The following is a 57,671-nucleotide window of genomic DNA, read 5'->3' as shown; positions in this document are numbered from 1 at the left end:
GGCAACTCGTTATGGTTCTGGTGGTCAATTGATCCCACTGGAGAAGCTGATTGAAGCATACGCACCCAATTTTAAGAAATTAATGGAAACGTATCCAGAGATTCGCTCCGCCATTACAACACCTGAAGGTCACATTTATGCCCTACCAGGTATTGTGAGTGTCAACTCGGCAAGAACGGATAAAAAATGGATCAATCAGGCATGGCTGAAGAAGCTTAACCTGAAAGAACCAGAGACGACGGATGAGCTGTACGAGGTGTTGAAAGCTTTCCGGGATAAAGATCCTAACGGCAATGGCAAACAAGATGAGCTTCCAATGACAGCGCGTAATGGCTTGGCAATTGTACCAATCATGGCTGGCTCTTTCGGTCTGGATTTCCAATTGGGTTATAACATTAACCTGGAGAATGACAAGGTCAATCTCTGGATGGGAAGCGATCGGAATAAAGAATTACTGATGTACTTAAATAAGTTGTATTCAGAGAAACTTCTGGATCAAGAGCTATTTTCACAGAAGGAAGCGCAATATCTGACAAAGCAAGGGACAGGAAATACCGGTTTCTTCTTCGATCAGACGAACAATCCCATGTTGGACGGAAAGGTCCAAGATCAATATGTCGGGATAGCACCGCTAAAGGGTCCACACGGTGATAGACTCMAACTAGCTGCTCCAGTACCGAGGGATTTTGGTGCATTTGCGATCACATCGGTAAACAAGAATCCGGAAGCAACGATGCGTTGGGTTGATTACTTCTTTGGCGACGAAGGATCTACGATGCTGCGATTCGGTCGTCAGGGTGAGAATTACGAGTTGAAAGACGGAATTCCATATTATACGGCTGCCTTCTTAGCAACAGGCAATCAATCCAAAATTACCCCATATGCCGGTGGAGGAGCGCCGCATTTAATCAGTGATAAGGTTGCTTCTTTTATTAATCCACCGCAGGTTCAAGAAGCACAGAAGAAGCTTGATCCGTTCATGCCGAAAATTCGCTATGCAGCGCCGATGTTTGATGAGCAAACTGCGCAACAAATAAATATACTCCGTAACGATATTGATAAATATTACGAAGAGCAAAGTACGAAATTTATTGCTGGTGCCCTTAGCTTTGATAAGTGGGGAGAATTCCAGAATACGTTGAAGAAAATGAAAATTGATGAACTGCAGAAGCTGTATCAGACTGCTTATGATAACCTCAAACAGCAAAAATAAGTATAACTGGCGGCTGGAGGGCTACAGATGAACAATACAGCAAAGACAGCAGGCGTTGCGTCTCGAACCAAATCGAGGCGCTCCAGCCTCTTTAAAACATTGAGTAGTCGCTATGATCTCTATTTGATGCTGCTCATTCCCATTGTATATTACCTTGTATTCCATTATGGACCCCTATATGGTTTGCAAATTGCGTTTAAGAACTTTAGTCCGGCGAAAGGGATTAGCGGAAGCGCATGGGTTGGGCTTGATCATTTCCAGCGATTCGTAGAATCCTACTATTTCTGGCGGTTGTTATGGAACACGATCTCGATTAATTTGTTCTCTTTATTGTTTGCTTTCCCTATCCCTATTCTTCTTGCCTTAATCGTTACCGAAATCCGTAATAAAGCATTCAGCAAAATTGTGCAAAACATTACCTATATCCCGCATTTCATCTCCATCGTCGTCATGGTTGGGATGCTGATGTTGTTCTTATCTCCGCGTGGTGGTCCTTTGAATACCATTATTGAGGCATTAGGCGGAGATCCGGTGCGATTTCTCGATTCGGCAGCGTGGTTCAAGCCGATCTTCATTAGTTCGAATATATGGCAAAATATGGGATGGCAATCCATTATCTATATTGCAGCTCTCGCCGGAGTTAATCCGCAGCTGTATGAAGCCGCTAAGATGGATGGAGCTAGCCGGATGCGACGCATTTGGCACGTATCGATCCCAGGCATACTACCGGTTATCGTTATTCTGCTTATTCTTGATGTAGGGCATTTCATGAATGTCGGTTTCGAGAAAATCTTGCTTATGCAAAATAATTTGAACTTGGATTCCAGCGATGTGATTTCCACCTTCGTGTACTCAACAGGTATTCTAAAAGGCGAATACAGCTATACAGCAGCTATTGGCTTGTTTAACTCTGTCATTAACCTGGCATTATTATTACTCGTGAATCGCTTTGCCCGTAAAAAGGCGGAGACTAGTCTATGGTGAGGAGGGACCTTTGATGAAGGAACAAATGCTCAAGAAAAGGAAGTCGGATGAGAAAATATTCGATGCCGTGGTTAACGGATTGGCTTTGCTTATCGTCATCGTGGTCCTGTATCCGCTCCTATTTATCGTTAGTGCCTCCTTCAGTGATCCTGCGCTGGTCCTGAATGGGGAAGTGGTATTGCTGCCTAAACAAATCACCTTAGAAGCATATCGGAATGTCTTTCAAAACGAGCAAATATGGAACGGATACGGAAATACCATTTTGTACACGGCAGTAGGAACAATTATCAATTTGATCATGACGACATTAGCGGCCTACCCGCTGTCAAGGCCAGACTTGCCTGGGCGGGGAATTTTCATGGTATTTATCACATTAACCATGTTTTTCAGCGGGGGGCTCATCCCGTCGTACCTCCTTGTGAAAAATTTAGGCATGGTGGACACGATGTGGGCGCTAGTCATTCCCGGCGCAATTGCCACCTATAATTTGATCGTGATGAGAACGTATTTTCAATCCAACATCCCTTGGGAGATCCAAGAAGCGGCCCATATGGATGGGTGTTCGAACTGGAAACTATTAACCCATGTGATCTTGCCGTTATCCAAGCCGATTATGGCGGTCATGGTCCTATTTTATGCGGTTGGTCACTGGAATTCCTTCTTCAACGCCTTGATTTATATTCGCAGCAAAGATTTATACCCGTTACAACTGGTGCTGCGTGAAGTGCTGATGGTCAGTCAAGCGGATGTGGTGGACAGCAGTGTAGGTCTTGAATCCAAAATTCTACTAGCTGAAAGCATCAAATATGTCGTCATTATTATTTCCAGCTTGCCTGTACTTCTGATGTATCCTTTTGTACAAAAGCATTTTGTGAAAGGCGTTATGATTGGTTCATTAAAAGGTTAAAGATGGAAGGAAGCGTTATGTTCATGCATGCAAAAGCTAAGATTCAAGTGAATACGAAACAAGTTGGCAAGGACAGAATTAATCCTTATATATTTGGACATTTCGTTGAGGATATTCGCGATCATATGGATGCGATGTTGGCCTATCCGCTATCGGATATGGATTTTGAAAGTAACGATGTGACGTATAGAGGGCTTTCTGGAAGCTGGCGTCCTTACACGAATGGGAAAAGCACGATTTATGCGCTCGAACCTGCTGCTACGTATCACTCCGGGCATAGCCAACTGGTTCGTATCTATAGCGATGACGAGGCCTATGCAGGAATTCGTCAAGCGATTGCTGTAAAAGAAGATCAGGATGGCTATGAGTTAGCTCTATATGCAAGAGCTTCTATTGAAATTAAGTTTCTTACAGCGGAGATCGTGGACAAAGCGAGTGGAGAAACTCTGGGTTCCACCCGTATCGAGATCGAAAGTCATAACTGGAAACAATATGCATCTCGTATCAAGGTCAGTCGACGTTGTGAGCAAGCGGAATTCAAGATCTATGTTCCTGCGGAGCATGAACGCTGGAGAGATAATGTTTCCACAGGTATGCTTTGGCTGGATCATATTTCGCTGCTTCCGTCTGATCGTGTTGGCAATGTTCGCAAGGAAGTTGTCGATATGACGAGGGACTTGAACGCCGGCATGATGCGGCTTGCAGGCAATTATATTAGCGCTTATCACTGGCAGCAGGCGATTGGCCCTGTAAATGAGCGTCCCTGTGTGATGAACGAAGCATGGGGTGGCTGGACGAATAAGTATTTTGGCACAGATGAGTTTATTCAGTTTTGCCGTGACTTGCAGGTGGAGCCGCTGATTTGCGTGAACGATGGTTCCGGTACGCCGGAAGAAGCAGCCGAATGGGTTGAGTATTGTAACGGGAGTTTGGACACGCCCATGGGGAAACTGCGGGCTGCGAATGGGCACGCGGAGCCGTACGGCGTGAAGTACTGGGAGATTGGTAACGAAGTCTGGGGACCTTGGCAGGTCGGGCATTGCAGCGCTGAGCAATTCGCTGATCGTTACGTGCGATTCGCTCAAGCGATGAAGGCCATCGATTCTGAGATTAAGCTGCTCGCTTGTGGCGATGATAAGCAGGATTGGAACCAAATCCTAGTCGAGCGAGCTGCAGAGCATATGGATTATGTAACGTTGCACCTGTATCACGGCTACAATCGATTTGGGATGAATGATCGCACGCCAAAAGAAGAGCGGTATAAGGCCATTCTCACTTATCCAGAATGGACACGAGAATCTGTTCGAAAAGCAAGAGAATTGTTCAATTCCGATTCGCGCTACTCGCATTTGAAATTGGCGATCACGGAATATAACACGATGTACTATCCGAATACGATTCGTAAGGGTCTTCCGAATGAACACACCCTTGAAGCAGCTGCTGCGAATGCAGCGAACTTGAACGAATTTATTCGAAATAGCGATCTCATCGAGATCGGCAGCTTCTCTGATTTAGTCAATGGCTGGCTTGGCGGATGCATCCGAGTAGGCGATTTCTATGCGGATCAGTTCCGAGGCAAATCCTCTGGCAGAAGTGAGAATTCCCTAACCATTTATGGGACGCCAACCTATTATGTCATGAAGATGTATGCCAATAGAGACTTAGGCTATGTCGTTCAGAGTCAGACCGAATGCGGTAGCTTTAGTGTGAATAGCTTAGTACCTACAGCGCCAAAGCTGGAGAATCTGCCGAATTTGGACGTTGTGGCTTGCTGCAATGCTGATGGGGATAGACTATCGATCTTTATCGTAAATCGGAGTCTCGAAGACGTGGTAACGGATGTGCAGTTGGATGGTTTTGTGGAGTCGGGGACAGCTCGCTTGTTGGCACTAACAGGGGAACATGAGGATGCTTTCAATGATGTGCATCACCCGGAGGCTGTCGTCTGTGAAGGATTTGACGTTTCCGTTCTGAACGCTCAAGTGACCTGTGAACTGAAGGCATCGTCTGTCTATGTACTAGAAGTCACACGCTAACAGGAGTAAAGGATAATCGAATGCGACTAGTTAAGAAGTCATGGATATGGTTTGTAGTTGTGTGTGTACTTTTTTTGGCGATTTTGACGATCATGCCCAGGCTCTGGGRAAAGAAAGGGACGGACAAGGTGGCAATATCCTTAAATCAGACATACCAGAACCCGTTCGTATTGGACCAGGAATGGGAGGATTACGGGATCGGAGATCCCTATGTTCTACGTTTTGACGGCAAATATTATTTATATTGCAGCACGAAGGATCGGAGAGTCGGGGTGAAAGCGTGGAGCTCTGATGATCTTGTGAACTGGCACTATGAAGGCTTGGTAACCGAGGAGGCGATCAGCGAAGGTGCATATGCGCCCGAGGTCGTCTATTGGAACGGTGCTTTCTATATGTACACATCACCGGCGGGCAAGGGGCATTATGTCCTGCAAAGCGATAAACCGACAGGGCCGTTTGTGAAGAAGACGGACAATCTCGGTTTCACGATTGATGGCTCTGTGTTTATAGACGACGATGAGCAATGGTATTTCACACATGCCAAATTGAACGGTATCATGGCAAGCTTGATGTCAGATCCCTTTACAATTGAACCCGGTAAGCAGTTGAACGCCACGCTCGGACATTGGACAGAAGGTTCCATGATTATCAAGCGAAACGGTCGTTATTTCATCACGTACACAGGAAATCATGTGTTTAGCAAAGGTTATCGTGTTAATTATGGGGTCAATCATACCTCACCGATTGGCACGTATACGATTCCCGAAAATAACCCGATCCTGATTTCCACAGCCAATGACTTCAACGGACTTGGTCACAGTGCGACGGTCATGGGACCTGATCTAGATTCGTATTATATGGTTTACCATAACCTAGTCGGACGGTCAGCCGAAGGCCCTCCCGTTCGCAAGTTAAACCTGGATCGACTCGTTTTCAACGGTGACAAGATGTCTGTTCTCGGTCCGACACACGGTTCACCGCAGGAAGCGCCTAGAATGCCGGCTTTTCACGATGTTCCGGGTGCTGCGCCATCTGCTGACAAGTGGGAGCCTGTGAATCAAGCAGGAGGCATGGAGACTTTACTGACCAGAGCAGTCACAAGTAACTTGTACACCGCTGAATACAATTTCAGATGGGATGCTGCCAATCGTGGTGGACAGGCTTCTTCGTTAGATGCCGTATTCGCATACGGAAATGCAGACAATTACCGTTTAGCACGTGTGAATAAAGCAACAATGGAGCTTTCCCTGATCGATCGCGTAAATGGTGTGGAAATGGTTGTTGCGACGAAGCCGCTGCCGAAAGGGACGGATCTAGCGAAGATCCATACGATCCGGATCGAGTCAAGCAGCTCGGGGACAATTATCTTTTGGGACGGACTGCAGAAGATTGAGCAAGCCGCTATGGCTGGGAAAGCTGGCCGAATTGGCTATGCATGGCCGCAAGAGGCGAAGCCTGATCTGCACTATACGGCCTTCTCGAATGAAGCTAATGGCAGCAGTGATAAAGAAGTGATAAAGCCGCTCCCGGGTACTCTGGAAGCAGTTCATGGCGTCATGGAAGGCAGTCCAGTCATCCAATCTGGCCTAACGCCTGATGGCAGTGAAGCTGTTGTCCTCTCGAAGAAGGAAGATGGCCTCAGCTTTCCAGTCAACGTTCGCGAGGATGGCAGCTATCTACTTTCAGTTAACGCTGCCAAGACTTCGGCGGGATCAACCGTGGTGATTGAATCCAACGGAAGCACCAAGTCAATCAAGCTGGACGCCTCTTTATTCGCAAGCGATGCAGCATGGACAAAGGTACCGCTTGGCGAGTTCGAGCTGAGGGCAGGAACACAATGGCTGTCGCTGCACGGGGCGAAAGGAGACGTTACGCTTCGTTACCTGGAAGCGAGCCGAACTGTAGCGGTCCCAGAGCAGACGGTCATCAAACCGACGGCCGTTGGTCTTGTTAATCGATTCGGCGGGGAGCCCAGTTGGACGGATTATTCCGTAAGCTTCGATGTGACGCTCAAAGCAATAACGTCCGATGAAGTTGGCGTCCTGCTGCGGACTACGAACGAGTCTGATTTTAAAGATCAGGTGAAAGATGCTTATATGGGCTACACGCTTGGTTTTCAGAATGACAAAGTTGTGCTAAGGCGTGTAAGCTACGAGAATTCGGTGGAAGCGACTTCTGGCGCTCTTGCTTTCAAGCCTGGTCAAACGCGCCATATTTCAGTGAAACTGCAAGGCGCATCCATTGAAGTTTACTCCGAGGATAGCGATAAACCTATCTTGACGTGGAAGGATCCGAATGCTTTTCTACTAGGTCGTGTCGGCTTGCGTGGCGTGTCGACAGCTTGGACGATTTCACCGCTGACGATAACGAATAAGAAATAGTATTGCGAGTATGAAAGGACTCTCTATGCAGGATAGAGGGTCCTTTTTGCATTGAAAATGGAAAATTAATTATCTGTCTCTATAATTGAGTGGTTTGTGTGGTTTCTGTAGTGATAATATTGAAGAATATGTATCTAAGTTAAAATAAGGGTATCGAATGTTGAATAAAGGTATTTTTAAAATTGGAAAGAGGTGATATAACTTTTATTGAAATCGCTTACAATAACTTGTGCAGAATGGTTAAAAAGGTGTTCAAATTTACTTCGACCAGAAAAGGAGATGAGATGATGTTAACAAAGAGCATGCAAAGAAGATCTTCATTGGTAATCGAGGTTTTGATCATGACCCTTGTACTGATTGTCTTGGGAATTATTTTTCAGACAGAAGTTAAAGCTGCTGCAACAATCTATTATGTATCTACCACAGGAAATAACAGTAACCCAGGTACGCTGAGTCAGCCCGTTGCTACGATTCAACAAGCTGTAAATATGGCTGGGATTGCCGGCCCCGGTTCTACCATTATTGTGAGAGGCGGAACGTACAATATTACCTCAACGATCAGTGTTACTACTTCAGGAACAAGTGGTAACCCAATTATAATCAAAGCATATCCAGGTGAGACTCCAGTCATTTCTGGTCAAAATACGTACCCGAATCACAGTCTCAGTCTTCAAACCGTTACGTATACGGGACCTAACGTTACCAATGACGGGGTGACCTATTATAACGGGCAGCAATTTACGCTTTCCTGGAATCCGCTGATGAGTATTACGGCCAATTATATTACCATTGACGGTCTTGCATTGACACAATCCTATGGTGCTGGAATGTATGCAGGTAACTCGGGGGCAACAAGATATCATGATATTATCATTCGAAATTCGAATATTCATGAGAACCGTGGTGAGGCGATACAGTTAGAGAATGTTGATTATTTTACGTTGGACGGCAATAGGGTATGGGAGAATGCCAATTTTGGGCGTTTTAGCAGATTATCCAGTGAAATGAACTGGCCTTTGATTATCATGATTAGAGGCAGCGCCTATGGAACAATCAAGAACAACACCATATACGACAATTGGGGTGAAGGGGTTGGCTTTTGGTATAACACACATGATGTAGTTTTGGAAGATAACGTTATTTATGATAATTATGCGTTGGAAGTCTACGTAGACAAGGCTCATGACGTAATCATACAAAGGAATTTGATATACAATACGGGGAATGCGATTTATTTCAGGGGCGGAGGCCCAAGCATGGGTATTGCCATAGCGGATGAACCTTTTCAAAATTTTACAGCAGGATACAACAGGAAGATTATTAATAATTTTCTGAAAGGAAACAGCAAGAATTTTACTTATTGGAATACGGGATTAGCAACAGGAACTCGCTTGGATAATGACATCATTGCAGGCAACACGTTTATTGATTCAACAAGTACGAATATATTCATTACCGGCGGTGCAAACCATGTAAACACCAAGATAGAAAACAATATTTTCAGGTCGAACACGGGTACTTTACAAAATGTAGATCAGAATTCAGGACTGATTTTTGCCAATAACTGTTGGTCCAGTGCTGTTAGTGGCGTTGCTTCGAATGTGAATGATGTCATCGGGGATCCATTGCTTGTAGGCGGTACATTCGGACCGGACTATTTCAAACTGCAGGGCACTTCTCCGTGTATTGCTAAGGGGAAGAATAACCTAATCGATGTAGCAGAGGATTACTTCAAGAATGTTAGGAGCAATCCGCCAAGCATTGGAGGATACGAACCACCTACAATCCTTATGGATAACAGTAATTCAACAGGAATAACTCAGATGGGGACTTGGACGGCCAGTACCTACAGCAGCCTAAGAGTTGGTGCGGACTATCTGCATGACGGGGATACAGCGAAGGGATCCAAGAGCGTTAAGTATGCACCTGATATCGCATCTGCAGGCTCTTATGATGTCTACCTGTGGTGGAATGCGGATACGAATCGAGCAAACAATGTACCGGTCACTGTCAACTATGCGGGTGGGCAGTCCAGCACAACAATCAATCAACAGGCAAATGGCGGGATGTGGAATTCCATAGGGAGATACGCATTTAATGCCGGGACATCGGGATATGTGGTCATTAGCAATACAGGGACAACTGGATTCGTTATTGCGGATGCAGTCAAATTCGTGCCTAGATAATTCGATGCCAAAATGGAGGCATCAAATCAAAAATGGTGATATTTTATTGCGTTCTTAATCAGGATACAGTGTAAAGGAGGTTAAGAAAACGCTGTCATCTATCGAGAACTAGGTGATGCTGCATAAAAGGAGACTATAAGAAATGGGTAACGACTTTAAGAATACTCGCACGGAGGGCAACCATTCAGCGAGAAAGCATGGGCAAAAGACGGAGAAGTACGATGTAGTCGTTTGCGGGGGTGGACTGGCGGGTTTCTGTGCGGCGGTTGCTTCAGCTAGACATGGGGCCAAAACATGTTTGGTACAGGATCGCCCTGTCTTCGGGGGAAACAGTTCGTCCGAGGTCAGAGTAACGCCGCATGGTGCGGCTGCTTTTCATGTATACGCGAAGGAAACCGGAATCGTATCGGAGTTATTGATTGAGGAACGTGCGCGAAATCATGAGCCGATTTTTGAGAATGGCTGGACGAACAGCGTGTGGGATATGACGATGTATGATATGGCACAGCGAACAGAGAATTTGACCTTTTATTTGAACACGTCCATTCTGGATGTTCGGATGGCGGGTGAGCGCAAGATTGCGTCGGTCGTGGGTTATGTAGCTAACGCGGAGACGGAGATTGAATTCGTAGCGGATGTATTCGTTGATTGCACAGGCGATGGAATCGTTGCCGACCGTGCAGGTTGTGAATGGCGGATGGGATCCGAAGGACGCGAGGAATACGCCGAACCGCATGCACCACTGCAGGCTAGCGGAGATGTGATGGGGAGTTCACTGCTTTTTAAAACGAAAGACCTTGGCTCCCCGGCTCCGTTCACGGCTCCAGATTGGGCTGCTAAGCTCGATAATCCCGACTTTTTCTATAAACAGGGTCGGAACCCGAATGATATGCGTGGTGGTTACTGGTGGATCGAGATCGGTATGCCTTGGCACACCATCTATGAAAGTGAAGATATCCGCCATGAGCTATCGCGGTATGTTTTGGGGATTTGGGATTGGATCAAGAATAAGGATCCGCTTACTAAGGAGCTGGCAGCTAATCACGCGATTGATTGGATTGGTCAAGTGCCGGGCAAACGGGAAAGCCGTAGAATTATGGGGCAATATCTGATGACGGAACATGACCCGCTGAATAAAACGGTATTTGAGGATGAGATTGCTTACGGCGGCTGGTTTCTTGATCTACATACACCGGGGGGACTTCTTGCGCCTACTAGTGAGCATGCCAGTTCAGAAGGCTATGATGAAACATCCTCTTATATGGTGAAAAGCTACTGCGGCCCTTATGGTATTCCTTTGCGGTCAACGATTGCCAAAGATGTCGATAATTTAATGATGGCTGGGCGGAATATCTCTGTGACGCATGCCGCATTAGGCACGGTGCGGGTAATGGCGACAACCGCGTTGGTTGGGCAAGCCGTGGGGACGTCAGCTGCGATTGCCTTGAAGCATGGATTAGCACTCGCAGAGGTACCAAGTCAGGCAATACAAGAAGTGAAGCAAACGCTGCTGCGTGACGGCTGTTTCCTGCTGAACACAACGAATGAGGACGAGTTGGATCTTGCACGCAAAGCGAGCGTTGGGGCTAGCAGTCAAGCTTCGTGTAAAGGTTCGGAAGTGAAGGCGGGGCTGCAAGCATCTGGCAAGTTGGGTCATCAAGATGAGTTACTTCGCCAACGTAAGGGGCAATGGATTGCGATTTCGGAGGGAGTACTGAACCGAGTATCTGTCTGTTTGACGAATACGAGTGATACCCCACAAATCGTAGAAGCGAAACTCATTCCGGTGGATCATATTTGGGATTACCGTTGCGAAGCAAATCCACCGTTGGCCACAACGGAACTGCAAATCATGCCAGGGAAATACCAATGGATTGATTGGGATTTACATCTGAATGAAGCGGATGGCTTGAAGTCAGGGACCTATGTGCGTTTGGACTTACTAGCAAATCCCCACGTTGCTTGGCATTGTGGGGATGGCATTGTGCCAGGTCATACGTGCGCATATGAAATGGGGGAGGGCAAAATGCGCCGGGATTGGAACGGTCCGACGCGCAGCTTCCGCGTGGATCCTCCTCAGCATGCCTACAGCCCTGAGCATGTGATTAACGGCGTAACGCGACCCTACCGTTATACGAACCTGTGGCGTTCGGATGCAAAAGAGGAGCTTCCGCAATGGTTGGAATTGAAATGGGAAGATCAACAATCTATTAGACAGATTGAGCTCACATTCCCTGGCAGCCTTTTGTGGGAATACCACGGGTATGCACCGTTTTATCGCGATCTGCAATGTCCGAAAGATTATCGGATTGAAGCTTTTGTTGGCGGTGTATGGGAGACGCTCCTTAAGGTGAACGATAATTACCAGCGTCATTGCCGATATACACTAGCTCAGTCTGTTCAAACCGATAAATTACGCGTCGTCATTGAAGCAACTAACGGCGACCCGTCCGCTGCCATCTATGAGATACGATGTTATTAAGATGAATTATGGGGTTGTCCCAAAAGCCAACCCTAAGGACATGGAAAATAAGGCCGATTCGTGTTTAGATGGAGAAAATCCAGATAATTTACGGGAAGCAAGTTTATTACTCAGCAGTCATTAACGAAAAAAGAGGATGTCTCAAAAAGTCTAAATTGACTTTGAGACATCCTCTTTTTGTATAGATGTCCTAAAGTGCGATTTACACATTACATCGTTTTCCGATGTTCCTTCGGGGAAACGCCGAAATAGTTTTTGAAAGCACGCGAGAAGTGATAGAGATTGCCATACCCTACTTTTTCCGAGATCTCGTTGATCCGTAAGGTGGGGTTCTTGAGCAGCTTCTGGGCTTCTTCCATGCGGACTTTGGTTAAATAGGCAGTAAACGTTAATCCGGTACGTTCCTTGAAAAGCTTGCTGAAGTACGAGTAATTCATCGATACCCGATTGGCCACTTCGGCAAGCTGTAGATCGCGGCTGTAATGCTCACGAACGATGGACTCCGCTACGGTAATAACGGTTTCACCCAAATTAGCATGTTCCGAGATCAGCTGTTTTGTATCTGTGGCGTAGCTTTTTAAATAATGCCGGAGCTCGCCTAATGTGTGAAAGGTGTCGAAAGCTGTCGCGCGTTCGGTCTCTTCAAAAAGAAAACGTTCATGGACATGGCGATGGATTTCAGAAAGCACCAGGTCATAAATGGACTTCAGCTGCTCCAAAGACATCTGTGTGCGCAGCGAATCGCTAAGATGGCGGTCAACCCAGAGGCCGATACGTTCCACATGCAGGGTCTCGGCTGCTTGCTTGAACTCTTCTAACTCCTTCTTGGCAGGCAGCCAAGCATCCGTCTTACCCGATGGATCAAGCGTTACGAAGACCACGCTTGGTTCTCGTAAAATTCGCTCCGACATCGCTTGATGCGCTTGTTTGTACAGACGCGATAAATCGTCCAAGCCCTGCCCAGATTGACTAATCGAAGCTGTAGGTGTTCGCGGATTTCCTTTTCGAAGCACGCTAACAGCTTTGCCAAGCAACTTCTGAACAGCTTCAGTAGAAACGTTTACGGCATAATTGAACACAAGGCATACCCAGCCTTGCACATCATGAAACGCTAGAAAGCGTAGTTGTGACGCTAAATCATGGTCCTGAACACATCGTTCCAAACATTCACTTACCGTATCCAAATGCTCTTCGCTGAAGGTAACATCGTCGAAGGATAGCATGGAAACGGCGAACAGCGGATGCGCAAAGTAAGCTTCGAGTGATTGCTGTGGCTCGGAATCTTTGGTTCTCACCGCAACATTCGACCTATGGATGACGAGGGGTAATCGAGCAGTAAGCAACGCACGTGCATCCGTGAGATTTCTTTCGATGAGCTGGTCGCTAAGGTTATCTTTCTCAATACTGGCAATCGCGGATTGAACTTGTTTTCCTAGCTCATCAGAAGACGCAGGCTTCAATAAGTAGTCCTGTGCGCCGTATTTGAATGCCTCACGGACATAAGGATAATCACCAAATCCGCTCAACATAATGAATTTGGAGCGTGTTAGCAGCGGAGCAAGCTCCTTAATCAATTGAATGCCATCTAACTCGGGCATACGAATGTCCGTGATAATGATGTGTGGTTGTAAGGTTTTAGCCATGGTAAGCCCTTGTAGACCGCCGTTCGCGACAAAAATTTCCCGAACGCCTGCTACATTGGCCMTTTCAAGTTTGGCTTTCACGCCGCTGCCAATTAATTCTTCGTCATCAATAATTAGTACGATGTACATTATCATTCTCCTCGATTCTTCTTGCGTCATAAGGAAGGGTAAGTATCGTTTCTGCGAATTGGCCTTCAAGGCTGTTTAGCCGTAAGGGATAATTCTCACCGTAAAATAACTTCAATCGTTCATTAATGTTACCTAGACCAATGCTTTCTCGGTCTTTATCGCCTTTGGCCATATACACGGAAGTGCGGAATTGTTCATTGAGTTCCTTGAGCCGAGCGGTCTCGATGCCGGAGCCATTATCTTTTACACATACACGGATGGATAAATCACTCTCTTGACTGACATGAATATCAATATCGAGTGTGTCCTGCTTAGCGAAGCCATGCTTCACACTATTCTCAACAATTGGCTGTAGGATGAATTTTAACACCTGAATGCTGAGAAGCTCGTTGGGAACATGAACGTGGAAATGAATACTGTCTCCATATTTCACCTTCTGAAGCGTCATATACTGCCCGAGATAACGAAGCTCATCTTGGAGCGTTGCGAATTTAGTGTGACCGTCCATATTATAGCGCATCATTTTACCGAAATCGGCCATAGCATCGGACACATCATACTGGCCGGCGATTTCCATTTTGGCACTAAAGATATCCAGTGTATTGTAGATAAAATGCGGATTAATCTGCGATTGCAGTGCGATGAGCTGTGCATCCTTGTGCATGGTCTCTTTTTTGATCATATCGCTTAATAGCAGGGTAATTTTATTCAGCAAAATGTTGAATTTCTCGGTGATGACACCGAACTCGTCCTTCCGTACAATAGGAATGGGCTGAAACCCTGTTTCAATGGCGAGATCCATTTGTTTAATGCTCGTTTTCATTTTACTTAACGTCATYTTAAGGACGAAGTAGAAAGCAATCAATAGGACAATGAAAGTAAGTATAAAAGCTAGATTAGCCGCAACCTGTAAGGAACCGAGCAGTGGTGGGAGCGGAATCACCATGACGATGACATGCTGGACCTCTTTTAACGTATCAGCGACATATAAGAAGCCAGATTTCTTGGCATAGCCTTTCGAGAAGAGCGAAGGGATTACCTCATCCAATGTATGAAGGGTATCCTTGCTTCCCTGGGGAATGACTTTATGATTTTCATCCAAAATATAGATGGATTGATTCGCAATATTAGGGCCTTCCGCAGGTTCAAGCAGATCGGCGGAGCGCACGTCAACGATTGTAATACCGAGATAGTAACCTTCGATGGAGATCATTTTTTGGATGTATCTGAAAATATCACTACCATCTGCCTGATTTGTATTCAGCACCCAGAGTGACTTCTTATCTGAGGCTTTAAAGGTATCGTACCAGGTTTCTTTTTTGACTTTTTGCTCCGAGTAAAAGGAACCAAAGCCTTCAGGAATGGAATCATTATTGGTGTAAATGGAAATTTTCTGGATGTTAATTTTCTGGAATAGCATCGCATAATTGACAAGTGGAGCCGCGTAGTTGAAATAGGTATCTAAAGAATCTTTCTCTAAGGAATATGGATCACCTAGAAATTGTTGAAACCGATAATTATACGTAATATTGTTGCTAACGCTTTCAATAAGGTCAATTTTACTTTCGACCGTGTACTTGATTTGCTTAACGGTCGTCTGTGAATTTGCCAGCAATTGCGCTTGAATGAAGCGTTGAGACTGATTATAGCTGTAAAGTCCAAGCACACTGAAGGGGATTAATATGAAAAAAATAAAGGCAAGCGTCACTTTACTTTTGATACTCATGGCATGAAACGTACGTTGCAACGGCACTCCTTCTTTCTCCAAAGATGTTAGTAGGGAGGTATTCGACAAAAGGGATGCTAAACCTTTCGCACTTTAGACAGAGACCAAATGAAGGTATCAAAACTAAAATGGTGATATTTTTATAAGCGCTTTCAAAATGTATAGTGAGGATATGCTTCCGAAGTTGCTTTGCTATAGCAGAAGTAGAGTTAGCATGAAAGAGAACGCTGTCATTTGGTTATCACGACTAGGGCAGCGAATCGKGGAGGAAAGTCAAGTGGATGGAGCCGTAAATGCGAAACAACGAGTTCGAGCGCCACGATTATCAGCGACGGGCAGATGGCAGCGCTTCAAGAGCCAGTTCGCGCTGCAAAGCATGGTATTGCCGGGAATCTTGTTTTTGCTACTGTTCTCGTATGTTCCCATGTATGGCATTCTGATTGCGTTTAAGGAATACGATCTTTTCTTGGGTGTGATGAATTCACCGTGGATTGGGTTCAAGCATTTCCAGGAATTTCTGAATGATCCGAATTTCTTGAATGTATTACGGAACACGCTAGCGATGAATCTGATGGGATTAGTTATTGGGTTTCCTGCACCGATCGTGTTTGCACTCTTTCTAAATGAGTTGAATAAGAAACGATTCAAGAGCTTCGTACAAACGATTTCTTATCTGCCTCATTTCGTATCGTGGGTTATTTTTGGAGGATTAGTTCTGACGGTGCTTTCGCCATCGAATGGGATTCTTAATCTCTTACTTACGAGTTTGCATATCATCGATGAACCGATTAATTTCATTGCGAAACCGCATCTTTTCTGGATGATTATGGTTAGCGCTGAAATATTGAAAGGGATTGGCTGGGGAGCGATTATTTATATCGCAGCAATTGCCGGTGTGGACCAGGAAATGTATGATGCAGCGAAGATTGACGGTGCAGGCAGATTTCAGCGGATGTGGTATGTGACACTCCCAGCTATTATGGGGACAGTTGTGATTATGCTCATTTTTGCGATAAGCTCTATATTGAACACGGGTTTCGAGCAAATTATGGTCATGCAGAATCCACTGAATCTGGATGTGAGTGAAACGATCGATACGTATGTCTATAAGGTAGGCCTCAGGCAAATGAGGTATTCCTATTCGACTGCGGTAGGCTTAGCGAAATCAGTTGTTGCCCTGATTCTATTATTTGCTGCTAATTATGTATCTCGTAAAGTGACAGACAACAGCTTGTTCTAAGAGGAATGCTTGCGTGTAAGGAGGAACACAAAATGAATATCCGTTCCACTAGGGACAAATGGTTTGACATCTTTAATATCATCTGCATGTCTACAGTTGTATTCGTAACGCTAGCTCCGTTCTGGTTTGCTTTGGTTGGCTCTTTTAATGACGGGTTGGATTACTTACGAGGAAGCGTGTATTTATGGCCACGGGAGTTTACGATTGCCAATTATAAAGCTGTATTCTCAGATACGACCATTTATCATGCGTTTTTCATTACGATTAGCAGAACGCTGCTCGGTATGTCCACGCATATCGCATTTACAGCGCTCGTCGCCTACGGCATGTCCCGTAAAGGACTTAGTGGCCGTAATGTATATCTCGTCATTATGCTCACGACCATGTTCTTTTATGGTGGACTGATTCCTACTTACTTGCTGTATAAACAAATCGGTCTGTTAAACAATTTTATGGTGTATATTATTCCCTCTTTGTTCAGTGTTTGGGATATGATTATTATTATGTCCTTCTTTCGAACGATCCCCGAACAAATTATCGAGTCAGCTAAGATGGATGGGGCAGGGGAATATCGCATTTTGCTGCAATTGGTGTTGCCGTTAACGAAGCCTGTATTAGCCGCCATTGCTTTGTTTAATGGGGTGTATCATTGGAACTCTTACATGGATGCGTTGATGTTTACGACGAAATCAAATTTAGAGCCTGTTCAACTTGTACTCATGCGGATGGTGACAGATGCGTCGTATGGGGAATCGTTTAGTCAGCAAGCGATGAGCTTTATGCCAGAAGAAGCGAAGCATGTTAGTTCGGCTACATTGAAACTAGCCATGATGGTTGCCACAACAGCGCCAATCGTCGCGATCTATCCATTCTTGCAGAAGTACTTTGTTAAAGGTGTGCTTATTGGTTCTGTGAAAGGTTAATTTACGACTATCAAGGGGGCAAAGCAAATGAAAAAAAGTTTAGTGAGCATGGGGCTTGTCACAACATTGGTTGGAACCTTGCTTGTAGGTTGTTCTACAGATAAAGGCTCAGAAACAACAACGAGTTCACCTAAGGCATCAGAAGCAGCTGCAGCGTCGGCGTCTGCCAAACCTGATGATAAATCCCCAATCAAGATTACTTGGTTCGTCGATCAAGAATCGTATAAGAAAAACTGGGATCCGATTAACAACTTATTGGATAAGAAAATTACGGATGAGACAGGTGTTTCCATCGAATTTACATCAGGTAATGATGATAAATTAAGCGCGCTTATCGCTTCGGGAGATATCCCAGATATGATTACCGTTGATAAGGGGGCACCGCAGCGTGGCGTGCTTGAGAAATCAGGCTTGGTTGCTCCACTCGATGAGTTGATTAAGAAGTATGATCCATCCTTTAATGTGGCGAAATCCATGCAGGATTGGTTCCGTAATCCAGATGGCCATTTCTATGGGTATGCCAATTATTTCTGGGCCAAAGAAACGTTCAAACCAGGGGATACCATTTATAGCAACCAAGGCTTATATGCACGTAAAGATATCATGGATCAGCTAKGTATCAAACCTGAGGACTTCAGTACGAAGGAAGGGTTGGTCGCAGCCCTGCGTAAAGTAAAGGATTCGAAGACGAAATATAATGGTTTCGATGTGACTCCTGCCTACTTCGAGAGCTGGGTCATCTCAAGTTTCTTCGGCGCCCCACGTGAAGATGCGCAAGGTAATCTAGTTGATCGTGAACGAACGCCCGAATCACTTGAAGCGTATCAATTCCTCAACCGATTATATCGGGAAGGGTTGTTGCCAGAAGATAGTCAAACGTTGAATCAGTCACAGCTTACCGAGAAAGTGAACAATGGCGCAGTCTTTGCGCTTACTAACAAGGCTATTAAATGGGATGCCTTATATGCCAAAGATCCGAAAGCGATCTTCGTATCAGTTGGACCTGTACTCKGTGACAAAGGAAAACAGCCGGTGATTGATCCAGTCCCAGCCTCCGGGTGGACATTGACGATGGTTAGCAGCAAAGCGAAAAATCAGGATCGTATTATTAAGCTTATGCATTATTTGTCCTCTGACGAAATGAGCTTAAATGTGACTTACGGACCTAAAGGTATTACGTGGGATTATGATGCGAATGGGAAGGTGAAATTATCAGACGAGTTTATTAAAGCTAGAAGCGAAGATGCCGCTAAAACGAAATTGAAATACGGGAATGGAACGTTAGATTGGCTGATTAACTATGTGCCTGTTCAACGCACCCTACCAGTAAACGGTGTACAAGAAACGGAAAGAACCAAATCGAATATTTATTTCAGTAAATACACGTATGATATGCTTGCCTTCGAATCGACTTCACCGCTTGGCGGCACAGAAGAAGCGGGGATCAATGCGAAACGTGAAGAAGTTCGTGTTAAAACCAGAGCGAAAATGATCCTGGCTAAAGCGCCGGAGGATGTAGAAAAACTCTACAAAGAAGGAATTGATCAAGAAGAAAAGCTTGGTTCTCAAAAGCTGATTGACTATCAAAACAAGAAGTTCCAAGAAGCTAAGAAAGCGTTAGGTGTTCCGTTCGTTTGGCCGACGAATATCAAGAAATAAGTTGTGATTTGGTAGGCTAGTTCAATGGCATATGCAACGTTCGTGAGTGGATAGCTTTCTTCACACGCTTGCATATGCCTTTTTTTTGTGGACTTTTATGGAGATGGGGGGGACCCAAGGATGTGACGGCAACCCCGCTCTCGTCATATGAAATATCCCTATTATGGACCCCATCTACAGATAATGATCGTGTGGCTGGTTACATCATCTATCGGGATGGGAAAGAAATTGCGTCAGTCAATGGGATGAGCACGAGCTATGTAGACAACGGCTTGAGTCTTGGCACGACCTACCGGTACACCGTTGAAGCGTTTGACCCAGCRAATAATCATTCTAATGTAAGTAGAGATGCCATAGCGACGACGAAAAGCTCGCTGCTGGAAGATAATTTTGAGTCTGGAAGCGCGAATGGGTGGTCTGTCGTATCTTCCTGGGGAACGTTCGCCGTGGTAACGGATTGCTGTACGAAAGCCTATCTGTCCGACAATACGGATAAAGGGGCTACGAAGTCTGTTTCAGGGCAATCAACGTGGACCGACTATCGTATAGAAGCCAAAGCTAAAATGGATCAGACAAGGGGCAGAATTGGACTTGTAGCTAGATTCGTTGACTATAACACGTAATTCGTTTGTTACAAATAAAACGGCGGTAACGCAGTTGATGCGTTCCGCCGTTTCTCATTTCAGTTCCTAGAGGCGAACCTCTCGGCCGGTTTCCGCTGATTCATAAATCGCGGACAAGATTTGAATCATTTCCACGCCATGCTCCGGACGAATAATGGGCTCCGCTCGACCTGTCAAGCAATCGATAAAGTGATTAATATTGGCATGATGCATCTTAACCGGTTTTCCATGAGAACGGGAAGATTTGCTATCCATTAATTGGCCATTTATTTCCGAGAATAGACCTAACTCGTAATTTCGGTATGTTGCGCCGGCTTTCGTCCCGCGAAGCTCGACAAAATACGTCTCTTCTTCAATATTGGAAGCCCAGCTGAACTCGATTTGCAGTGTAGCGCCGTTGTCAAAGCGGATGAAACCTATAGCCAAATCCTCCACATCGAACGTGCCATCGGACTGCTTCTCCCCGAAGCTGCTATGCTTTGAGTCCGATACTTCGTTGTCAGCAAATTTACGGTAGGTAGCCCCGCTGACCGCGACAGGCTTTGGATTGCCCATGACCCACACCGCAATATCGATAAAATGAACACCTAAATCAATTAAAGGTCCGCCGCCGGACAATTCCTTCGTCGTAAACCAACCGCCTTTGCCTGGGATGCCCCTACGACGAATCCAACCGCAGCGTCCGGTATAGATCTCACCGAGTCCGCCTTCTTTTGCAAACCGCTGTAGGAATTGGGCATTCGGATGGAAGCGATTATTGCGAATCGCCATGAGCAGTTTGCCGCTTTGGGCTGCTGCATCAGCCATCTTCTGCGCTTCGACGGGAGAGACCGCATCCGGCTTCTCACAGATGACGTGGATTCCCGCTTGTAAGGCCGCAATCGCAATTTCCGAGTGATATAGGTTCGGCGTACAAATATCAATTACATCCAAATTTGCCTCAGCGATCATTTGCTTATAATCGGTGTAAACGAGGTTTGCTCCAGAAAGCTCAGCCATTTCGTGTGCACGTGTTTCATTCACGTCGCAGATGGCGACGATCTCGCACTCTTGATTTTCCTGCCAGGCCTTCAAATGCGACTCTTTGAAAATACCGCCTGCTCCAGCGATGCCAATCCGATATGTCGTGCTCATGACTCTAAGATCCTCCTAGTATTCATTTCTTTTTATTTGACTTATTTCGTAAAGAATAGCCAGAAAGTTGGCTTGAATTCCTTAGTTTCATTATAAAAAGACCACTACACTGGCGGAATATCCGATCTTGTGAGGTTTGACTTATCTTGCATTTTATTTAGGATAAAAGAGAAGGGAGGCGGCTAATGGAAAATTACGGATTTCGATATATACATGTGGGTTATTCCCATCATCTAGCACCGCACCGCAACCAATTGGAGCGTCGACAGGACGGTGTACTGATGAGGCTGCAAGTGAAGGGTACTTGTCGTGTTGATCTGGGTGGCAATCCGCATTACATTTATCCCGGCGATTTGGTTATCTCGAAACCACAAGGCACCTATCAGCTGTTCATTGGCGAAGAGAGCGGGATGGATGGACAAAATCTTGTCGATAGTGCGGATTACTATGTGGTATGTGGGGGAGGATGGGTCGACCGTTGGCTCGCTAGTCAGACATTACCCGATGTCGCACACATCGAGGTTAATGAAGATTTGCTTAGCCTCTGGCGGCGGTTAATTTATGAGAAGCGAAATGTACATGAGAACAATGAAGAAATCACCGCTTGTTGCGCTAAGCTGCTTTGTTTGACACTGGAACGGTCCATCGCCAATGCATTGTCCGCGGGAGGCCGAAAGGAACACTATATTGCTTCTAGGCTTAAGCGATATATTGAAAAACATGCGACAGAACCGCTCACGCTGGATGAACTTGCCGCGCGCAACAGCGTCAGCGCGTCTACCGCCTCCCATGTGTTCAAAGAGGCTTTTGGCTTGCCGCCAATGCGTTATGCTGTCGAGGTTCGTCTAGCCATTGCCAGCGACCGAATCCGGTACAGTGACATGCGGCTGGAGGACGCCGCCGAAGCATCCGGCTTCCGCAGCTATCCTTATTTCTGCCGCGCATTTCGCGCCAAATATGGACAAAGTCCTAGTGAGTATCGGATGCAATATCGGCAAGATATACAAGAACTTTAGGTTGTGATCATCAATCCAATTAAACAATATCTTGTTGTGATTGTTGAATCGAAAGTAAAAGCTGTGGAATTTCGCTTAGATTCTGAACCTCAAAGGTTGGCCGAATGGTAAGTGTTGGGGGATCAAGATGGCGGTTAATCCAAATGTTAGTGATGCCGGCGGATTGCGCCCCTAGTATATCGGTTATAAGCGTATCTCCAATCATGACCGTTTCACTCGGAGAGAGACTAAGCAGATCCAGCGCATGGCGATAAATGGCAGGATTCGGTTTGCCAACGCCGTAGGTGCCAGAAATCACGATATGATCAAAATAATCCGCAAGTTCCGGAATACTATCTATTTTTTCTTGCTGGATATCAGGTGCGCCATTGGTCATTAGCAATAGTTTATATTCTTTGCGCAATTCCTCAAGTACTTTGAAGGTGTCGTCGTAAACATAAGGACGATTCCTTCTTTCCTCCGTAAATTGCTGAGCCAGTTGGCTAGCTAATGATGGATTATCTACGCCCAGCACTTTCAGTCCTTGACTCCATACGTCACGTCTGTATTGGGGGGCTAACTCTTGCATTCTGTGGAAATTCGGATGTTCGCCTTGCTGAAATTCTCCCCATAATGCTTCTAGATCGGTCACCTCAATCATATGCAACCAATCATATAATTCCAAGGTTTTAAATAGCTGACTTGCCGATTCACGGACGGCATGTTCAAGTTTCCCAGCCTCTACGGCGAAATGACGCGCTGCTTGATGACATGTTGCCTGAAACGCCTCGTTAATGCTCCTCTCATCCCATAATAAGGTGTTATCTAAGTCGAAAATTAGAGCTTGCTTCTTATACATAGATGTGAAATCCTCCTTGTTTCGGAACTTTACTGCAACAACAAACAACTTACTATTATCATATACCAGATCGAAACAAAGAAGTTACTTTTCATCTCACTTTGGTGAAGAGGTTATGGTTGAATTCTTTGGTTGTGATCTGTATTTTTGTTGGAGTATTGTTGTTTTGTTTGATATTTAAGTTGATATTACCTTAAAAATCGGGCATTTTCAATTCATTTTTTCTTTTAAATAAACAATATACAACAATAATCAACAACATTAAACAAATCTTCACGTCTAGTTAACATTGCGATAACAAAACTTCTTTATCGTAAAGATATCAAGAAAAACTACAGATTTCTGAGGAGCGTACAAATCGATGAAGCAACACTTAAAATCAGTTTTGAGCCTAACCGTAACTGCAACACTTGTAACAACCATGCTTGTTGCATGTGGCACAGCAAAAACAACAGAAACACAGAATGCTACTGATAAGTCTTCAAGTGCAGCACCGTCAGCTGAGGTAAACAACAAGGAATTGACTGTATACACTGCGTTGGAAGACGATCAAATCAAAGCCTACTTGCAAACATTTAAACAATCTCACAGTGATTTGAAAATCAACATCGTGCGTGATTCAACAGGAATCATTACAGCAAAGTTATTAGCTGAGAAAGATAATCCAAAAGCTGACGTTGTTTGGGGGATTGCAGCGACTAGTCTTCTGGTCATGAACCAGAATAAAATGTTGGAGCCGTATGCACCGAAAGGCGTAGAGCGCATTGTTCCTGAGTTTAAGGATACAGCTAGTACTCCTGCATGGGTTGGTATTGACGCATGGGAAACGGCATTCGTCGTGAACACGAAAGAAATGGAAAAACGTAAATTAGCGGTCCCGTTATCCTATGAAGACTTGACAAAGCCTGAATATAAAGGATTGGTTACGATGCCGAATCCTGCTGCTTCCGGTACTGGTTTCTTGACGGTTAGTGCATTGCTGCAACTCAAAGGGGCAGATCAAGCCTGGACGTTTATGGATAAACTGAACGACAATATTGCGATGTATACGGATTCTGGTTCCAAGCCATCGAAAATGGCTGGTACAGGTGAGTATCCAATCGGTATATCCTTTGGCTACAGAGGTATCACAGAGAAGAAGGGTGGAGCTCCCGTACAGGTCGTATTCCCGAAAGAAGGATCTGGTTGGGATGTGGAAGCGAATGCTTTAGTGAAGAAGAAGGCGATAAAGCCAGTAGCCAAGGAATTTTTGGATTGGGCTATCAGCGACGATGCCATGAAGGAATACAACAAAAACTACGCGATTCTAGCTGTTAAAGGAGACAATAACAAAATTCCTGACGGTTATGAGAAAGATCCATTAAAGCAATTGATTAAGAATGATCTGAACGCGATGGCCAAACAGCGTGATGACGTTCTGAAGGAATGGCAGAAACGATATTCAGCTAAACAGGAACCTAAGAAATAAACCAGTTACACATTCAACTAGGAAAAGGGACAAGCTATGATGCAGCACTTTTTAACAATAAGCAACATATCCAAATCGTTCGGCTCCTTTCAAGCACTCAAGCAGATAAACCTCGAGATCAAGCAAGGCGAATTCATTTGCCTGCTTGGTCCAAGTGGATGTGGGAAAACAACGCTGTTACGCATTTTAGCTGGGCTGGAAACACCGGATGATGGAAAGATTCGCATCCAGGATAATGACATTACATCATTACCGCCAGCGAAGAGAAACTTCGGAGTTGTCTTTCAATCGTATGCGCTATTTCCTAATTTGACAGCTCATGACAATATTGCATATGGACTTGCTGGCAAGGGTATGGATAAGAAAGAGATTCGTTACCAGGTAGCACAAATGCTGGAGCTTGTTGGATTAAGCCAGATCGGGGAACGATACCCTTCCCAACTCTCAGGTGGACAACAGCAGCGTGTGGCATTGGCGAGAGCGCTTGCGCTGTCGCCACAGTTTTTATTGTTAGATGAACCCTTATCTGCACTCGATGCTAAGGTTCGTACTCATCTGAGGGAACAAATATGTGAGTTGCAAGAACGACTAGGGATTACAACAATTATGGTCACGCATGATCAAGAAGAAGCCATTACGATGGCAGACCGGATCGTCGTCATGAATCATGCAGAAGTAATTCAGGTTGGAACGCCGGAGGAAATCTATGAGTCACCAGCAACACCGTTTGTGGCTGGTTTCATCGGGACGACGAATTTTATCAAGCGAGTGGTGAATGAAGCAGCTTTGCAGTGGGGCGACATTTGGCAAGCCATTCGCCCGGAACACATTCAAATCGTCACGGAAACTAATGGCGAGCATATACGCGTCAAACTAAACTATATTGAGTTTCAAGGAGCAAACTATCGTATCACCGTAGAAACTTTGCGGCACGAACATGGCATCTATGCAGGGCAGTTATTGAAACTTGACATATCAGCTCAAAAATTCCGTCAAATGAAGCTTAGCAAAGGTGATCACCTCTCGATTGCATTCACCAGAAATCCTGAGAACTTCGATCAAGAGCTTCCAATGGAAGGATTCCAAAGTGGCCGCCTGGAAGAGGCGATAATGAAATGAGAAGAAGGATCCTTACATCGTTACATACGATTTCGGAACGTAAGTATAGCAAAGAAGATTGGTTAATTCGTGCGGTGCTGTTCGTCATGCTAGCCTTGTTGCTAGTCTCAATCGTACTTCCGTTGCTGGACTTGTTTTCTAAGGCATTCCAGAATCAAGTTGGTAATTGGGTAGGCTTCGTACATTTTAGACAATACTTAACGACACCCGCCCTGTTAATTTCAGTCCGACACTCTCTCTACATATCCTTAGTAACTACTTTGGTCTCTGTTGGAGTGGCTTTTCTTTATGCTTATGCCTTGTCACGAACGGCGGTTCGAGGCAAGAGATGGCTGCGCTACATTGCCCTTCTGCCATTATTTGCGCCAACTATGATGTATGGCATTGCCTTGACCTACCTGTTTGGCAACCAAGGCATTGTGACAACAGGGATCTTTGGCATGATATCAGGGTGGAACATTCACCTTTATGGCAGCGTCGGCATTATTATTTCCGAAATTATTTACACGTTTCCTCATGTGTTTCTCATTATACTGATCGGGTTGTCTAATGCTGATTATCGTTTGTTCGAAGCAGCTGAAACATTAGGCGCTGGTCGTTTCAGACAGTTTGTTACAATCACATTGCCGCAGGCCAAGTACGCGTTAATTAGTGCTGGATTCGTTTGCTTCACATTGAGCTTTACTGACTTCGGAGCACCGAAAGTGGTGGGAGGGCAGTATAATGTGCTGCCAACTGATATTTTCAGGCAGGTCATTGGTCAGCAAAATATGTCCATGGGAGCGGTTATCGGTATTATTTTGACCATTCCAGCTGTTGCTGCTTTCATAGTCGATCGCATTGTAGAGAGAAAGCAGCAATCAATGGTTTCTGTCAAATCGACGTCATACGTGATCCGCCCGCATCGTGGTAGAGATAGGATCTATACATTGATTTGCTTGGTTGTTGCAAGTGCGATTGTACTGCTCATGGGGACGGTTCTCATTACATCCTTCATTAAATCGTGGCCGTATGACCTGACACTCACGTTGAAGCACTACGACTTCAGTGTCGTCTCTGCCGGAAGTTTGAAGCCGTTCTGGAATAGTCTTGCCGTGGCTGCTTTGACTGCGTTAATTGGAACGGCAGTTTCATTTGTTCATGCGTATTTAATCGAAAAAGTACGCATCTGGTATCCAATTAGACAGCTCGGATATTTTATTTCGTTGCTGCCACTTGCATTACCGGGTCTTGTGATCGGTCTCAGCTTTATTTTCTTTTTCAATCGACCCGAAAATCCATTGCATCTTCTATATGGTACAATCTGGATCGTGGTTTTGGCTAACATTGTGCACTTCTACTCTGTACCTTTTGTCACAGCTACCGCTTCATTGAAAAAGCTGGATAAGGAATATGAAGTCGTCTCCGAATCGATGAGAGTGCCGATCTACCGCCTTTTCATGCGTGTATCGGTTCCCGTATCGCTCCCTGCCATTCTTGAAATGGTGGTTTATTATTTCGTTAATGCGATGGTCACCATATCGGCTGTCGTATTTCTGTATGCGGCAGATTTTAAGCTGTCCTCCGTATCTATCGTCAATATGGATGATGCAGGCGATGTGGCTGCAGCAGCTGCGATGTCTAGTCTTGTACTGCTAGCTAACATTATTGTGCGTCTAGGATACGAATTCGTATCGCATTGGTTACTAAAGCGGACGCAGAAATGGCAGAGGAAATAACTCAATTTGTGATGGAAGAGGAGAATGTTGATGAGTTTACGTTGGAAGCTGTCATTATTGCTGGTATGCTGCTTCATGTTTGGGTCGCTTGCATCCATCATGACTCCCAAGCAGGCAAATGCTGCCTCACCATGTACGGCACCGGTACCGGATTTAGTAGATTTAGACTTTAATACCTCGATGACGGATGACAAGTCTGCAACCAATAACGATGGTGTTGCAGTGGGCTCACCTAGCCTAGTCTTTGATACGCAAGTAGGGAAAAACGTACTTAAGCTAAATGGTTCGAGTCAGTATATTAAGCTCCCGCATGTAGCAGCGTATAATACGCAACGAGTTACGATGATGGTGCAATTTAAAGCAGATGCCGATAGCTTTGGTAGTTTAAGAGATCCTTTTGCCAAAAATCAGAGTTCTGATTATGGATTTGAAATTACAACAGGTAAACAACTGACTTCCTACTTAAGTTTAAAGTCAACTACTGGGGGAACAAGTGGAAGTTATAAAAACACTTCGTACTCGAATATCCAGGGCGATAAATATTATGATGTAGCTATTACCTATGATGGATTAAAGCATGTCATGTACATGAACGGTCAGTATGTTACTGAAACTGCCTTCACTGGGTTTATTCATAACAGTTCAACCATTAATCTTCATGTTGGTTCGGACCCTCAGCCTAGTAATGGCGCCCAGTCGTACTTCAAAGGTTCAATCGGCTATGCCAAGCTATTTAGCAAAGGCTTATCTGCTGCCGAATTGGCTTGTTATTATGAAAGTACGGGTATCTTGGCCGACCAACAAGCTCCTTCATGGCCTGCAGGAAGTCTACTAGCAGGGGCGCAAACAAGTTCGACAAGCTATACGGTGAGTTGGCCAACCGCAATAGACGATAAGGCAGTAACGCAATATCGTTTATATAAAAACGGAACTTTGTTAGATACAGTTAGCAGCAGCATTAACAGCTACGACTTTACTCATGTATTCCCAGGAGAGGTGGCTACCTTTAAAGTTGAGGCTGGTGACGCAGCCGGCAACTGGACGACAACCGGGCCGTCACTATCCTATACGATGCCTGGGGTGGTTTGGCCAGTAGATGGGGCGCTCACGGTGACACCGCAATCGCTAACGAGTACAGTGCTCTTGTGGCCGGCAGCTTTTGACGAAAGTGTCATCTCGCAATACCGGGTATATCTGGATGGAACTGTTCTTACTACTGTACCTTCTACACAACACAACGCCATTCTCGAGGCGATTCCGCCAGGATCCACTCATGCTATTCAAGTAGAAGCGGGTACTTCTAGCGGCTTGTGGGCTGCCACGAGGCTGAGTACGAGCTTTACCATGACGGGTTCTCCTGCAGATATTATCGCTCCAGCGGGTATGATGCCTGATTTGCTGCAACTCACATTCGAAAATGGGGTTGGTTATGATAGCAGTGAGGCGCATAATAACGGCACGCCTGTTGGCTCTGCACAAGTGGTTGATAATCCTGATTTTACTAAAAAAGTACTCCAGCTTGATGGGAATTCCTCCTATGTTCGGATCCCTATGAATCCAGGATTGAGTCCAAGTTACATGACAATGGCGGCGTCATTCTCGCTGGATGATATGTACCGAACGCAAGATATTATCGGCAAAGCGCAGCATTCAGACTACGCGTTAGAATACAATCCAATTACACGAAAGCTGGAAGCATGGTTCTTCATTCATGACATATTTGGCAAAGAATCGTATGTTATCGTTCCTAGCAGCACCCTATTAACCGAAGGTCAAATTTATGATGCTGAAGCAACATTTGACGGGCAGACGGCCAAGCTTTATTTGAACGGAATCTTGGAAGGAAGTCAGTCCAAAGTCGGTGTTATCGGCGGTGCGACGAAGGTGGATCTAACCATTGGTGCAGATGCCGAACCGATAGGTGCACAGAGTTATTTTCAGGGGAAAATAGGTTTCGTGGAACTCTACAGCAAAGTGCTGGATGCAAATGCGGTGCAGCAATTACATACCAAGTATGCGCCTACGGGTACTCCAACTGTCTCCTCCATTTCTTKGGATATTCCCTCTGAGTGGTGGGTAGGGCAAAGTGCAGCAGCGGTCGTGAAAAAAACAGATGCTAACTCCGTGGTTTCTGTTATCGACAACGGCCTTGCGTTCCAAAGCATGAATCCGACGATTGCAGAGGTGTCAACTGCAGGCGTCATCACTCCATTACGTGCAGGGACAGCAACATTAACAGCAAGCTACGGGTCTTTACGTGCTTACGTTACAATAACCGTACGTAACAAAGTCTTGCCTAAACCGCAGTCACTCCTACTAAATGGACCGTCCGTAATAGTTGAAGGGGAAACTGAACAAACGGTTACAACGGTAGTCTATGAGGACGGAAGCACGGGAGTTATGTCAGATGGTTTGACCTATAGCTCCGAACAACCTACGATTGCAACCATCGACAATAACGGCATCATCCGTGCTATTTCTCCAGGAATTGCCGTGCTGAGTGCTGTTGGAGAGGGATTAAGAGCAGACTTTATTCTTACTGTTATTTCTGCAAATCATCCAATCGAGGGTCCGCAGATTACGGCGCTTAAGTTTAGCGGCCCCACGACTTTGACCGTAGGTGAATCGGGAAATACGGTACTTACTGCTGTTTATTCAGATAACTCTACGAAACCACTAGAATCAGGCGTCACTTATTGGAGTGATGCACCCAATATCGTCAGAGTTGATTCTGTCACTGGAGCTGTCTACGCAGCTCAACCGGGAAGTACTCGTTTAGTTGCTCAATATCAAGGCCTTAATGCGAGCTTTTCGTTGGCTGTTATTGCTGGAAGTGAACCTGTTGATCCAACACCTTCAGAGAACCAACCTCAAGTGCTGTTGATAAACGTGCCATCGATTCTGTACAAGGGAGAAAGTGCAGCGATTACGGCTAGTGCAGTTTATGTTGACGGCGTCTCCAAGACCTCTGTATGGGTTACCGGTATAGCGAAGTGGCTTGCTGTAAACCCAGATATCGTAAAGGTAGACCCATTAGGAACCATCACCGGTCTGCGACTTGGCACGACGGTGGTGACAGCAACTTATCAGAATCTGGTGTCTCAGACAACGATTACGGTTCTGGAACAAGTAGGGGATACACCTTCCGATACAAGCTATTCTCATCCGGATGAAACTCCAAGCATCGAACTCTCGCACAAAGTCGTTGATCTACAACAACAATTAGCTGCGAACGGTACGATACAAGTAGCTAATCGTATCAATGAAATTGTCTTCCCTTCTCTTGCTGAACGTATATCGAACAACCAATCAATTAGCCTAGATCGAGGCGATCTTATATTGAGGTTACCTGGCAATCTGTTCATTGGATCTACAGACAGCAAGCTGGTTCTCGGACTGACTGCTGGTACTGAGATGGAGCAAACAGCATGGTTGCAAAGCACCATCACAACCAAAGACACGAAGTTGAAATTTGCATCGTCAATCTTTGACTTATCAATTGCTACACAAGATGTAGACGGGATAAAAACGCCGAAATCGCAATGGATAGGGCCAATTCAGGCGGAATTTACGGTAAGCGGCGATAAACCGCTGTTAGGTGTATATCGTATTTTTGATGATGGCAGTATGTCCTATGTTGGTGGGGAACTGACGGAAAAGGGCATGCGTGCAGCACTCCAGGAGAATGGCAAGTATGCCGTGTTAGAGTACAAGAAAACTTATCAAGACTTACCAGAGCAGCATTGGGCAAATCGCACTGTGCAAGTTATGAGTGCTATGCATATGGTCGAGGGCGTCAGTGACGCATTCTTCCAACCAGAGAAGTCTATTACGCGTGCTGAGTTTGTAGCGCTGCTGATGAAATCGATGCATCTTCCACAACAGGGGCAAAGCTCCTTCAAGGACGTTCCAGCTAGCGCATGGTATGCACCGTACGTCGCAGGTGCAGCAGCTTCCGGTCTGGTCAACGGCGAGGATGATCTTACGTTCAAGCCTGAATCAGTTATGAGCAGAGAAGAAATGGCGGTATTCCTTGCAAGAGTTTTTGAACATAAGGGCGGAAAGTTAGCGCAGAGCAGTGACAGTGACAAGACGTTTCAGGATGCGGATCAAATGGCTGAATGGGCACGTCCATCCATTGAATTAGCTGCCAAACTGGGCTTACTGCAGGGGCGATCGGAACAAAGATTTGTTCCTACTGGAAACGTCTCCCGAGCTGAAGCAGCACAAGCGGTATTTAATCTTATTCATACGCTGGTCCAATAAAAATGATTTTAAATGATAGAATGGAGGATCTTCCTTGCTGAGAATTCAACGTTCCAAGCAAATTATTGCACTCCTGGTCGTGCTCGTATTCCTTTGCCAAATGGTGATACCAACATTAAATCAGCAAGTTGATGCCGCGTCCGCCCCCTTAACTTGGGCGGATGCGGATCGGAATTATCGTATGCAGTTGAGCTTTGATAATTMAACAGGCACGGAAGATTTACTGAATTATCCAGTATTAATTAAGCTCGATGCTGACAAAATCGATTACTCGGTAACTGCGTCGAATGACCTTCGCTTTTATACAGCAGATCAGTCAACTGAATTGCCCTACGAGGTCGAAAAATGGGACTCTCGGGGAGAAAGTCTAATCTGGGTCAAAGTTCCAGTTATCCATGCGCAATCTAGCAACGATAATATTTGGCTCTATTATGGAGGAAGCTCGACGATCAGTCTTCAACCGAAACAGGTGTGGGATCCCAATTATTTATTGGTCTATCATTTTCCGGACAGAATTGCTGATTATTTCTATCATCCTGCTCTGGCACAACAGTATACGGACTCGACAGTTAACAATAATACAGGGTTAAGGAATGCAGCGAATGCAAGCTCAAGTGGTCCTTCCTATACACTTGAAGGCAAAGATCCTCGCTACAACATGGTTGGACGATACTACGAAAGCCATCGTGGCTTCGTACGAGCGACGAATGGCAATGTAGGCGATGGTCAAGGTCAGTTGACAATATCCGCTTGGGTGCGGGCAAATGATTACGAAATCAGTACGTTAAACTACTATGTCATTGCGAGAAAAAGAAGTGCGGATACGCTAAATCAAGCTTATTTTATGAAGATTGGTGGCGGCAAATGGAGCGCTAATCTGTTTACGAATGATGCAGATCCAAGTAAAAATGGCAGCACGGCACCAGACTTAGACGGTGGGGCTGTAACAGCCGATTGGACCTATTTGACGCTGACCTATGATCAAAGTCAAACGAGCGATAATCTTAAGCTATACCGTGATGGGGCACTCGTATCAACCGCAACCCGCAGTGGTGCATTGATTACGACAAGCGGTACTTCAACGACACCATTCACAATGAGCAAATCTTCTGATGGCTCAGCTGCTGGCGGGGGTTACCGTGGTGGCGTAGATGAGGTCAGGGTCTCCAAACAAGCTCGCAGTGCAGCTTGGGTCTTGGCTGATTTTCAAGTGATGAGCAAAGGCAGTCATTTTGTGATTTTTGGTGGTAAAGAATCGAAAGATGCGATGCAGCTTACGCTATTTCAACCTAAGCAAGGAGCTGTTTATTACTCGCCAGATTTAAGTTTCGGAGGCTTAACGAGTGAAGCGGCAACGATCCACTATCAATTGGATAATGGACCGACTTTGGGAGCTGAAGGCAGTTCCAAGGCGTTTCAATCATTACTTAGTAAGCTAAGCAGTGGTACACATACGTTGAAGGTCGAGGCAATATCCTTAATCGATCCTAGCGAAAAGGCCAGTAGAACAGTTTCTTTTACGATCGATGGACGTAATTTAAGTCCTTTCGCTGAGGCGCAAGGAGCATCTGGGGATTTGATTCAGACTAGCGGAAATGTCAACTTGCAAGTGAAGGCTGGCTCGCCGACAAGTGATCCGGTGAATGTAAACTTTTATCAAAAAGATGTGAAGTTTGTTAAAGATTACAGCACCAAAGTTTCTACGGATGTTGCTTACGAACGAACGGATACGATGGATCCGCAAACCAGTGCGACCATTACTTCCGAAACAGCGATGCCAGCAAGTGCCTATGATCAATTAAAAGCTTCCGACGGCGCTTATTATAGCAGCAAATCGTTATCGAACTATCCGTACCAACGCTTTGATTTGACCATTAGCGGCGATTTGAGCGGGGTCGATCAACAATTGGAGGTGTCGTGGGAAGGTCATTCGAAGGAGCTCGTTAAGCTGTTTGCCTGGAATTATTCCACTAGCAAATGGGTGCAAATTGCATCACAGTTAGGCAATGCGGATAACAGTGATTTTAAATTGACGGGCACTTTGGATAAAACGACCATGGTCAACAGTTCTACGAAGGTAGCTAAGCTATACGTAGCCGCTACGCAGCATGACACCATGCTCCCAGGTAAAGTCCCAACACCGAACGAGTATGATTTCTCTTTCGTCTGGATGACGGACACTCAACTTGAATCGGAGTCATTTCCAGGTGTATACGATGCTGAGACACAGTGGATTGCAGATAATAAGGATGCACAGAAAATCCAATACGTGATTCATACGGGCGATATTGTGAACACGGCAAGCCAGGAAAATCAATGGAAGAACGCAGATCATAGTATGAAAATTTTAGAAAATGCCGGGATCCCCTATGGTGTCATTCAGGGGAACCACGATACGAATGATACCCTATACAGTAAATATTTCGGTGCATTCCGGTTTCAAGACAAACTGTTCAACGGCAAGCCTTATTATACGGCATACAACAGCATGAATAAGAATCATTATGATCTAATCTCGGCTGGCGGTGTAGATTTTATCATTCTGTACATGGGGTGGGGCGGATTCGATGCCACATCAGTTAGCTGGGCCAATCAAGTTTTACAGCAGTATAAAGAACGCAAGGCTATTCTCGCTGTACACGAGTATTTGCTTTACGAAGGAACGTATGGAACTGATGACTATGATGGTATTAACACGATGAATCAGATTGTTAAGCCCAACAGCAACGTATTTATGGTGCTCTGCGGGCATAATCAGTCTGCGTTCTATAACGTGAAACGAATCGGCGGCAAGGTTGTCTATGAACTCCTGCACGATTATCAGGATGCAGCCTTAGGTGGAGCGGCATATGTTCGGATGATGTACTTTGATTTGAAAAAGCAACAGATCTACATGGTTCCTTATTCACCGATTACGGATGACAATTATGGATTTTTTCAGCAAAAGCATGAGTTCTATACGATGCCAATTAAATGGAACAATGAGCCCATTGAACTGGCAACTGGTTATGTTGGGGTCACTGGAAGTAAGCGTATTACGTTGAATACGCAGCCAATCGTATCTGCAGCTGGGGCGGCCAATTATGTGTGGGATGGCAGGGATACGAACCAGTCCTACACGTGGTATGCGGAAGCTACTGACACATTTGGCCATATCGTAAGAACGGCTGAATCTAGTTTCTCTATTGCGGCGCCTGTTGTACAATCCATTCGTTTGAGTGGACTCGCGCCGATGATGGTAGGACAACAGCTGAGTTCAGTTGTAGAGGCTACTTATTCAGACGGCAGTATTATGCCAGCAACTGGTTATGTGTTGACGAGTTCGAATCCTGCCGTGGCAACTGTTAATTCCAGCGGTCGCGTATCGGCACTCACAGAAGGGCAGACGGATATTACTGCGAGACTGGGATCCGTACTGACATCCTACCGGTTAACTGTCCAATCGGTGCCAGTTGTGCAGCAACCTATCATTCAATCGATCGCGCTGACTGGCTTGCAAGCTGTTGAAGTTGGTGATTCTCTACAAACGGTTGTCACTGCGACATACAGCGATCAGACAAGTGCCATTTTGCTTCGAGCAGGTTATGCATCGGCACCAGGATTAATGCTTACCAATTCGAATCCGTCTGTTGCATCGCTTGATTCAATAACGGGTGAAGTGACAGCCTTACAAGCAGGGCAGACAGTTATTACGGCTACCTATCAGGCCATGATCAGCAGTTATACCTTGATGGTGAAATCTGCCGGGGGCGTGACGCCTCCGGAATCTGAATCCAAATTAGAGTCGCTAGTGTTAAACGGTCTAGATACGCTCAAGGTAGGAGAGAAGGGGCAAGCGAGCTTGCTGGGACATTACAGCGATAAGCCGGGATTTATTCTGATTCAAGATAGCATTCAATATACGAGCAGCATGGAATCCGTTGCTACGGTGAATGCAAAAGGAGAAGTCACGGCAGTAGCTCCTGGTCGTGCAACGATTACAGCGAGATATAAAGGGTTAGAGGTCAATCATGAGGTTAAGATTACTGCAGCAATCGAAGTACCTGTTACTGGCTGTGGGGGATGCAACTTTGTACCGCCACCTGTTTCGACGAATCCAGACCATGCATTTATTCAGAAAGTGACTGTGAGTGAGCTGACTTCTACGAATACGGGTGCCATCGTTGTGGATGTCCAGAAAGGTAAAGTGCAAATGGAGCTGCCATACTTGACCGCTGATTCCTCAAAAGCAACCAATGTCGCGTTGAAGTTCGAATGGGGAACAGTCATCGTTCCTACTCGGTCATTAGTGGCTGACAAGCCCACTACAGAAGCTGCATTTGTGATCTCTGGAAGTGTATGGAGCGACGATTATATGGATATTCTAAAAGATTTGGAATCCCATCCGTCTGTTCGCATAAAGCCTACTTCCAATATGATACATCTTGCCTGGGACTCTGCGGCTAAGAAGGAACCCGTTGACATTCAGATGCCTATGAAGCAAGGATTTAACGGAAAAAGAGTTGGCTTGTATCTCATCAGCGATAGTGGCGAACTCATTTTACAATCACTTAATACTTCCAGTGATCTGTCTCACATGCAGTTCAAGGTCCCTGGCAGTGGTGACTACGTTATCTTACAAAAGGATGTACAATATTTCGATGTCAAAGATCATTGGGCAACGAATGTGATCGGTGATTTAGCTGCAAGAAACATGTTCGATTCGATGGTAGCTGATCCCATTGTGACAGACCAAGGTGAACAAAGTTTCGATCCTGAAAAGCATATTACGCGAGCCGAATTTGCTGCGCTCATCGCGCGTTCATTAAAGCTGCCGGAGACAGGAACCAGCAAATTTGCTGACATTCCACATTCGGCATGGTATTCACAAGAAGTGGCAGCGGCTTTAGCAGTTGGTATCGTGGATGGCGTTAGCGATGCAGAATTTGCTCCTGATACTCAAATAACAAGAGAGCAGATGGCTGCGATGCTGATGCGAGCTTGGAAAGTCAAGCATGATGGGGTTGAAGCGCCCCACGACGTAAATTCATTTGCCGATTGGCGTGAAGTTGACGATTGGGCCAAAGAAGCAATAGCTGCTGCATCTTCCTTGCATTTGATGAATGGGCGGGCAGATGAGTCGTTTGTGCCTAAGGGGACAGCAACACGAGCTGAAGGAGCGCAAGCCATTCACAATTTCTTATTTAATGCCAATGAATAATTACCTATTCCACTATTGGAAAAACTACACAATTTAATTATACTAAAACATATAGATTTCCATAGGTGGTGTGTGTTAGTGTCTCTGCTAGGTCAAGAAAGAAGAGAACTCATATTACAAACGTTGCTTCGAGACGGCAAAGTCAAAGTTTTGCCTATGGCGGATGAACTAGGTGTCTCCTCTGAGACTGTCCGTCGTGATCTCGATACATTGGAATTAGAGGGGCATCTTCAACGGGTTTATGGGGGAGCGGTTCGCGTTAGTTATGAACATGGAGAACCTACCTTTGTACAACGCACACAATTGTATGTCGATGCAAAGAAGAAGATCGGAGAACGTGCCGCAGAGCTCATTGAAGACGGAGATACGATTGCTCTCGATGTAGGGACGACAATGATGGAGTTGGCCAAAGCCATACAAGGCAAACGAAACTTGACCATTTTGACGAACTCACTGCCGATTGCCTCCTATTTATGTGAAGCATTGAACAGCAACAGGTTTTCAGGCAAAGTCATTCTACTCGGTGGACAGCTGAATCCGGAACAGCAATCGCTAACAGGTCCGCTCTGTGAACAGGTCATGGAACAGTTTTATTTGAATAAAGCGTTCTTGTCCATTGGTGGTCTCTCACTAACAAGCGGTGTGACCGATTATGATTTGAATGAGACGTATATGACGAAGAAGTTCGCCAAATCAGCGCGGGAAGTCATTGTCCTTGCGGATCAGTCCAAAATCGGTGTCCAAGCATTTGTTCACATCATGCCGCTCGATCAGATCGATGTCGTCGTTTCCGACCAGCCTTATCCGAAAGAGTGGAAGGAAACGATCGAGCAAAAGGACATCTATTGGATATCAAGCGAATGACATATAGGTAATTGCAGAAAGAAGGCTCTTTATTGGGGAAATCCAATAGGAGCCTTTTTTTATTTCAAGATAAGAATTTATATGTTTGGGGTTTACGAGAATCACGTTAGGGGTGTTGTGAAAGCGACCCCCCTTTCTAAAAAATGGGTAGTAGGAAGACTTCACAAGTTAACCGTTGCTGTTGGGATAAGAGCAGATGAGGGGGGAACCAGTTGTGATGCAAGGTTAGCTTTCATTTTTTCTGAGTTACGGACAGGGGGGCCGTTATTTAATAAGAAAAGCAGGGAGTCCAAATGCTAACGGACGCCACGGCGGTTATTTAGTCCCTTGCCACGCATGTGGCACACAAATCAGCCAATAACGCCTCTGGTGTCCATTAAAAATCAAAACGGCCTCATTTTTAGCTATTAGAGGCTGTCATGTCCGTTAGAAAATTCAACCATTCTCTTTTTGCGATACTCTTTAGATTTGGGAAGAATATGCTCGCCTGTTTACCTTGAAACATTGACAACCCTCCCTATACACATCAGATTGGGTAATTACAAAGGACCTGAGGCAGAGCATCAGGTTTATTTGGAAAACAAACTAAAACAAAATAAAACAACACAAAAACATAAATTTTACATGTATTTAACCTTCAGATGACAAATGCCCTGTATCATAAGAAACAAGAACAACCAAATCCAACCTGAGGTGACTACGATGTACGAGAATAAAGCCTATATGAAAACCGAGGGCGATATCAATTTGACGGATGCTCGCCAAGCGTGGTTGGGCGATCAAGTGGATGATGCAGTGCGATCCATTCTTCAAGAGGATGAGGATGTCTTCTTACACCAAACATTGTCTTCACCTTGCCTAAACGTCTTATCTGCTTGTGAAGGGATTTACGTAGAGGATGCTCAGGGAAGAAGAATCATGGATTTCCATGGCAACAATGTGCATCAGCTTGGCTTCGGCCATCCGGAAGTTATTGCAGCCGTCAAACAGCAGTTGGATCAACTCTCTTTCTGCACCAGAAGATATACCAATATTCCTGCTATTGATCTGGCCAATAAATTAGTTGAATTAACGAATGGATCCTTGAGCCGTGTGCTTTTTGCACCGGGGGCGACGTCGGCGATTGGGATGGCACTGAAACTGGCGCGGGCTGTCACCGGGAAGTACAAGACGCTTTCCATGTGGGGCGCTTTTCACGGTGCCTCCCTCGATGCCATATCTGTTGGCGGTGAGGGCGCTTTCCGCAGAGGGCTGGGACCTTTGCTTCCTGGCGCGGAGCATGTGATTCCTTTTAACTCCTATCGCTGTGTGTTTGGTTGTCAAGATGAGGGGCATTCCCTTTGTTTGAAGCCTATCGAATATGTGCTGGAGCAGGATGGCGAGATCGGGGCGGTCGTTGTGGAGACGATTCGTAATACGGATGTGCAAATTCCGCCGATCTCCTATTATCGCAGACTTCGTGAACTCTGTGATAAGTACGGAGCCTTACTCATTGTAGATGAAACAGCGACAGGACTTGGGCGTACGGGAACCATGTTTGCCTACCAGCATTATGGCATTGAGCCCGATGTGATGGTTCTTGGAAAAGGTTTAGGCGGCGGTGTTCCCGATGGCTGCTTTGCTAGTGAAGGAAGAATTGAACAAAGCTCAGGAAATGTCGATTGGTCATTATACGCACGAAAAGTCGCCCGTTGGAGCGGCAGCAGGTTTAGCAGCCATCCGAGTCATCGAGGAGAATAATTTGTTGGCACATGCGAATGAGATGGCGAACCTCGCGAAGCTGCGCTTGCAAGTGATGATGGAGACCTATTCGCTCATTGGTGATATTCGGCAAATCGGCTTACTGATTGCGGTGGAGTTAGTGACAGACAGAGTGACGAAGGAACCTGCCGTTCGTCAAGCTGAGCAAGTCATGTATGACTGCTTGGAGCAAGGACTTAATTTCAAAGTATCCAAAGGCAATGTGCTTACGTTATCGCCACCGCTGATTATCACAGCGGAGCAGTTGCATGAAGCCTTCGATATGTTAGAAGCAAGCTTGGCAAAAGTTGAAAACTCAAAATCGATCCAATAGGGAGGCATATACATGATACAAGCTGTTATTTTTGACTGGGCAGGAACGATGGTTGATTACGGGTGTTTCGCACCGTTGAATGTGTTTATGGAGGTATTCCGCAGGAGAGAAATTGCCATAACCATCGAAGAGGCTAGAGCGCCGATGGGCCTATTGAAACGCGATCATATTCGCGCCATTTTACAAACAGAGCGCGTAATCGGCCTATGGCAGGAGCGCTACGGAAGGCTTCCACAAGAGAATGATATCGATGAGCTGTATGCCGATTTCGAGCCCATGCTGCTAGGCATCGTACATCAATATGCAGAGCCGATTCCGGGCGCCATCGATCTCACCAAGAGGCTTCGTGAGCGCGGCATTCGACTTGGATCTACAACGGGCTACACAGCCGAGATGATGGCGATTGTGACGAAGGAGGCCGCGAAGCTCGGTTATGCACCCGACCATTTGGTCACGCCGAACGAGGTGCCTGCGGGACGACCTTACCCGTGGATGATCTACCAGAACGCGATGGCTTTGAATGTGTATCCGATGCACAACTTGGTAAAAGTCGGAGATACCACGAGCGATGTTCAGGAAGGCGTAAATGCCGGTGTATGGACAGTTGGTGTCGTGAAAGGCAGCAGTGAACTCGGCATGAGCGAAGAGGAAGTGGGCTGTTGTGAGCCTGCTGTTCTTCTTGAGCGTATGGAGCTAGTGAAATCCAAGTTCCTTGCAAATGGTGCACATTATATCATCGAATCGATCGGTAAATTGGATATGATTATTGATCAAATCAATCAACGTATAGAAAGAGGAGAGCGTCCATGAATATGAAACAAAACCTAAATGTCAATGTGAATCAACTTCCAGATAATCCATACCTACTATTAACCCCTGGCCCGTTATCCACGAGTAAAAAAGTAAAGGCAGCGATGCTCCGTGACTGGTGTACGTGGGATCAAGATTATAACCAACTTGTCCAATCGATTCGCAGCCGTCTGGTACAAATGGCAATTAGCAATCCATCGGCCTATACCACTGTACTTATGCAAGGCAGCGGTACGTTCTGTGTGGAGTCCGTTATTGGATCCGTTATTCCGCCAACTGGCAAATTGCTTGTACTTACGAATGGCGCATATGGCAAACGCATTGCACAAATGGCTGAAGTACTAGGGATTTATGCGATTGTTCTGGATGCTGGAGAGACAAAGCCAGTCAATGTAAAGCAACTGGAAGAGGTACTAAAAGTAGATGCTTCGATTACGCATGTAGCGGTCGTTCATRTCGAAACGACGACAGGTATGATCAATCCGATTGCAGATGTAGCGAAAGTTTCCAAAAAATACGGTAAAACCGTCATTGTCGATGCAATGAGCAGTTTCGGTGGCGTGCCAGTTGATGTAGCCGATCTTGACATCGATTTTCTAATCAGCAGCGCAAACAAATGCATTCAAGGGGTGCCAGGGTTCGGATTTATTATTGCAAAAAAAGAAGCGCTCTATACCTGTAAAGGCCTTGCGCGTTCGCTTTCACTGGACCTCTACGACCAATGGGAAACGATGGAGCATGGCAACGGCAAATGGCGCTATACATCTCCGACACATACGGTGCGAGCTTTTGATCAAGCCATGCAAGAGCTAGAAGAAGAAGGCGGCGTCATGGCCAGATTCGAACGATTCACACGTAATCAGCAAACGTTGGTGGAAGGTATGCAAAAGCTTGGCTTCCAAACCTTGCTGCCAAAAGAATGGCAATCGCCAATCATTACGTCATTTTTGTTCCCGGATTCTCCTGTGTTTTCTTTTGATGAGTTTTATGAGCGTATGAAGGAAGAGGGTTTCGTTATCTATCCAGGCAAAATAACAGCATCCCCGACATTTCGAATTGGTAATATCGGGGATGTTCATTTAGAAGATATTCACCGTCTGCTTCAAGGTGTAGAAAATCAGTTATTTTGGAAAACAACATAAAAACAACTAAATAAAATTAAAAACAATATCTTAATGTGTATTTAACACTAATTTTACAAAGCTGCTTTATAGTAAAGGTATCAGGATGAACACATCCGGTTAAAAGAAAGCCAAAGGGAGAGGAACTTGAATCGATGAAAAAATCATTAGTAAGTGTAGCAGCTGTAATGAGCGTTGTATTCCTTTTAACAGCATGTGGTGGCAAAACGACAAGCAGCACAACGACTACAGGTGCTTCGGCAAGTCCAGCGTCTAGTGCAAACGCTGCAAGTGCAATTGACACAACAAGCAAGGATTTAACGGTGTATACAGCTCTAGAAGATGATCAAATCAAAACCTACCTGACAACCTTTAAAGCCAAATATCCGGATGTGAAAATCAATATTGTTCGTGACTCCACAGGAATTGTAACAGCCAAACTACTAGCAGAGAAGGATAGTCCACAAGCAGATGTCATATGGGGACTTGCAGCAACAAGCTTGTTAGTGCTTGATCAGAACACGATGTTGGAGCCTTACTCACCCAAAGGTGTAGACCGGATCCTTCCGGACTTCAAAGATAAAAATGCAGTAACTCACTGGGTAGGTATTGATGCTTGGGAAACGGCTTTTATCGTAAATAAAGTGGAAATGGAAAAACGCAAGCTTGCGATTCCACAATCGTATGAAGATTTAATTAAACCAGAGTACAAGGGCCTCATCACGATGCCGAATCCTTCCGCTTCAGGTACTGGCTTCCTGACGGTATCCGGTTTGCTGCAACTGAAAGGCAAAGATCAGGCGTGGGATTACTTAAATAAGCTGAATGAGAACATTGCGATGTACTCACTCTCAGGTTCCAAACCCGCTAAATCGGCAGGTACAGGCGAATATCCAATCGGTATCTCATTCGGGTACCGTGGCATTCAAGAGAAGAAAGCCGGGTCGCCTGTTGAAGTCGTATTCCCGAAAGAAGGTTCCGGTTGGGATGTAGAAGCGAATGCACTGATGAAAAAGAAAACCATTAAGCAAGTAGCTAAAGATTTCCTTGATTGGGCAATTACAGATGACGTGATGAAAGAATACAACAAAAACTACGCCATTCTGGCGATCAAAACCGATTCCACGAAAATTCCTGAAGGTTATTCCGTTGATCCAGTGAAACAATTGATTAAAAATGATTTGAATGATGCAGCGAAAAACCGTGATAGTGTTCTGGCTGAATGGGATAAGCGATTTAATGCTAAAAGTGAGCCTAAAAAATAGTGTTTAAATGAATAAAACGGCTGACTGCGAATCAAGCTTTGCAGCCAGCTGTTTTATTTTTATAGGTAATTCCTCACGGACCCTTCATGGCATGGCTGCGCAGCTTCAGCAGGCTTTAATTGGTTTTAAGGTGTGAAATGAGTTGAAAACCAAGATAAACCAACAAATTACACAATATGTACAATCCTTTAACAAAGCGTTGACACTAGCAAAGTATACTTAAACTAACCAGAAATGAGGAGGACAATGATGTCACAAGCTTACCTATCCATACAAAGTATCCATAAAACTTTCGGCTCTTTCACGGCGTTGAAGGAGATTAATATTGATATTCAAAAGAATGAATTCATTTGCCTGCTCGGCCCTAGCGGCTGCGGTAAGACGACACTCCTGCGTATTATCGCAGGTCTCGAGAAACCAACACATGGTCGTATTACCGTTGGAGGGAAAGATATTACGACACTTCCTCCTGCAAAAAGAAACTTCGGCATGGTGTTTCAATCCTATGCGTTGTTTCCAAATCTGACGGCTTATCAGAATGTCGCCTATGGGCTGCAAGGAAGGCGTTTCTCGAAGAAAGAAATCGACGAGAAGGTCAGAGAAGTGCTGTCCCTCGTAGATTTGACTCACATTCACGATCGTTATCCCTCCCAGCTGTCAGGGGGGCAGCAACAGCGGATTGCTCTCGCGCGTGCGATTGTGCTATCGCCAGACTTCCTGCTTCTGGATGAGCCCTTATCTGCCTTGGATGCGAAGGTGCGTGAGAAGCTCCGTGAGCAAATATGCGAACTGCAAGATAAGCTTGGGATTACGACGGTTATGGTGACTCACGATCAGGAAGAAGCCCTCACGATGGCGGATCGCATCGTCGTTATGAAGAATGCAGAAGTGATGCAGATCGGGTCGCCAGAACAAGTATATGACGAACCAAGCTCGCCGTTCGTCGCTGATTTTATCGGTTCGATTAACTTTCTGGGTGAAGACCAGATGAATATGGCAGTAAGGCCGGAGCATATTCGTATCGCCGCTTATGGTTCGATGCAGGGTATTCCGGCAATCGTGAAGCATATTGAGTTCAGAGGCGCTTTTTATCGAGTTCTCTTACAACCAGTTGTAGACTTTAGTGGTGCAGAAGAGGGACAGCAGCTGACAGTTGACGTATCTGCTCATGTCGCACAGCAGTTAAAGCTGAAGAGACATGTTAAGGTAACGATCGAGTTTCCACAGGAGAAACTGATTAATTTTGGCAAGGAAGCTGTGGTGAGTCTGTAATGCAGAAGCAAGCTGTCATCATGAATCCCACACATCGTCGCAACTGGAGCGAGCTGTTTACGCTACAAAACCTGCTGATCGTTGTGCTCGTTATTACCCTTTCCATAAGTACGCTAATCCCACTTCTCTTATTATTTAGCAAAGCATTTCTCAATAAAGAAGCGGAATTCATTGGTATCAAGAATTTCATTACCTATTTCTCTACGCCAGCTTTGGCACGATCATTAGTGAATACGATTTGGGTATCGGTTTTATCCACAACCATCGCTGTCGGTCTCGCATTCCTGTATGCGTATGGGATCAGCCGGACTGCGATACGCGGCAAAAGCTTTCTTCACTACATCGCGTTGTTACCGCTTTTTGAACCAACCATGATGCATGGGATTGCTTTGACTTACTTGTTCGGAAATCAAGGGCTTGTAAGTACTGGTTTCTTCGGCTTGCTGCCAGAGATGCGAATACCGATCTACGGACCTATCGGGATCGTAATCTCGGAAGTGATTTACTTATTTCCTCAAGCCTTTCTCATTTTTATCACGGCGTTATCGATCACGGATCAGCGGTTATATGAGGCAGCGGAGACACTTGGTGCGAGTAAACTGAAATCCTTTATGACCGTCACTTTGCCTTCCGTTAAATACGGATTGATCAGTGCCATTTTCGTTTGTTTCACAGCATGCTTTACCGATTTCGGCGCACCGCAAGCGATTGGCGGCAAATTTAACGTACTGGCTACTGATATTTACAAGCAAGTTATCGGTCAGCAGAACTTGTCAATGGGGGCAACGGTAGGCATTCTACTAACGATTCCGGCATTTATCGCATTTGCAGTTGATCGATTCGTGGATCGAAAGCAACGCTCAATGACCTCCTCCAAATCAACACCTTATCAAATTCCGGAGGGGAAATGGCGTGACCGGTCGTATCGTGTGTTTTGTTGGATGATGACGATTGCCATCCTGATCCCCCTATGTACGATTTTATTTGCTTCACTGATTAAGGTGTGGCCTTACAATATCAGCTTCAGTTTGAAGCATTATGATTTTTCAACCGTTGCAGGCTCAGGTCTTGACCCCTTCTGGAACAGCTTGAAGGTATCGTTCCTTACAGCGATTGTGGGTACCATCGTTACGTTCGTTTTTGCTTATTTGATTGAGAAAACAAGGTATTTGAAAGGTTTGCGTCAAGTGGGCTATTTCTTGTCTGTTCTGCCTCTGGCGCTCCCTGGTATGGTTATTGGTTTAGCTTATATCTTCTTTTTCAATGACCCCGCCAATCCGTTGAATTGGATATATGGAACAATTGCGATTGTCGTGATGGCTAATATTACTCATTTCTATGGCGTCCCGTTTATTACGGCAACGACAGCACTCAAGAAGCTGGATAAAGAATTCGAACTCGTTTCCGAATCGATGCGGGTCCCCTTTTACAAAACGTTCCTGAAGGTTACGGTACCGATGTGTTTACCAGCTATTGTGGAAATTGCCATGTACTTCTTCGTAAACTCGATGGTAACCGTTTCAGCCGTTGTGTTCCTACGTTCTGCTGATATGAATTTGGCCGCGGTAGCGTTAGTGAGCATGGAAGATGCGGGTGATGTGGCGGCAGCAGCTGCGATGTCCATGCTAATTGTGATGACGAATATCATTATCCGCTTTGCGTATGAGCTTTTGCTTAAGAAAGTGAAGAGAAGAACGGCAGCTTGGCAAACTCACAAGTAAAACCATATAATTACACTACAACGCAATAAAAATGGGGGTTACACGTTATGTCTTTGATTGGTGAAGAGCGAAAGGATTATATCCTTAACCAACTGAATCTGGAAGGCAAAGTAAAGACAAATGAATTGGTCGAGAGTCTTGGTGTGTCTTCGGAGTCGATTCGTCGATATTTGGAGGAGCTGGAGGATGAGAACAAGCTAAAGCGAGTATATGGCGGTGCGGTGAAGATCAACCTTTCGCGTGAAGAACCTTCTCAATTAAAGCGCGAAGTGCTGTACGCAGATGAGAAACGGAAAATCGGCAGAGCAGCGGCCACGTTAGTCGAGGACAATGATATTATTTTCATCGATGATGGCACAACGACGCTTCCTATGATTGATTATTTATTGAATAAGAAAAATATTACCGTATTGACCAATTCTGTCCCTGCGCTTTATCTTCTTATTGATTATAAAAATAAAGAGTTATTCTCAGGCGATATTTTCTTTATCGGCGGCAAAGTGAGCTCCGTGCAATCCCGTGTATCAGGATCATTAGCCGAAAAAATGTTGGAGAATTTCTATGCGGATAAAGCCTTCATCTCGATTGATGGCATCATGATGAACAAAGGCATTACAGGCTTTGATGAAGAACGTGGTCAATTAGCCAAAAAAATGATGGAACAGTCCAAGCACACGATCATCGTCACAGACCACTCCAAATTTGGGCTTGTCCAATTTTATAAAATAGCGGATATGAAAGATGTTGATATTATCGTCAGCGATGTCCCAGCACCGAAGGAATGGGAAGAGTATTTATTGAAAAAAGACGTGACATGGGTCACGGCTACGTAATGCGTGCTAGGGCGTTTGGTTCATTGAGATAGGAAATGTTTGTGATGATAATAGCAGGTATGTGGATAGTAAAGCAAAGAGCCGTATATCATGAGATATACGGCTCTTTTGCTTTACTTGGATAAGATGAAGTTATGATTTCAAGTCGTAACGATCAGCATTCATGACCTTAACCCAGCTAGCTATGAAGTCGCGCACGAACTTTTCTTTATTATCATCTTGCGCATAAACTTCTGCAATGGCACGTAGAACGGAGTTTGAACCGAAGACGAGGTCAACTGTCGTTGCAGAACGAACGATTTTACCTGTCTTGCGATCGCGTCCTTCAAATACATCATCGCCTACAGKGTTCCACTGTACGCCCATATCGAGCAAGTTAACAAAGAAGTCGTTCGTGAGCGTACCTACACGGTCGGTGAATACGCCATGTTTGGTGCCGCCGAAATTCGTACCTAGCACACGCATGCCGCCAACAAGGGCTGTCATTTCTGGTGCAGTTAGGTTAAGCAGATGTGCCTTATCGACGAGTAGCTCTGCTGAGCTAACACGATATTGCTTCTTCTGATAATTGCGGAAACCATCAGCGATTGGTTCTAGGACCGCGAAGCTTTCTGCATCGGTTTGTTCTTCTGTAGCATCACCGCGTCCAGGCGTAAAGGGAACCGTTACTTGAAAGCCTGCATCACGTGCAGCTTTTTCCACCGCGGCGCTGCCACCAAGTACGATCAGATCAGCGAGGCTCACTTCGACATCCAGGTCTTCTTGAATGCCCTCAAGAATGGTAAGCACTCTGGTTAGTTGATTGGGTTGATTCACTTCCCATTCATTCTGTGGGGCAAGCCGAATGCGAGCACCGTTGGCGCCGCCACGCATGTCCGTACCACGGAATGTGCTGGCTGAAGCCCACGCTGTCGTTACCAGCTCACTGACTGAAAGGCCAGAAGCTAGAATCTTTGTTTTAATATCTTCAACATCAGCGTCTGTTAATGTGTAGGCAACAGCCGGCACAGCATCTTGCCAGATCAGAACTTCTTCAGGAACTTCCGGTCCTAGATATCGGGCAAGAGGCCCCATATCCCGGTGCGTGAGTTTAAACCATGCACGAGCAAACGCATCTGCAAATTCTTCCGGATTCTCATAATACCGACGAGAAATGGCTTCATATGCTGGATCCACACGCAAGGCCATATCCGCAGTAGTCATGATGGTCTTCACACGAATAGAGGCATCTTCCGCGTCTGGAGCCAGATGCTCTTCAGCAKGATTGATGGGTGTCCACTGATGTGCGCCTGCAGGGCTCTTCGTCAGTGTCCATTCATATCCGAACAGAAGTTCAAAGAAACCATTGTCCCACTGTGTCGGATTCGCTGTCCAAGCACCTTCAATACCGCTTGTGATGGTATCGCGGCCTTTACCGGAGCCGTGTGTGCTGATCCAACCTAAGCCAAGTGCTTCGATAGCAGCCGCTTCGGGCTCTGCACCTACATGTGCCGCATCTCCTGCACCGTGGGCTTTGCCGAATGTATGTCCGCCAGCTACGAGGGCAACGGTTTCTTCATCGTTCATGCCCATCCGTTTAAATGTATCGCGGATGTCGCGCGCACTGGCAAGCGGATCTGGCTTGCCGTTCGGACCTTCTGGATTCACATAGATAAGTCCCATCTGAACGGCAGCAAGTGGGTTCTCAAGCTCGCGATCGCCTGTATAACGCTTATCTCCCAGCCATTCGGTTTCTACACCCCAGTAGATGTCTTCTTCTGGGTGCCATACGTCCGCACGGCCACCGCCGAAGCCAAATGTTTTGCCGCCCATCGATTCAATAGCCACATTGCCGGTTAGAATGAACAAGTCTGCCCATGAGATTTTGTTGCCATACTTTTGCTTGATCGGCCACAGGAGTCGACGCGCTTTATCTAGGTTGCCGTTATCAGGCCAGCTGTTCAGTGGAGCAAAACGCTGATTGCCGGTTCCAGCKCCCCCGCGCCCATCACCTGTACGATATGTCCCTGCGGAGTGCCAAGCCATTCGAATAAAGAAGGGACCATAATGTCCGAAGTCGGCTGGCCACCAATCTTGGCTGTTCGTCATAAGATCACGAAGATCTTGTTTTAGCGCAGGGTAGTCTAATTTTCCGAATTCCTCGGCATAGTCAAACTCGTCGCCAAGAGGGTTCGATTTGCGGTCATGTTGATGGAGAATGTTCAAATTTAACTGATTTGGCCACCAGTTTTTATTCGTCGTACCACTAGATTTGTGACTAGTAGCGCTTCCATTTCCATGAGGGAACGGGCATTTTCCTGAGTTAGCAGTATCCATTGGGTTCATTTCTACCTCTCCAATCAAATTAAATTAATTTCTTAATAATAATTATTATAATTAATATACAATGAACTTTGGGAAAAAATCAACGATTTTTTTGTACAAACCAAAGCCATTTATGTATTAATAATGGTTGTCTTACTTAATTATATTGCTCTAGTCGAAAATGAATTCCTTATTATTCAACTATTCGTTTGTTACAATTCAATCATGAAATAACATTAGTTGGATCTAGTAGAGATGACCGTAGGATCGTGTGAATTTTGAATGATCCGAAATCATCATGTTTAGAACAAAAAAGATCATGAAAGTGCGCCATAACAGAAGCTATAATTTTCTGAGTAACTGGTGTTATTTGGTGTTCTCATACTTGTAAACGCTTGCAAATATTGTCGTTTTACAATTAAAGGACATCGTCCTAAATGGACCGAATTTATGACTACGAAGTCCTATTTCCTATTTGAAATTACGGGGTGAAAGTGTTGAAACTATTTGCTAAACCATGGTCATTTTCAGTGACTCTCCATATCTTGTTAGTCGTCATGGTTGTCTTTCCGATTGTGACGATCAGTACCATGATTCTTCAGGTATACAAACGTGATTTACTGCAGCAAACAACGGAGCGAACCCTGCAAACCCTCCATGCGGTCACCTATTCAGCCCAGCAGGAGATCAGTAAAATTGAATACGCTGCTGCTGCAGTCGGTGTGGATCGAGATGTTTTATCAACTGCAACCGCTTTATCTCAATCAGATGAGAGTGATCGGTTCAAGTATATTAACGAGTTGTCACTTGCGCTAAGCAGATACACCTACTCGATGTCCAGCCAGCTGTTGGCGATCCACTTTTTCTATAAAGATGGCGGTGTGTATTCATTTAAGCAGAACTTGACCAAGGACGAGCGGGAGCTGCGTTCAGAGGCTTGGTATCGGAAATTACTACAGCAAAAAGATAATGTTCAATTTCTTAGTCTTCAGCAAACCCTCTTATATGGTGTGACTGTACCTTTAGCTGTAGCAGCGGCAATTGCCCCCAGTGACTACCATACGCTAAGTAACGTCGAAATGATTTATTTTTCACTGAATGAGGAAGCGTTCGATRAGATCTTAAGGCAGCAGCCCAACGACGATTCCACCTATGTCATTGTCAGCAAGGAAGGCCAAGTGGTCACAGCCAGCTACAATTGGGACCAAGCGAGCTTAACGCCGGCAAAGCTGGAACAAATCAGAGGTGCGCGAGAAGGACATTTTATCGATCAGGTTAGTGATCGTCAGATGTTAGTAACTTATGCAAGCGTTGGCGATACAGGCTGGAAAGCGATTCAAGAGATACCTTACAGTAAGGTAACGGCCAATTATGAACGTATTTTTAAGTTTGTCCTATTCGCAACCGTCGCGGTTATCGTTGTGTTTCTGTTGATTTCCTTTTATTTAGTTCACAGTTTAACAAGGCCTATTCACGTATTAGTTCGTAAAATGTCCCTCGTGATGGCAGGGGAGCTGAACGCCAAGATTGGGACTTCTAAAATTGCCGAAATGGCAGCGCTGGGCAGAACGTTCAATCATATGCTTGATCAAATTAAGCTGCTTCTGCGGCAGCGAGAGGAACAAGAGCAAGCGAAGCGCAAAGCAGAGTTTGCTGCCTTGCAGTCGCAAATTAATCCGCACTTTCTTATAAATACATTGAATGCCATCAAGCTAATGGCGCTGATCAGCAAGGCGGACAACATCCGTAACATGACCAATGCTCTGATGCGTCTCGTATCCTCCTCATTTAACCGAGGCGGCGTGCTTATCCGTTTTTCCGATGAAATCGCTAATTTAAAGCATTACCTCTACATCATGGAAATTCGTTACGGTAACAAATTTGAAGTTGAATGGCATATCGATCCACGGGCAGAATCGAAGTATTTACTCAAGCTGCTCATTCAACCGATTCTGGAAAATAGCATTGTACACGGTATGGCTGGCAAAGAAACAAGTGGTAAAATCGTGATCCAAGCCTCTATTCACGAAGGAAGCTTGCACATTGTGATCTCCGATAATGGCGAGGGGATGACAGATGAGCAACTAGAGAAGTTCCGCACTAGGCGCAGTCCCCATACGTTTACAGGCATGGGCGTTGCGAATGTCCATCACCGGATTCAACTGCACCATGGCGAGGATTACGGCATTATTTYAACAGTAAATGAACCTAAAGGAACGAAAGTATCGATGAAAATACCGATTATTCATCGTGATCAGGAAGAAGAGCGTCCGCTTCAGTTGGAAGCTTAATGCAGTTCATAAAAGATCAACTTCATAGCCGAAAAGATCATTTGGATACGTTTTCATCCCGTGTATGATAAAGACAGGTTAAACAACTAACCGAAATAACGAAACATTCATTGGAGGGGTTTCAAGAATGKGGAAAAGTAAATTAGTAAGCACGATGCTAGTGGGCGGACTTGTTATGCTGAGTGCATTGACAGGATGCTCCAAGGATACGGCAACACCCGCAGCTGCTTCAGTCAAACCAGCCGAAAGCAAAGCGGCGGCAGCGACGCCAAAACCAGCGGATCCCGTTAAGTTGAAGCTTGCGATGTGGGATGCCAAAGGCGACCTGAAGTTCTGGACAGACAAAGTGAAGGAATACACGAAGTTGAAGCCGAACGTGACCGTAGATATTGAGATGGTGCCAGATAACGGCGGTCAATACTTGAAGGTACGATTAGCTGCTAATGATTTGCCAGATCTGTTCTACCTCAAACCTGCGCATATGCAAATTTACAAACAATCCCTTCTTCCACTCGATGACTTAGCAGGGGCGAAGAATAATAAGTTTCCAGCGAAAATTGATGGGAAAATATTAGGTGCACCGCTTGTTTCTTTCTCGGAATTTGTCTACTTTCACCCAAGTATCTTCAAAGAGTTGAACTTGGACGTGCCGAAAACGATGCCAGAGTTCTTGTCTACGATGGAGAAAATTAAAACGAATGGTAAATATACACCTATCGCAATTGGCGGCAAGGAAGACTGGACGTTCTATCCATTCATGGAGTTCGGCCCTCACATTCTGTCTGGGGATGAGAACTACTTAGCGAATTTAGCCAAGACGCCAGAGCCGTTCGGAGAGGGCAGTACATTTGATAAAGCTGGGAAGATCATCAAAGAAATGTCCACAAAGAAGTTGGCAGGACCAGATGCCCTATCCATATCCTTTGATCAGTCCACACAGTTGTTTGAATCTAAAAAAGCAGCAATGATCGCAGCAGGTCAATGGTACTACGGAGACTACGCGACGAAAGTAAAAACGGATGAAGACCTTGGTGTATTCCCACTTCCTTTCCGCAGTACAGAAAGCGAGCCACTAACATCCATGACCGTATCCGATATGAATATCGGGATTAACAAAAACAGTAAAAATGTAGAAGAGGCGAAAGCATTCTTCGACTGGATGTTCAGTAAAGATGTGTACCAATCCTTCATTAATACGGCGCAACAATTTTCAACGATCAATGGTGTGAGTACGGACCTTCCTTTCTTTAACAAATGGACAGAAAAGTATCCGTTTAAACCATTTATCTACTCAGCAACGGATGAAGGCTTTGCCAAAGTGAGCGGTGCGGCACAATTTGATTTCAAAAAAGCTGCGCAGGAAATATACGCGGGTAAACCGATCGACACCTTGGAGAAAGAACTGAACAACAAGTGGAAGAAAGCGGTTGAATCGAACAAATAGGTAATTACATAGAGGGTACTATCTGAGCGATTGGAATAGTGCCCTCTCTTGTATACAGGAGTGATTATATGAATTATCGCATGCAGCAGAAAGTCGTCATCGTTTCGTTTCTATTCGTACCTGTTGCGCTTTTGCTTCTGTTTCTGATCTATCCGACTTTGCAGTTGTTTCGCTACAGCTTCACGAGTTGGGATGGGTATAGCCCAAGTTTTAAGTACATTGGCTTGAACAATTATAAGCAAATGCTGTTTGATTTCCCTGAAGCTTGGCATGCCATTCGAAACAACGTCACGTATTTTATGCTACATGCCATTGCCATCCCGCTTGAAATCATTATGGCTGTTCTCTTAACAAGAGCACTGCGAGGGAGTGCGTTTTTCCGCTTCTCGGTGTTGATGCCTTACATTATCAATGGTATCGCGGTAGCATATATGTTCAGCTACATTTATAATCCGATCAACGGTCCATTGAATGAGCTTTTGAAAGCGATGGGGCTTGAATCATGGATTCAAAGCTGGCTGAGCGATGCGAAGATCGTGAATTATTCCTTGGTCGTTGTTTCTTTATGGCGTTACAGCGGCGTGCATATCGTGTTGTTTCTAGCTGGACTGCAATCGATTCCGAAAGATCTGTATGAAGCGGCAGAAATTGATGGGGCTAACTTTTGGCAGCAGCAAAGGTATGTAACGCTCCCAGGTATCCGACGTGTGATCGAAATTATTTTGTTCATGAATGTATCTGGAGCCCTTCTGCAGTATGACATTCCGCTGGTTATGACGAACGGCGGTCCAGGCAGTGCAAGCAGCACATTTGGACTCTTTTCACTCCAAACGGCATTTACTTACAACAATTACGGTCTGGCCTCAGCGATGGCAGTTATTCTTTTACTTATGATAATTATTTTCTCATCGTTGCAAGCATGGATCGTGAAAGACAGGAGTGAGGCTTAGCATGGAACGTGCACTTTCGCTTGAACCAATGAGAAAGCAGCCGCTGCCAAGCCGTACACGATCGATGAGCAAACAGCGTGTAGCTGCTAATATCGTGTACTATATGCTTTTTTCGCTCATGGCTATTCTGATATTCGTACCTATTTTACTCGTTGTATTTGGTTCTTTTAAAACGAATTTGGAGCTTGCCGAAACGTCGCCGTTTTCGCTTCCGAAGAGCTTTTTTCATATCGACAATTACGTGAGTGCTTTGAAAGAAGGCAACATGATTCGCGGGCTTGGTAACTCGTTCCTGCTTGTCGTGTTGAGTATGCTTGGCAATATGCTGCTCGGGACGATGACCGCATTTGTGCTCAATCGGTTTCAGTTCCGGATGAAAAAGTGGATTCTCCTCCTTTTCATGATGGCGATGATTATTCCGGCTTACACGACAGAAATTGCCCGCTTTCAGCTCTTGCATACAATCGGCGTTTATAATACGCTCGGGGCACCGCTTCTTATTTATATTGGAACGGATATTATGCAGATTTACATTTACATGCAATTTCTCGAAAAGATTTCGGTACAGCTTGATGAGAGTGCTATGCTGGATGGTGCTTCTTATGTTCGAATCTTCCGCTCGATCATTTTCCCGCTGCTGCTGCCTGCAACGGCAACACTGGCGATTCTAAAAAGTGTAACGATCATGAATGATATCTTCGTTCAGCAGTTATATATGCCTGACAAGAAACTGGCGACGCTGGCTACTTCCTTAACTTCATTCGTGAGTACACGCAGTTCAGACTTGTCTATGCTCTGTGCAGGTATTATTATCGTTTTATTGCCGAGTGCCATCTTCTATATCGTTTTTCAAAGGTATATTTTTAAAGGACTTATGGATGGCGCGGTGAAAGGATAAATACGAAGGAATCAACTTCACGGATGGGGGATGGACAGGTTGTTTAAAATGATGATTGTCGACGATGAACCGCTTGTTCGTCTAGCGCTTCAACATATGATCGACTGGGATAGCATGGGCATCCAGGTGGTTATTGAAGCGGGCGATGGTATGGAAGCTCTGGCTATTCTGGAGCAGCACGGMGATATCGATCTGATGCTGCTTGATATTGAGATGCCCAGACTGGGCGGCATTGAGCTGCTGCGAGCGCATCCGGCAATTGTACAGAAGCGAAGACCTGTTGCCATCATGCTGAGTGCCTACAGCGAGTATAGTTATGTCAGAGAAGCCTTCGTGCTTGGCGCAATTGATTTCATCGTGAAGTCGGATATGGATGAGGAACACCTCGTTCCTGTTGTTTTGAAGGCACTCAATGAGCTTCGAACGCAGGAGACGTCAACGTCTGTTGTCGAACGTATGGATGAAGAGATCGACCGGAAAGGTGAATCCATTCGGCAGCTCATATCCATCAATCCACAGCAGGATGTATCAGCCTATGCTGCTGCAGGGGCTGGTATCACAGAGTGGCTCGAAGAATCGAATCAGTTGGTTGCCGTGATTACCATTTCGCAAGGCTCATCTGAGGGGGCAAGGACAGGGAGAAGCTTAAGAGATGGTCAGACGCAGCGGTTTATCATGCAGTCTGTGCAAACTGTTCTGGACGCCATGTCAATGAAGCATCTCTTATATGGGAAGAGCCAGTCCGAATATGTACTATTCTGTTCATTCGCAGCATTTCGAAGTGAAAGTATGATTCGAGAAAAAGTGCAGGCTGCCTTCTCCATGATTCAAACGCGACTCAATCAATATGTCAATGTGTCCGTCTCGATTGGGATTAGCGATCTAGCAAACGGCATGAAGGTTTGGTTCCGGTTGTATCAGCAAGCAGCCCATTTGGCCTCCATGAGTTATTTTGCCGGATTTAATAAAGTGTTCTATCCTGAAAGCTGTATGGAGCTGGGGAAGTACGGTGCTGAGAGCGGAATTGAGCATGCCCGTAAGTTGCAGGTTGCGTTGAAATCAACAGGAGCAGGCATTGCACAGCTGCTAGAGCAAAGTAACGCCCAGTTATGGTCGAAGGAATTTGAGCAGATGGAGCTGCTGCTTGGGCAAACATGGGGCTGGAGACCGCAAGATGTCCACACCGCGTTTGAGGATTTGCTTTGGGAGCTTGGCGGGCTGCTGTATCGCAAAGGGATTCGTTGGGATGACCTCGACGAAGAACTCCAGCATCCTTTTGAATATATGAAGAGTTTGGAGACATTGGATGAAACGAAAACCTGGCTGCAGCGCCTGTGCAGTCAGTTATTTCAACACATTCACGGCATGACGATAGAGGCTAACTATAGCGGTGTCGTCACACTAGCCAAGCAATTTCTGGATCTCCATTATACGGAGGACGTCAACCTCACGTTGATCAGCGAAATGGTTGGGGTTAGCGAAGGCTATTTAAGCAAGCAGTTTAYCAAAGAGGTCKGTTGTAATTTTATCCACTATTTAACCAATTTACGCATTGAGGAATCGAAACGKTTAATGAAAAAGAAGGGCAGTAAAATTACGGATATTGCTGAAACGGTCGGGTATTTGAATGTCGAGCATTTCAGCAGAATGTTCAAGAAAACGACGGGATACAGCCCGAAGCTGTATCKGGAGAGTTTGATGAACGGGTAGTGGACTGTGGAGCATTAAGAGTTTTCAGTAGTCATTGTTTTCAGCTTACGATACGTGCTGGGAGATTGTCCGAATGCTTTCTTAAATAGCTTGGAAAAGTGAAACTCATCATAAAAATGCAGCTTGGCTGCAATTTCTTTCAATGATAAGCTAGTGGTTTCGAGAGCAACTCTCGCAGACGCTAGCTTTAGTTTTAGTAGATAATCGGTAGGCGACAGGCCTGTCAGAGTACGGAAGCGGGTGAAAAAGGTCGTCCGTGACCATCCGCTAAGTTGGAGCAGGTCTTCAATTCGAATCTGTTTGTCCAAATTCCGATGGATATAGATGAGGATTTGGTTGAGCTCCGTATGATAGGTATGTCCAACCACGGAATGTTCCCTTGTAAACAGCAACATAATTTCTTGCAAGAGGATGTTGGAAGCATACGCGTGGCCAAGAGGTTGAACAATCAAACTGTCAATCATCCGTTCGCATAATTGTATGGCTTCTGCCATTTTGCCAGTAGAGATAACTTCCCTTATCGGAAGCTTTAGATTTCGGGTCATATTCAGTTGGCTGAAATCTATAAAATAAAACTTCCAATCATTATTCACACATTTGTACATGGCAGGAATGCCGCTCTCCACGAAGAAAAAGGTGTTTTTATCCAGCTCATACGTCCGATTGGCTATTCGTATGCTGCCATTTCCATTATATGTGATAAATAATCCTGGGAATTGAAAGCCCTCTCGTTGTAATACTTCATAGCTATTGTCAGCACGAACCTTCCAGATGGAGTGAAGTACGGGTGTAGGAACGTCGTTCTTTTCTAACTCGTAGGGGATGTTGATAAAAGTCATGGTAGTGACCTCCATTTGATTGATGTTGTACGATTATACATGAAATGATAACGCAAATCCATGGTTAGAACCATCTTTTCCTCCTATACTTAGACTATAAGTAAGAAACAACGAGGAGCGTGGATCCACATGTTAGTGAAGGTAGGCAACCGCGAATTAGAATTGCATGGAGAGCATTTAACTGAACTAAGAAGTTCCAATGATATTATTCATGATATAAGAGCTTTGCGTGAGCGAATGGAGGAGGACGGGTACTTACTTATTCGCGGATTCCATGATCGGGACAAGGTGTTGGAAGCTCGTAAGAGTATCTTGGAGAAGATGGCTCAGATGGGGAAACTAGATCGCGACACACAGCTTGAAGAGGGTGTGATAGGGTGTGAT

General features: G+C 45.3%; 37 protein-coding genes and 1 pseudogene (1 of these 38 running past the window's edge). 32 read left to right on the top strand and 6 right to left on the bottom strand.

Translation table 11 applies throughout. From position 1 onward, the window contains the following. From AC1DLM_RS23385 to AC1DLM_RS23355, 7 genes are all read left to right on the top strand, one after another. Nucleotides 1-1,213, top strand: the 3' portion of a protein-coding gene (locus AC1DLM_RS23385; protein WP_477571338.1) for a type 2 periplasmic-binding domain-containing protein. Its footprint begins 371 nt before the window's first position; 1,213 of the gene's 1,584 nt are visible here — the last part of the coding sequence; its start codon lies beyond the left edge, outside the window; the stop codon is at nucleotides 1,211-1,213. Nucleotides 1,214-1,240: 27 nt separating this feature from the next. Beyond that, nucleotides 1,241-2,197, top strand: a complete 957-nt coding sequence (locus tag AC1DLM_RS23380; RefSeq protein ID WP_441987270.1) for an ABC transporter permease — start codon at nucleotides 1,241-1,243, stop codon at nucleotides 2,195-2,197. Nucleotides 2,198-2,210: 13 nt separating this feature from the next. Next, nucleotides 2,211-3,104, top strand: coding sequence for a carbohydrate ABC transporter permease (locus tag AC1DLM_RS23375; RefSeq protein ID WP_441987269.1), 894 nt, complete (start codon nucleotides 2,211-2,213; stop codon nucleotides 3,102-3,104). Nucleotides 3,105-3,127: 23 nt separating this feature from the next. Further along, nucleotides 3,128-5,140, top strand: a complete 2,013-nt coding sequence (locus AC1DLM_RS23370; protein ID WP_441987268.1) for an alpha-L-arabinofuranosidase C-terminal domain-containing protein — start codon at nucleotides 3,128-3,130, stop codon at nucleotides 5,138-5,140. Between the two features lie 128 nt (nucleotides 5,141-5,268). Then, nucleotides 5,269-7,521, top strand: a complete 2,253-nt coding sequence (locus tag AC1DLM_RS23365; protein ID WP_441987267.1) for a family 43 glycosylhydrolase — start codon at nucleotides 5,269-5,271, stop codon at nucleotides 7,519-7,521. A gap of 284 nt (nucleotides 7,522-7,805) precedes the next feature. Further along, nucleotides 7,806-9,707 carry a golvesin C-terminal-like domain-containing protein gene (locus tag AC1DLM_RS23360; protein ID WP_441987266.1) on the top strand — a complete coding sequence of 634 codons (1,902 nt, stop codon included), beginning with the start codon at nucleotides 7,806-7,808 and terminating at the stop codon, nucleotides 9,705-9,707. Nucleotides 9,708-9,849: 142 nt separating this feature from the next. Next, nucleotides 9,850-12,189: an FAD-dependent oxidoreductase gene (locus AC1DLM_RS23355; RefSeq protein ID WP_477571337.1), complete on the top strand. Its 2,340-nt coding sequence runs from the start codon at nucleotides 9,850-9,852 to the stop codon at nucleotides 12,187-12,189. 209 nt (nucleotides 12,190-12,398) lie between these two features. On the opposite strand, the gene AC1DLM_RS23350 is transcribed toward AC1DLM_RS23355, so the two are convergent. After that, nucleotides 12,399-13,961, bottom strand: a complete 1,563-nt coding sequence (locus AC1DLM_RS23350) for a helix-turn-helix domain-containing protein (RefSeq protein ID WP_477571336.1) — start codon at nucleotides 13,959-13,961, stop codon at nucleotides 12,399-12,401. Continuing rightward, nucleotides 13,939-15,714: a sensor histidine kinase gene (locus tag AC1DLM_RS23345; RefSeq protein ID WP_477571335.1), complete on the bottom strand. Its 1,776-nt coding sequence runs from the start codon at nucleotides 15,712-15,714 to the stop codon at nucleotides 13,939-13,941. Before AC1DLM_RS23345 ends, AC1DLM_RS23350 begins: the two co-directional genes overlap by 23 nt. Nucleotides 15,715-15,901: 187 nt before the next feature. Between AC1DLM_RS23345 and AC1DLM_RS23340 the strand changes: the two genes are divergently transcribed. The 4 genes from AC1DLM_RS23340 (at nucleotide 15,902) to AC1DLM_RS23325 (ending at nucleotide 20,132) form a co-directional block, all read left to right on the top strand. Beyond that, nucleotides 15,902-16,927, top strand: a complete 1,026-nt coding sequence (locus AC1DLM_RS23340) for an ABC transporter permease (protein WP_477571334.1) — start codon at nucleotides 15,902-15,904, stop codon at nucleotides 16,925-16,927. A 32-nt stretch (nucleotides 16,928-16,959) separates the two neighbouring features. After that, nucleotides 16,960-17,850 (top strand): carbohydrate ABC transporter permease, encoded by an 891-nt coding sequence (locus tag AC1DLM_RS23335; RefSeq protein ID WP_477571333.1) that lies wholly within the window; start codon nucleotides 16,960-16,962, stop codon nucleotides 17,848-17,850. A gap of 27 nt (nucleotides 17,851-17,877) precedes the next feature. Next, entirely contained in the window at nucleotides 17,878-19,509 is a 1,632-nt protein-coding gene (locus AC1DLM_RS23330) for an extracellular solute-binding protein (RefSeq protein WP_477571332.1), read from the top strand. Nucleotides 19,510-19,631: 122 nt separating this feature from the next. Beyond that, nucleotides 19,632-20,132 carry a fibronectin type III domain-containing protein gene (locus AC1DLM_RS23325; protein ID WP_477571331.1) on the top strand — a complete coding sequence of 167 codons (501 nt, stop codon included), beginning with the start codon at nucleotides 19,632-19,634 and terminating at the stop codon, nucleotides 20,130-20,132. Between the two features lie 66 nt (nucleotides 20,133-20,198). Here the strand turns inward: AC1DLM_RS23325 and AC1DLM_RS23320 are convergent, their stop codons facing one another. Beyond that, nucleotides 20,199-21,266, bottom strand: a complete 1,068-nt coding sequence (locus AC1DLM_RS23320; protein WP_477571330.1) for a Gfo/Idh/MocA family protein — start codon at nucleotides 21,264-21,266, stop codon at nucleotides 20,199-20,201. Between the two features lie 185 nt (nucleotides 21,267-21,451). On the opposite strand from AC1DLM_RS23320, the gene AC1DLM_RS23315 reads away from it, so the two are divergent. Then, nucleotides 21,452-22,282, top strand: a complete 831-nt coding sequence (locus tag AC1DLM_RS23315; RefSeq protein ID WP_477571329.1) for a helix-turn-helix domain-containing protein — start codon at nucleotides 21,452-21,454, stop codon at nucleotides 22,280-22,282. 19 nt (nucleotides 22,283-22,301) lie between these two features. On the opposite strand, the gene AC1DLM_RS23310 is transcribed toward AC1DLM_RS23315, so the two are convergent. Further along, nucleotides 22,302-23,120: an HAD family hydrolase gene (locus tag AC1DLM_RS23310; protein ID WP_477571328.1), complete on the bottom strand. Its 819-nt coding sequence runs from the start codon at nucleotides 23,118-23,120 to the stop codon at nucleotides 22,302-22,304. Between the two features lie 361 nt (nucleotides 23,121-23,481). On the opposite strand from AC1DLM_RS23310, the gene AC1DLM_RS23305 reads away from it, so the two are divergent. From AC1DLM_RS23305 to AC1DLM_RS23240, 14 genes are all read left to right on the top strand, one after another. Beyond that, nucleotides 23,482-24,588 (top strand): putative 2-aminoethylphosphonate ABC transporter substrate-binding protein, encoded by a 1,107-nt coding sequence (locus AC1DLM_RS23305; RefSeq protein WP_477571327.1) that lies wholly within the window; start codon nucleotides 23,482-23,484, stop codon nucleotides 24,586-24,588. 39 nt (nucleotides 24,589-24,627) lie between these two features. Then, on the top strand, nucleotides 24,628-25,707 hold the full coding sequence (locus AC1DLM_RS23300) for a putative 2-aminoethylphosphonate ABC transporter ATP-binding protein (RefSeq protein ID WP_477571345.1): 1,080 nt from the start codon (nucleotides 24,628-24,630) through the stop codon (nucleotides 25,705-25,707). Then, nucleotides 25,704-27,425 (top strand): putative 2-aminoethylphosphonate ABC transporter permease subunit, encoded by a 1,722-nt coding sequence (locus AC1DLM_RS23295; RefSeq protein ID WP_477571326.1) that lies wholly within the window; start codon nucleotides 25,704-25,706, stop codon nucleotides 27,423-27,425. Before AC1DLM_RS23300 ends, AC1DLM_RS23295 begins: the two co-directional genes overlap by 4 nt. Nucleotides 27,426-27,455: 30 nt before the next feature. Further along, nucleotides 27,456-31,691 carry a LamG-like jellyroll fold domain-containing protein gene (locus tag AC1DLM_RS23290; protein ID WP_477571325.1) on the top strand — a complete coding sequence of 1,412 codons (4,236 nt, stop codon included), beginning with the start codon at nucleotides 27,456-27,458 and terminating at the stop codon, nucleotides 31,689-31,691. Nucleotides 31,692-31,725: 34 nt separating this feature from the next. Further along, nucleotides 31,726-36,891 carry a DUF2341 domain-containing protein gene (locus AC1DLM_RS23285; RefSeq protein ID WP_477571324.1) on the top strand — a complete coding sequence of 1,722 codons (5,166 nt, stop codon included), beginning with the start codon at nucleotides 31,726-31,728 and terminating at the stop codon, nucleotides 36,889-36,891. A gap of 78 nt (nucleotides 36,892-36,969) precedes the next feature. Continuing rightward, complete coding sequence (locus tag AC1DLM_RS23280) at nucleotides 36,970-37,755, top strand: DeoR/GlpR family DNA-binding transcription regulator (RefSeq protein WP_477571323.1); 786 nt, start codon at nucleotides 36,970-36,972, stop codon at nucleotides 37,753-37,755. 702 nt (nucleotides 37,756-38,457) lie between these two features. Next, nucleotides 38,458-39,495 carry an aminotransferase class III-fold pyridoxal phosphate-dependent enzyme gene (locus tag AC1DLM_RS23275; protein ID WP_477571322.1) on the top strand — a complete coding sequence of 346 codons (1,038 nt, stop codon included), beginning with the start codon at nucleotides 38,458-38,460 and terminating at the stop codon, nucleotides 39,493-39,495. Next, the gene (locus AC1DLM_RS23270) at nucleotides 39,410-39,829 is read left to right on the top strand and encodes an aminotransferase class III-fold pyridoxal phosphate-dependent enzyme (protein ID WP_477571344.1); all 420 of its coding nucleotides are present in this window, start codon (nucleotides 39,410-39,412) and stop codon (nucleotides 39,827-39,829) included. Before AC1DLM_RS23275 ends, AC1DLM_RS23270 begins: the two co-directional genes overlap by 86 nt. 12 nt (nucleotides 39,830-39,841) lie before the next feature. Continuing rightward, entirely contained in the window at nucleotides 39,842-40,639 is a 798-nt protein-coding gene (gene phnX / locus AC1DLM_RS23265; RefSeq protein ID WP_477571321.1) for a phosphonoacetaldehyde hydrolase, read from the top strand. Next, on the top strand, nucleotides 40,636-41,781 hold the full coding sequence (gene phnW / locus AC1DLM_RS23260) for a 2-aminoethylphosphonate--pyruvate transaminase (protein ID WP_477571320.1): 1,146 nt from the start codon (nucleotides 40,636-40,638) through the stop codon (nucleotides 41,779-41,781). The genes phnX and phnW overlap by 4 nt, the downstream gene beginning before the upstream one ends. A 134-nt stretch (nucleotides 41,782-41,915) precedes the next feature. Next, nucleotides 41,916-43,025 (top strand): putative 2-aminoethylphosphonate ABC transporter substrate-binding protein, encoded by a 1,110-nt coding sequence (locus AC1DLM_RS23255; RefSeq protein WP_477571319.1) that lies wholly within the window; start codon nucleotides 41,916-41,918, stop codon nucleotides 43,023-43,025. Between the two features lie 249 nt (nucleotides 43,026-43,274). After that, nucleotides 43,275-44,297 carry an ATP-binding cassette domain-containing protein gene (locus AC1DLM_RS23250; RefSeq protein WP_477571343.1) on the top strand — a complete coding sequence of 341 codons (1,023 nt, stop codon included), beginning with the start codon at nucleotides 43,275-43,277 and terminating at the stop codon, nucleotides 44,295-44,297. 20 nt (nucleotides 44,298-44,317) lie between these two features. Continuing rightward, complete coding sequence (locus tag AC1DLM_RS23245) at nucleotides 44,318-46,018, top strand: putative 2-aminoethylphosphonate ABC transporter permease subunit (protein WP_477571342.1); 1,701 nt, start codon at nucleotides 44,318-44,320, stop codon at nucleotides 46,016-46,018. Between the two features lie 47 nt (nucleotides 46,019-46,065). After that, complete coding sequence (locus AC1DLM_RS23240; RefSeq protein WP_477571318.1) at nucleotides 46,066-46,851, top strand: DeoR/GlpR family DNA-binding transcription regulator; 786 nt, start codon at nucleotides 46,066-46,068, stop codon at nucleotides 46,849-46,851. A gap of 132 nt (nucleotides 46,852-46,983) precedes the next feature. On the opposite strand, the gene katG is transcribed toward AC1DLM_RS23240, so the two are convergent. Then, nucleotides 46,984-49,176, bottom strand: coding sequence for a catalase/peroxidase HPI (gene katG / locus AC1DLM_RS23235; RefSeq protein WP_477571317.1), 2,193 nt, complete (start codon nucleotides 49,174-49,176; stop codon nucleotides 46,984-46,986). 476 nt (nucleotides 49,177-49,652) lie between these two features. Between katG and AC1DLM_RS23230 the strand changes: the two genes are divergently transcribed. The 5 genes from AC1DLM_RS23230 (at nucleotide 49,653) to AC1DLM_RS23210 (ending at nucleotide 56,448) form a co-directional block, all read left to right on the top strand. Then, entirely contained in the window at nucleotides 49,653-51,446 is a 1,794-nt protein-coding gene (locus tag AC1DLM_RS23230; RefSeq protein WP_477571316.1) for a sensor histidine kinase, read from the top strand. A 127-nt stretch (nucleotides 51,447-51,573) separates the two neighbouring features. Beyond that, on the top strand, nucleotides 51,574-52,890 hold the full coding sequence (locus tag AC1DLM_RS23225) for an ABC transporter substrate-binding protein (RefSeq protein ID WP_477571315.1): 1,317 nt from the start codon (nucleotides 51,574-51,576) through the stop codon (nucleotides 52,888-52,890). 68 nt (nucleotides 52,891-52,958) lie between these two features. Then, a complete protein-coding gene (locus tag AC1DLM_RS23220; RefSeq protein WP_441987248.1) occupies nucleotides 52,959-53,840 on the top strand; it encodes a carbohydrate ABC transporter permease in 882 nt (293 codons plus the stop codon). Between the two features lies 1 nt (nucleotide 53,841). Further along, on the top strand, nucleotides 53,842-54,738 hold the full coding sequence (locus AC1DLM_RS23215; RefSeq protein WP_441987247.1) for a carbohydrate ABC transporter permease: 897 nt from the start codon (nucleotides 53,842-53,844) through the stop codon (nucleotides 54,736-54,738). Between the two features lie 48 nt (nucleotides 54,739-54,786). Further along, complete coding sequence (locus tag AC1DLM_RS23210; protein ID WP_477571341.1) at nucleotides 54,787-56,448, top strand: response regulator; 1,662 nt, start codon at nucleotides 54,787-54,789, stop codon at nucleotides 56,446-56,448. 14 nt (nucleotides 56,449-56,462) lie between these two features. Here the strand turns inward: AC1DLM_RS23210 and AC1DLM_RS23205 are convergent, their stop codons facing one another. Beyond that, nucleotides 56,463-57,287: an AraC family transcriptional regulator gene (locus AC1DLM_RS23205; protein WP_441987246.1), complete on the bottom strand. Its 825-nt coding sequence runs from the start codon at nucleotides 57,285-57,287 to the stop codon at nucleotides 56,463-56,465. 129 nt (nucleotides 57,288-57,416) lie between these two features. Between AC1DLM_RS23205 and AC1DLM_RS23200 the strand changes: the two are divergent. Then, nucleotides 57,417-57,671: pseudogene (locus tag AC1DLM_RS23200) on the top strand (phytanoyl-CoA dioxygenase family protein); the annotation flags it as partial.

Source organism: Paenibacillus sp. 01T442, assembly GCF_056398345.1.
Note: the sequence above shows the minus strand (reverse complement) of the source record. Positions and strands in the feature narration are given on the sequence as shown.

What these genes read in the sequence shown, in the direction of transcription:
- AC1DLM_RS23380 (WP_441987270.1), top strand. Translation starts at nt 1,241, where the DNA reads ATGAACAATACAGCAAAGACAGCAGGCGTTGCGTCTCGAACCAAATCG.
- AC1DLM_RS23375 (WP_441987269.1), top strand. Translation starts at nt 2,211, where the DNA reads ATGAAGGAACAAATGCTCAAGAAAAGGAAGTCGGATGAGAAAATATTC.
- AC1DLM_RS23370 (WP_441987268.1), top strand. Translation starts at nt 3,128, where the DNA reads ATGCATGCAAAAGCTAAGATTCAAGTGAATACGAAACAAGTTGGCAAG.
- AC1DLM_RS23360 (WP_441987266.1), top strand. Translation starts at nt 7,806, where the DNA reads ATGATGTTAACAAAGAGCATGCAAAGAAGATCTTCATTGGTAATCGAG.
- AC1DLM_RS23355 (WP_477571337.1), top strand. Translation starts at nt 9,850, where the DNA reads ATGGGTAACGACTTTAAGAATACTCGCACGGAGGGCAACCATTCAGCG.
- AC1DLM_RS23335 (WP_477571333.1), top strand. Translation starts at nt 16,960, where the DNA reads ATGAATATCCGTTCCACTAGGGACAAATGGTTTGACATCTTTAATATC.
- AC1DLM_RS23320 (WP_477571330.1), bottom strand. Translation starts at nt 21,266, where the DNA reads ATGAGCACGACATATCGGATTGGCATCGCTGGAGCAGGCGGTATTTTC.
- AC1DLM_RS23315 (WP_477571329.1), top strand. Translation starts at nt 21,452, where the DNA reads ATGGAAAATTACGGATTTCGATATATACATGTGGGTTATTCCCATCAT.
- AC1DLM_RS23310 (WP_477571328.1), bottom strand. Translation starts at nt 23,120, where the DNA reads ATGTATAAGAAGCAAGCTCTAATTTTCGACTTAGATAACACCTTATTA.
- AC1DLM_RS23305 (WP_477571327.1), top strand. Translation starts at nt 23,482, where the DNA reads ATGAAGCAACACTTAAAATCAGTTTTGAGCCTAACCGTAACTGCAACA.
- AC1DLM_RS23300 (WP_477571345.1), top strand. Translation starts at nt 24,628, where the DNA reads ATGCAGCACTTTTTAACAATAAGCAACATATCCAAATCGTTCGGCTCC.
- AC1DLM_RS23295 (WP_477571326.1), top strand. Translation starts at nt 25,704, where the DNA reads ATGAGAAGAAGGATCCTTACATCGTTACATACGATTTCGGAACGTAAG.
- AC1DLM_RS23275 (WP_477571322.1), top strand. Translation starts at nt 38,458, where the DNA reads ATGTACGAGAATAAAGCCTATATGAAAACCGAGGGCGATATCAATTTG.
- AC1DLM_RS23270 (WP_477571344.1), top strand. Translation starts at nt 39,410, where the DNA reads ATGTCGATTGGTCATTATACGCACGAAAAGTCGCCCGTTGGAGCGGCA.
- phnX (WP_477571321.1), top strand. Translation starts at nt 39,842, where the DNA reads ATGATACAAGCTGTTATTTTTGACTGGGCAGGAACGATGGTTGATTAC.
- AC1DLM_RS23255 (WP_477571319.1), top strand. Translation starts at nt 41,916, where the DNA reads ATGAAAAAATCATTAGTAAGTGTAGCAGCTGTAATGAGCGTTGTATTC.
- AC1DLM_RS23250 (WP_477571343.1), top strand. Translation starts at nt 43,275, where the DNA reads ATGTCACAAGCTTACCTATCCATACAAAGTATCCATAAAACTTTCGGC.
- AC1DLM_RS23245 (WP_477571342.1), top strand. Translation starts at nt 44,318, where the DNA reads ATGAATCCCACACATCGTCGCAACTGGAGCGAGCTGTTTACGCTACAA.
- AC1DLM_RS23240 (WP_477571318.1), top strand. Translation starts at nt 46,066, where the DNA reads ATGTCTTTGATTGGTGAAGAGCGAAAGGATTATATCCTTAACCAACTG.
- AC1DLM_RS23220 (WP_441987248.1), top strand. Translation starts at nt 52,959, where the DNA reads ATGAATTATCGCATGCAGCAGAAAGTCGTCATCGTTTCGTTTCTATTC.
- AC1DLM_RS23215 (WP_441987247.1), top strand. Translation starts at nt 53,842, where the DNA reads ATGGAACGTGCACTTTCGCTTGAACCAATGAGAAAGCAGCCGCTGCCA.
- AC1DLM_RS23205 (WP_441987246.1), bottom strand. Translation starts at nt 57,287, where the DNA reads ATGACTTTTATCAACATCCCCTACGAGTTAGAAAAGAACGACGTTCCT.